This window comes from Micromonospora sp. NPDC050686 (assembly GCF_040654475.1).
Taxonomy (GTDB): domain Bacteria; phylum Actinomycetota; class Actinomycetes; order Mycobacteriales; family Micromonosporaceae; genus Micromonospora.
The window spans coordinates 1-57,671 of sequence record NZ_JBFAID010000034.1; the positions used below are offsets into that span (position 1 = coordinate 1).

The following is a 57,671-nucleotide window of genomic DNA, read 5'->3' on the forward strand; positions in this document are numbered from 1 at the left end:
CCGCCGCCATCTGGCACAACAACAAAACCGGCGCACCCGTCACCCGATCCCTGATCGCCTACGACCACTGACCGATTTCGGAACTACTCGTCTAGAGCGCGGAGCGGGTCGCCGTGACGGCGGCGGCGGCCTCGGCCAGGACCGGGTCCGCCGTGGCCGCGGCGGCCAGGTCGGCGGCGACCACCCGGAGCTGGTCGGGCAGGGCCAGGTCGTTGTCGAGCCGGGGCACCGTCCGGCGCGGCTCACCCGCCGCGTCGGCCGCCAGGTTGGCGACCTCCTGCACCAGCTTGTGCACCAGGTCGGCCCGGGACGCGTTGCCACCGGCGGCGGTCGCCGCCCACCGGGGTTGCTGCCAGTGCCCGACCTGACGGACCAGCAGGCCCACCGCCCGGTCCAGTTCCGCTGCGCTCATCGCCGCCGAGTCTACGGCTCCGGGTCGCTCCGCCCGCCGCACCGCCGGTGACGGGCCGGACGGGGCCGGGGTGTTAAGCGGGGCCCCCGGCTATGCAGAAAGCGTTGAGCGGGGCCCCTCCTTACACCCTCAGCGGCGGAGGTAGCTGAGCAGGCGCAGGAGCTGCCAGTAGAGGAAGATCAGGCCGACCAGCAGCCCGAACGCGCAGAACCAGGCGAACCGGCGGGGCACGCCGGCCCGGACCGACCGTTCCACCAGGTCGAAGTCGAGCACGAAGCTGAACGCGCCGGCGATGATCGCCACCACCGAGAAGGCGTACGGCAGCCAGCCGACCCGGCCGGTGAGGCTGTAGACCTCGACCCCCTGGCCGCCGGTCGCCAGGTACGTCACCAGGTTGACCACGCTGATCGCGACGATCCCGATCAGCGTGCCGACGACCAGCCGGGCCAGCCGCGGGGTGGCGCGTACCAGCCGGGCACGGTAGAGCAGGGCCATCCCGAGGAACACGCCGAAGGTGCCCACCACCGCCTGCGCCACGATGCCGGGATAGACCAGCTCGAAGGCCCGGCTGGCCACCCCCAGCAGCAGCCCCTGGAGCACGGCGTACCCGGCGATGAGGGCGAGGTTGGTGCTGGCCCGCAGCGAGATGACCAGGGCCAGGGCCAGTCCGGCGAGGGCGCTGCCGGCCAGCGCGGCGGAGATCCACACCGCCTGCGGCACGACCACCCAGGCCACCGCCGCGGTGACCCCGGTGAGCAGCAGCAGGCCGACGGTCCGGCTCACCACGTCGTCGACGGTCATCGTGTCCGCGACGACCACCGGGGACGCCCGGCGTTCCGCCCCTACCGTCCGGTCCAGCCGGTTGAGCACGGGATTGGCACTGGGCACCGCGACCTCCCTCGACGTACCCCCTCGCCGTCACTCTGCCCGGCGCCGCCCCCGGGTGGCGGGCGTTCGGCCGGGACGGTCGAGGCCCGCCTTCCGATGGGGCGGGACCGGAGACGACGGCGCCCGCCCCCGCGGGTGCGGGGACGGGCGCCGGAGGTCAGGCCGCGGCGACTGTCAGTCGTCGCCCTGGAAGTAGCTGAGCAGGCGCAGGATCTCGATGTAGAGCCAGACCAGGCCGACCAGGATGCCGAAGGCGGCGGTCCAGGAGTAGCGCTGCGGCAGGCCCATCCGCACGCCCTCCTCGATCTCGGCGAAGTTGAGCACGAAGCTCAGCGACGCCACCACGATGCAGACCAGGCTGAAGATGATCGCGATCGGGCTGCCGTCGCGCAAGCCGGTGTTGACGCCGAAGAGCGCCAGCACGAAGTTGATCAGCATCGCCGCGAAGAGGCCCACCATGACCGAGACCAGGATCTTGGTGAACTTCGGGGTGGCCCGGATGATCCGCGCCTTGTAGACCATCGCCATCAGGAAGAAGACGCCGAACGTCGCCGCCACGGCCTGGAGCACGATGCCGTCGTAGAGCGAGTTGAACGCCTTGCTGACCATGCCGACGAATACGCCCTCGATGACCGCGTACGCCACCACCAGCGCCGGGTTGGCCATCCGGGAGAACGAGATGATCAGGCCGAGCGCCAGGCCGACCACGGCGGCGCCGATCCAGGCGACGCCCACCATGGCATCCGGCACCAGCACCCAGGCGGCCGCCGCGGAAGCGCCGAGGATGGCGAGCAACGTGACCGTCTTGACGACCACGTCGTCCAGGGTCATCGGGGTCACGGTGGGCGGGGCGGCGGGGTAACCGGCCCCGGCCGGGTACTGCTGCTGGTACGGCGTGTGCTGCTGGGGGTAACCAGGCGCCGCCGGGTATCCGGGCTGTCCGTACGGCCCGGGCTGGGCGTACCCGGCCGCCCGCTCCCGCTCGGCCGCCTGGCCGAGCCGGGCGAGCACCGGGTTCGTGGTCTTCACTTCTCAGGCCTCCCTCAGGGGGTCGTCGCACGTGAACGTGCAGGCTCCAGGGTAAACGGCACGGGATACGCGCGCGTCGCCCGAAGCTGTGGGAAAGCTGAGAGTCTAGGCGCTCAGGTGCCCGGGGCGGGGGTCGAACCCGCACGCCTTGCGGCAGCCGCTTTTAAGGCGGCCGTGTCTGCCGTTCCACCACCCGGGCGGGTGACACCGGCCGCACTCCCCGCGGCGGTGCAGTCTCACCGTAGTCGTTGCGCCGTGGCCCGGCGTACCCCGCCGCCACCCCCGCACTAGGGTCGACTCCGTGACCAGCACAGCCCCTCCGACACCCGACGCCGCCCCGGAGGCGGAGGTCGGCCATGCCGCCGCCCGGCCCGCCCCGACCCGCTCGGCGCTCTGGCGGGCCGCCGCCCACCGGCACCGCGCCGACGCGCTGGTGGGGCTGGGCTTCCTCCTCTTCGCGGCCTGGTTGACGCACGGGCTCTGGCCGAACCCCAACGGCCGGGTGCTGGCCCTCAACCCCGAGGACCAGACCCTCTACGAGTGGTTCCTGGCCGTCGACGCGCGCGCCCTCTTCGGCGACTTCAACCTGCTCACCCGCCTGCTCAACGCCCCCGACGGGGTCAACCTGATGGCCAACACCACGGTCATCGCGCTGGGCGTGCTCTTCGCCCCGGTCACCCTGCTGGCCGGTGCCCCGGTCAGTTTCGCCCTGCTCGCCGGGCTGAACCTGGCCGGCACCGCGCTGGCCTGGTACCTGCTGTTCCGCCGTACCCTGCGGGTCGGCCGGGGCGCGGCGGCGGTCGGCGCGGGCGTCTGCGGCTTCGGCCCGGGAATGGTCGCGCAGACCAACAGTCACCTGCACATGACCGCGCAGTGGCTGGTCCCGGTGATCGTCTGGCTGGTGGTCCGGCTGCTCCGGGCCGCCGACCCGCGGCGCCGACCGGACGGCGCCGGGCCGGACGGGCGCCGGCTGGTCACCTCGGCCCTCGGGCTGGCCGCGGTGGTCACCCTCCAGGTCTTCATCGGCGAGGAGGTCCTCTTCCTGGCCGCGCTCACCCTGCTGGTGATGGCCATCGCGTACGCGCTGGTCGATCGGGACCTGGCCCGCCGCGCCCTGCCCGGCTTCGCCGCCGGGCTGCTGCTCGCCGCCGGTCTCTCCGGGCTGGTCCTGGCGTACCCGCTGTGGTTCCAGTTCGCCGGCCCGCAGGGGGTGGCCGACGGGATGTTCAGCCCGCACTACTTCTCCGCCGACCTGAGCAGCTGGTGGACCCTCTCCCCGCTGTCGCTGGGCGGCGACGACGCCTCCGCCGGGCTGACCACCGGGCCGGCCGAGTACAACGCCTTCCTCGGGCCGGCGCTGCTGCTGGTGACCGCCGGCTGCGCCCTCTGGCTGGGGCGGCGGCCCCTGGTGGTGGCCTGCTTCGTCGCCGCGCTGGTGATGGGGGCGTTCTCGCTCGGCCCGGACGTGGTGCTGGCCGGCGAACGCAGCCGCCTGCCCGGCCCGTACACCCTGCTGATCGGCCTGCCGGTGGTGGACGGCGCGCTGCCGATGCGCTTCGCGCTGGCCGTGCTGCCGCTGATCGGCACCCTGCTGGCGCTCGCCGTGCACCGCGCCGCCGCGCACCCCGGCCCGCAGCGGTGGATCGTCCCGGCGGCGGTCGCCGTCGCGCTGCTGCCGGTGGTGCCGGCCCCGCTGCCGGCCGCCGACCGCCCACCGCTGCCGGAGTTCATCACCGCCGGGCACTGGCGCCAGTGCGTACCCCCCGGCGGGGTGCTGGTCCCGGTGCCGCTGCCCACCCCGAAGGAGCCGTGGCCGATGCGCTGGGCGGCCGCCGCCGACGCCGGCTTCGCGCTGCCCGAGGGCTTCTTCATCGGCCCGTACGGGCGGGGCGGCACCGCGGCGATGGGCACCTACAAGCAGCCGACCTCGGCGCTGCTGGCCGACGTGGCCAAGCGCGGCGACCTGCCGGTGATCGGCCCGGAGCAGCAGGCGCAGGCGGCGCGCGACGCCGACTTCTGGAACGCGTCCTGCGTGGCGCTCACCGACGACGCGCCGCACGCCGACCGGCTGCTCATCGCGCTGCGACAGCTCTACGGCCCCGGCACCCGGATCGCCGACGCCTGGATCTGGCGGGTCTGACCACCCGGACGCGGCAGGGCCCCTCCCCCGATGCCGGGGAAGGGGCCCTGTTTCGGCTTCGCCGCCGACTCAGCGGGGACCGGCCGGCTGCGACGCCACCGCGAACTCCTCGCGCGGGTCGTGCAGCTGACCGAGCGCGACCACCTCGCGCTTGAGGAAGAACGCCAGCGACCAGTCGACCACCACGCGCACCTTGCGGTTGAACGACGGGATCCGGCTCATGTGGTACGTCCGGTGCATGAACCAGGCCGGCCAGCCGGTCATCTTCACCCCGTACACCTGGGCCACCCCCTTGTGCAGGCCGAGGCTCGCCACGCTGCCGGCGTGCTTGTGCTTGTAGTCGACCGGCTCGCGCCCGCGGATCACGTTGACGATGTTGTCGGCCATCCGGGCGGCCTGGCGTACCGCGTGCTGGGCGCTGGGCGAGCAGAAGTTGCCCGGCTCCTTGGTCAGGTCCGGCACCGCGGCGCAGTCGCCGGCGCTCCACGCGCCCTCGACCACCCGGTCACCGTCGACCACCTGAAGCGTCGGGACGCAGGTGACCCGGCGCCGCTCGTCGCGCGGGAAGTCGGTGGCGTCCAGCAGCGGCGACGGCTTGACGCCGGCGGTCCAGACGATGGTGTCGGCGGGGAAGCTGTCGCCGTCGGAGAGCTGCACCACCCCGTCGAGGCAGGACTCCAGCCGGGTGTCCAGCCGGATGTCCATGTTGCGCTTGAGCAGCTGCTGCACCGTGTACGCGCCCATGTCCCGGTCGACCTCGGGCAGCACCCGCTGGGTCGCCTCGACCAGCACCCAGCGCATGTCGTCGGCCTTCAGCTCCGGGTAGTAGCGCAGCGCGTCCCGGGCCATGTCCTCCATCTCGGCGAGCGCCTCGATGCCGGCGTAGCCGCCGCCGACGAAGGCGAAGGTCAGCGCCTTCCGGCGCACCTCCGGGTCGGTCGTGGCGGCCGCCACGTCGAGCCGGTCCAGCACGTGGTTGCGCAGGTAGATCGCCTCGCCGATGGTCTTGAACCCGATGCCGTGCTCGTGCAGGCCGGGGATCGGCAGGGTGCGGGACACCGAGCCGGGCGCCACCACGACGTGGTCGTACGCGATCTCCCGGGTCGGGCCGCTGATCGGCTGGACCACCGCGGTCTTGCGGTCGTGGTCGATCCGGGTCACCGCGCCCGCCACCACCGTGCACTTGCGCAGCTCGCGCCGCAGCGGCACCACGGAGTGCCGGGGCGAGATGTTGCCCGCCGCCGCCTCCGGAAGGAACGGCTGGTAGGTCATGTGCGGCTGCGGGTCGACGACGATGACCTCGGCCTCACGGGAGCTCAGCTTCTTGGACAGGCGCAGAGCGGCGTACAGGCCGACGTGCCCGGCACCCACGACAAGGATCCGTTTCGGATTCACGCCAGCTATCTTTCCCCGGGCGGCTCCGGTAATACCGCCGCGGACCCTCTTCTGTGACGGAGCACAACCCGTGTGACCTGCGCTACGGCCCGCACCCGCGGCGCGTCACCTGCGGCGCAGCAGCCAGCCGAGCAGGGCGGTCGCGCCGGCCGCGGCCAGCAACCCGAGCACCGTCGCGGCGAGGAAACCACCACTCGGGCCGATACCGCCCGCCTGGGTCAGCAGCACCCCGAGCACGGCCCCGGCGAGCACCACCGCGCCGGCCCGGGTGAGCCAGCGCACCAGCACCGTCGGGTCGATGACCGCGTCGTAGGGCAGCAACGCGGCCAGCGCGCAGAGGGTGTGCACCAGGTAGAGGGCGGCGGCGAGGCCGAGCAGCCGCCACAGCTCGACCCGCTGGCCGTAGCCGGCGGTGGCGAGCAGCCAACCGGCCACCGCGACCAGCATGGCGAAGGTCGGCCAGACCCGGCGGGGCCCGATCGCGGGCAGCAGCGCCGCCACCACCAGCCCGAGCAGCGGCCGCCCAACCAGCGCCGCACCGGGGAAGGCCAGCAGAAAACCGCCCAGTGCGGCGAGGAACACCCCGAACCGGACGAGCAGCGGAAACGGGCTGATCCGGTTGACGCCGAAGCGTACCGCCCGGACCCGCTGCGTCACGGCGTCGATCATCTCGCCCCGCCTCTCATCGGCCGCCCACCCGGGGCGCGGTGGCCAGCCGGGCCACATCCCGCAGCACCTGGTCCAGGCTGCCGGCGCCGGCCCAGCGCACCACCGGGACGCCGTGCTCCCGCAACTGGCCGATCATGGTGGCCCGGTCCAGCCGCCACAGCCGGAACGCCACCTCGGCCCAGCCGTCCCGCCCGGGCGGGGTGAGGTCGGCCGGCAGGGTGTCCACCGCCACCACGAACCGCCCGCCGCGCGCCAGCCGGGCCAGCATCTGCGCCGACCGCTCGTCGAGCAGCGGGGTGAGCACCACCACCAGCGCGTCGGCCGACAGCAGTTGCGGCCCGAAGACCTGGTCGTACGGCTCGTGCGGGGTGGACTCGGCGCGGACGTCCAGCAGCCACTCCAGCAGGGTCAGGTACTGCCGGCGGCCGGTGGCCGGGCGCAGCCGGCGGGCCGCCGGACCGTACTCCAACACCGCCACCCGGTCGCCGCGGTGCAGGTAGTGCTCGCCGATCGCGGCGGCCGCCCGGACCGTGGTGTCCAGCACCGAGGCGGCCCCGCCGACCCCGCCCGAGCGACCCGCCTCGGCCAGCACGTCGAGCAGGACCACCACCTCGGCGTCCCGGTCGGAGAGGGTCGCCGCGACGTGCAGCTGCCGGGCCCGCAGCGAGACCCGCCAGTCGATGCGGCGCAGCCGGTCACCCGGGCCGAAGACCCGTACCCCGGCCAGTTCGCCGCCCTCCCCGGGCCGCCGCGAGTGGTGCGCGCCGACCAGCCCCGCGGCCCGGGGCATCGCGTCGACGGCCTGGAACGGCTCGGTCTTCGGGTAGACCCGGACCCGGACCGGGTCGGCGACCACCACCCGGGAGACCAGCAGCCCGTCCGCCGCGGCCACCCGGGTGCCGGCCGGGCCGATCGGGTGCCGGCCCCAGCGCCGGGCGGTCCCGGCCAGCTCCAGGTCGACCGCCTCGCCGGTGGCCACGGTGGTGACGAAGGGCCGGTCCGCGCCGCCCGCCCGGCCCAGCTCCAGCCCGATGCCGCCGAAGCTCGCCCGGGTGACGTGCAGCCACGGGGAGACCCGGGTGCGCACCACCGCGAGGTCGTACCCGACGGTGTCCGGGTTGCCCACGCTCACCGTGCCGGCCAGCTCACCGCCCTCGACCAGGTGCGCGTCGTCGCCGCCGAGCCAGAGCTGCGGCGCGGCGGTCGGCCGGCGGCGCAGCGAGTACGCCGTCCCCAGCGCGATCGGGGTGGCCAGCACCACCAGGTCGACCCGGCCGAGCAGCACCGCGGCGATCAGCAGCAGGCCGGTGAGCAGCACGGCGCGGCCCAGCGCCCAGGTCGGCGTCCAGCCCGCCGCCGGCTCCGGTTCGACCTCGTACTCCCCCTCGGGAGCGGTCGGCGCGGTCATCAGTGCCCGGGCCGGCCGGACGCGTAGCTGGGCAGCGCGCCGCTGGCCGGGGCGGGGGTCTGCGCCAGCACCTCGGCGACCACGAAGGACGGATCGACCCGGCGCAGCCACATCTCCGGACGCAGCGTGACCCGGTGGGCCAGGGCCGGCACGGCCACCTCCTTGACGTCCTCCGGCACCACGTAGTCCCGCCCGGCCAGCACGGCCCGGGCGCGGGCCAGCAGCAGCAGCGCCAGCGAACCCCGGGGGGAGGCGCCGACCAGCACCGACGGGTGTTCCCGGGTGGCGCCGGTCAGCGCGACGATGTAGCGGCCCACCGAGTCCTCCACCACCACGTCCTCCAGCGCCACCTGCATCGCCCGCAGGGTGGCGGCGTCGACCACCGCCTTGATCTCGGACTCCTCCCGGCGGCGGGACATCCGGCGGCGGAGCACGTCCCACTCCTCGTCCGGCTCCGGATAGCCGAAGGAGACCCGGAGCAGGAAGCGGTCGAGCTGCGCCTCCGGCAGCGGGTAGGTGCCCTCGTACTCCACCGGATTGGCGGTGGCCAGCACGTGGAACGGCTCGTCCAGCCGGTAGGTGACGCCCTCGACCGAGACCTGCTTCTCCTGCATCGCCTCCAGCAGCGCGGACTGGGTCTTCGGCGGGGTGCGGTTGATCTCGTCGGCCAGCAGCAGGTTGGTGAAGACCGGGCCGGCCCGGAAGGAGAAGTCGCCACTGCTCTGGTCGTACAGGAAGGAGCCGGTGACGTCGGCCGGCAGCAGGTCCGGGGTGAACTGGAGGCGGCGGAAGTCCAGGCCCAGCGCCTGCGCGAAGCAGCGGGCGGTGAGCGTCTTGCCCAGCCCGGGCAGGTCCTCCAGCAGCACGTGGCCGCCGGCCAGGATTCCGGAGAGGACGAGTTCCAGCGTCTCCCGCTTGCCCACGACCACCGAGCCGACCGCGTCGAGCACCGCCCGGGCCAGGTGGCCCACCTCCGCCGGGGAGATGGCGCGGTTCACGTCGTTCATCAGATCTTCTCCAGTTCGGCGACGATCGCCGCGAGGTCGCGCGGCGACGGGGGGCGTCGGGGCGGGCTGTCGAGGAACGTCCAGAGCCGGTCGCCCAGCAGGGCGCGGGCGCGGGCCGGGTCGGCCTCCCGGGTCACGCCGTGCCGCTGGCGCAGCCGCTCGTCGGCCAGCTCGGCGAGGCGGGGCAGGACCGTGTTGCCGAAGCGCTCGGGGCGGGTGGCCGACCAGTCCAGCGGCACCTCCCAGCGGCGGACCGCGGTGCGCAGGGCGTCGCGGGCGCCCCAGTTGTACAGGCCGTCATCCTCGCCGCCGGTGGCCCGGCCGCCACCGGGCGGCGGCGGGGACGGCGCCAGCGCCCGGGTCACCCGGCGGACGGCCAGCAGGGCGAGCGCCCCGACCACCACGGCCAGCAGCGAGACCTGGAGCCCGACCAGGCGCAGGCCGGCCACCACCACCACCACGATCGCCACAGCGGCGGCCAGGGTACGCAGCACCCAGCGCAGCCGCCCGCCGCCCGCCTCGACGGCGCCCGGTGGTGGCTCCTCCTCGAAGGTGAGCAGGTCCTCGATGCTGGTGCTCACGCGACCCTCCCGGCGCTGCCGGTGCGGCCGCTCACGGCCCCGGCTCCCCGGCGGCGACGGTCAACTCGCCGCGCAACCGGCGCAGCGCCGCCCGGGCCTGGTCGCGGGTGCGCTCGTCCACGGCATGGGTGGCGTACCGGGCCTCCCGGTAGACGTGCGCGAACTCGGCCAGCACGTCCGCGCTGGCGATCGCCGGCACCCCCGCGGCCGGGTCGCCGCGCAGCAACCGGGTCACCAGGTCGGTCGGGGTGTCCCCGGTCAGCCTCGGCACGCCGGCCTCGGTCGCCGCCTCCTCCAGCCGCACCCAGCAGGCGATCACCGCCGTACGCGGGTCGGTGGTCTGGTCGTCCAGCTCCTCCAGGCCGGCGTCCAACGCGGCGACGACCTCCTGGGCGGTGCCCTGCGCGGTACGCCGGGCCCGCCCCACCGGGACCGCCCGGGTGGTCCGGCGGACCACCCCGCGCAGCACCGCCCAGCCGGCGTACCCGAGGGCGAGCAGGATGGCCGCCCCGAGCAGCGCGAGCGCCACGGTGCTGATCCACTGTGGCACGTGCGCCTGGGTCGCCTCCCCCGCCTCCTGCAGGTCCACCGGGATCGGCGACGGCGGCCCGGTCGGGTAGTCCGGCACGTACGGGATGGTGTCGGCGGCGGGTGGGACCCGGGTCAGGCCGGGATCGGAGTGCCCCGAGGCCGCGGCGGCCAGCGCGAGCAGCCCGGCCACCAGCGCGATCGGCCACCATCGGCGGACCAGGCCCCGCACGGAGCGCCGCCGCCAGGCCGACTGGGCGCCGGAGGCCTGCGTCCCGTCCGCCATCGCACCGCCCCCGCAGTTCAGTGCACCCCGGCCAACTGCTTCGCCCGGGTGAACACATCGTCAAGCATCCCTGGTGTCAGCCGCCCCGTGAAGGTGTTCTGCTGGCTGACGTGGTAGCAACCGAGCAGCTCCGGAGCGGCCGTGCCGGACCAGTGTGCCCCATGCCCGAAGGCCGGTCGCGGGCTGGGCGGGCGCTGGCCGTACACCTGGCGCAGCACCGGCCACCAGGCGGCCCAGGCGAACGCGCCCAGCGCGACCACGACGCGCAGGGTGGGCCGGATCAGCGTCACCTCACGGTGCAGCCAGGGCGCGCAGGTGTCCCGCTCGGCCGGGGTGGGCTTGTTGTCCGGTGGCGCGCAGCGCACCGCGGCGAAGATCCTGGTGTCCCGCAGGGTGAGCCCGTCGTCGGCGGCCACACTGGTCGGTTGGTTCGCCAGGCCGGCCCGGTGCAGCGCCGCGAAGAGCACGTCGCCGGACCGGTCGCCGGTGAAGATCCGGCCGGTGCGGTTGCCGCCGTGGGCGGCCGGCGCCAGGCCGAGAATCCCGATCCGGGCACCGGCCGGGCCGAAGCCGGGCACCGGGCGGCCCCAGTACCGCTGGTCGCGGAAGGCCGCCCGCCGGGTGCGGGCGACCTCCTCCCGCCAGGAGACCAGCCGCGGGCAGGCGAAGCAGTCGCTCACCGCGGCGTCGAGGTCGGCCAGGTCGGCCGCCCGCGCGGCGCGGGCGACCACCTCGTCCGGAGTACGGGGCTCAGCCAAGCTGCGCCCGGAAGTGCTCGAGGGTACGGGCCCAGGCGGTGGCCGCGGCCCGCTGGTCGAACTTCTCCGGCCGGTCCTCGTTGAAGAACGCGTGCGCGGTGCCCGGGTAGTCGTGCAGGGCGCAGGTGCCGCCGACCGACTCGATCGCCGACCGGACGCCCTGCACGCCCGCGTCGGCGGAGGTGCCGTCGGCCTCGGCGCAGTGGATGAGCGCCGCCTTGCCGGCGTAGTCGGCCCAGTCGGCGCGCATGCCCTCCCAGGGCAGCCGGGGATAGAAGCCGGCGGTGGCGACGATCCGCTCGGAGACGGTGCCGGACCAGAGCGCCAGGCTGGCGCCGGCGCAGAACCCGGCGCAGCCGACCTTGCCGGCCACCTCGGGACGGCCGGCGAGGTAGTCGGCGGCGGCGGCGATGTCCCGGGCCGCCTCGTCCATCTGGCCGGCGTTCAGCATCCGCCGCGGCTCGTCCGGCTTGGCGGCCGGCTGGCCGTGCCGGAAGTCCGGCGCGAGGGCGACGAAACCGGCCTCCGCGAACCGGTCCACCACGGCCCGGATGTGCGGCACCAGGCCCCACCAGTCCTGGATGACGATGACCGCCGGGCTGGCCCCACCGCCGGAGGGTATCGCGAGATACCCCTCGCTCGTCCCTCCGTTGCCGATGAAGCTCACCATCTCGCCCATGAGCCCGTCCTCCTAGCGGTCAGTCATCGTTGGCTGGTCGCCCAGTGGTCCTACGTGCCGGTAGCCTGCCACGCCGTCACCGCGCCGGGGAAGACGGAAGAACAGTGGCATTCACCTCCTGTACGCCTTCGGCGAGAACCTCGTCACCACGCACGGACGGGTGCCCGCCGAGCTGGCGGGCACCCGTCGGTGGGAGCTCAGCGGGTCGGCCCGGCGGTCGGGCCGGGCGGCTCCGGGGTCACGGTCGGCTCAGCGGTGCCGGTCGGCGCCGGCGCGGCGGTCGGCGCCGCGGTGGGTTCGGCGCTCGCCGTGGGCACGGCGGCCGGCGGCGTCGGGGGCGGGACCGGGCGCAGGCCGAACGGCGCCCGGTCCGGGCAGTACGGGTAACCGTTGCGCAGCGCCTCGTCCTCCTCGCCCGGCTCGGCACAGTCCGGGTACCCGATCCGGATCGGCGTGCCGTCCTGGTCGAAGAGCCGCGCGTTGCGGACCAGCCGCCCCTCGCCGTCGTAGACGAACACGTCCCGCACCGTGTCGTACGGGTTCTCCACCGGGAAGTAGCCGACCGGTTCGCCCGACCGGCCGCGCTGGTCCAGCTGGTTGACCAGCACCAGGCCGAAGCAGACCAGCACCACCGCGCCGACGTGCATCAGGCGCCGCGGCCAGCGCCGCAGCTCGTGGGCCCGGCGGCCCAGCGAGACCGACACCGGGATGGCGACCGCGAGCAGCAGCAGGCCGAGGATCTCGCTGCCGAACACCCGGGGTATCGGCGCGAAGTTGCCGCCGAGGATCGCGCCCACCAGCGCCGCGGCGAGGTAGCCGCGCAGCACCCACCAGGCCGGGCGGAGCAGCCGGAGGAACTCGCCGGCCGAGTCGTACCCGAGCAGCGGGCCGAGCCGGGTGTCGAGCCGGTCCACCCGGGCGCGCAACCGGCGCACGGCGGCGGCGATCCGCTCCTCCCGCCGGTCGCCGGCCGGGCCGGCCGCGCCGGCTGCGACCCGCAGCTCCGCCGCGTACGCCTCGGGCTCGCCGAGCCGCTCGACCAGCGAGCCGTCCGCCTCGGCGGCCACCTCGGTCAGGTGCTCCGGCAGGTCCTCGGTCAACTCGTCACGGACGGTGGGCGGCAGGTCGGCCAGGGCGGCCCGGACCCGCTCGACATAGTCCGTGATCTCCTGCTCAGTGACGGTCATGCCGCCATCCCCCGATCGTCGAGCAGCGTGTCCATGGTGGTGGCGAAGGACCGCCAGGTCTTGCCGGAGCGGGTGAGCTGGTCCCGGCCGGCGGAGTTGAGCGCGTAGTACTTGCGGTGCGGGCCGGCCTCGCTCGGCACCACGTACGTGGTGAGGAAGCCGGCGGCGAAGAGGCGGCGCAACGTGCCGTAGACGGAGGCGTCGCCCACCTCCTCCAGCCCGGCCTCGCGCAGCCGGCGCAGGATGTCGTAGCCGTAGCCGTCGGAATCCCTGAGCACGGCGAGCACGGCGAGGTCGAGCACGCCCTTCAGGAGCTGGGTGGTGTCCACGCCGTCGAGAGTAGTGTGCATTGCGCAGTACCGTCAAGAGCGCCATACCGTCGCCATCCGGCGGCATAGGGTCGAGGCATGTCGTGGAGCAGCTACGCGTCGTTTCTGCTGTTCGCCGCCGTGCTGGTGCTGATCCCCGGCCCGGACTTCGCGGTGGTCACCCGGAACACGCTCGCCGCCGGTCGCCGCCGGGGGCGGTGGAGCGCGGTCGGGGTGGCCAGCTCCAACGCCCTGCAGGGCGGTGCGGCGGCGGCCGGCCTGGGCGCGCTGATCACCCGCTCGCAGCCGCTGTTCGAGACCATCCGCTGGGCGGGGGTGGCATACCTGGCGTACCTCGGGGTGCAGGCCTGGCGCTCGGCCTGGCGCGGCCGGTACCCGGCGCTGGACGGCGGCGGGCCGGTGCCGCCCGGTCAGGCGCTGACCGGCTTCCGGCAGGGCTTCCTGTCCAACATCACCAACCCGAAGGTGCTGGCCTTCTATCTGGCGGTGCTACCGCAGTTCGTCGGCGGCTCGGCGCCGCTGGGCGTGCTGCTGGCGTTCGCGCTCAGCCACGCGGTGCTGTCGCTGACGTACCTGAACGTGCTGGTGGGCGCGCTCGACCGGGCCCGCGCCGTGCTGTCCCGCCGCCGGGTGCGGCGCCGGCTGGACGCGCTGACCGGAACGGCCCTGCTCGGCTTCAGCGCCCGGCTCGCCACCGAGCGGCTCTGACCGGCGACCCAGACGCCGGCGGCGGCACGGTGGGCACCGTGCCGCCGCCAGCGATCGTCGCGCCCGGTCAGGCGCGCTTGGTCAGGCAGAGGACGTAGCCCGTCCCGCCCTGCTTGATGTTGGAGAAGACGTAGTAGTCCTGCCCCTCCTTGACGTACTTCTCGCAGCCCTCACCCGAGGCGGCCTGCGCCGCGGTCTGGTTCTCGACCCGACCGACCACGTTGTACGCCGCGTCGGTGGAGGTGCACTCGACGACCTTGGCGTCGTCGGCGTCCTCCTGCTTGTCGCCGACCATCTCGGGCAGCTCGGCCAGGCAGTCCCCGACCTTCGCGTCGGCGGTCTGGTCACGGTTCACAAAGGACTTGATGCCGAACTTGATCGCACCGAAGGCGATCACGGCGACGATGACCCCGACGATGCTGAGCACCTTGCGGCCGGCGGACTTCCTGGGCGCCGCCGGAGGGGGCGTCGGGACCGCCGGCTCGGGCTGGCCGGGGTACGGCGCGGGCGGCGGGGCGACCTGGTCTGACACGGTGTTTCCTTCCCGAAGGGGTACGAGCAGACGACACCGTAGTGATCAACCGCCGTCCGTACCGCCCCGTCGGCCTCCCCCATTCAGCCATTTCTCAGCTTTCTCAGCCTTTTCCCAGCATCGCCGCCGCTGTCCCGCTGTGAGAGGACAACTTCAGGGAAGTTGTCCCCTCCGCACCGGCCGAGGCGACAACTTCCAGGAAGTAGCTCCCTCAGCGCCCGCCGGCGAGACTCCAGGCGATGCCGTCGAGGATGTCGTGCTCGGAGGCGACCACCGAGGGCATCCCGGCCCGCTCCATGATCACCTGGAGCACCAGCGCGCCCGCTCCGATCACGTCCGCCCGTCCCGGGTGCATCACCGGGATGGCCAGCCGCTGCTCGCGGGTCTTCGCCAGCAGGTCGGCGGTCACCTCGGCGATTCGCTCGCGGGACACCCGGGCGTGGTGGATGCGGGTCGGGTCGTACCCGGTCAGCCCCTGCGCGATGGCGACCACGGTGGTGACCGACCCGGCCAGCCCGACCAGGGTGGCCGCCGCCCGCCCCGGGACGGCCTCCAGCGCCCGGTCGACCGCGACCGCGATGTCGGCCTGGGCGGCGGCGATCTCGGCCGGCGTGGGCGGGTCGCCGTGCAGGTGCCGCTCGGTCATCCGGACGCAGCCGATGTCCATCGAGATCGCCGCGTCGACCCCGCCCTCCCGGGTGCCGACCACGAACTCGGTCGAGCCGCCACCGATGTCGACCACCAGGTACGGCGGCTCCGCGTCGGCGGGCAGGCCGCGCACCGCGCCGGTGAAGGAGAGCCGGGCCTCCTCGTCGCCGGTGACCACCTCGGGCGCCACGCCCAGGATGCGCTCGACCATCGCCCGGAACTCGCCGGCGTTGGCCGCGTCCCGGGAGGCCGAGGTGGCGCACATCCGGACCCGCTCGGCGCCGAGCTTCCCGATCTCGTCGGCGTAGTCGACCAGCGCCACCCGGGTCCGCTCGATCGCCTCGTCGGAGAGCCGGCCGGTCCGGTCGACGCCCTGGCCCAGCCGGACGATCTCCATCCGGCGACTCAGGTCGCGCAGCGGCGCCTCCGGCCCCGCCCCGGGGTCGGGCAGATCGGCGACGAGCAGTCGGATCGAGTTGGTTCCGCAGTCGATGGCGGCCACGCGCGTCGTCACGCCCGCAACCCTACGGCAGCCGCACCCTCCCCGACGGCGCCGACCGCCGGGGCCGGGGTCACAGACGCAGCAGCATCCGGCTGTTGCCCAGCGTGTTCGGCTTCACCCGCTCCAGGTCCAGGAACTCGGCGACACCCTCGTCGTACGAGCGCAGCAGCTGCTCGTAGACCGGTTGCGGCACGGGCGCGCCGTCGATCTCGCGAAAACCGAACGCGCCGAAGAAGGCGGTCTCGAAGGTGAGCACGAAGATCCGGGCCACCCCCAGCTCCCGGGCCGCGTCGATCAGCTCGCCGACGATCCGGTGCCCGAGCTTGCGGCCGCGGAACGCCGGGTCCACCGCCACGGTACGGATCTCGGCCAGGTCCTCCCACATCACGTGCAGCGCCCCGCAACCCACCACGGTCCCGTCGGCGGTGACCGCCACCCGGAACTCCTGCACGTCCTCGTAGAGCGTGACGGTGGCCTTGCTGAGCAGCCGCCGGTCGTCGGTGTAGGTGTCGACCAGCCGCCGGATGCCGCGTACGTCTGCGGTGCGGGCCCGGCGGACCTCGATCTCGTCGGCGGCGCTCATCTCACTGCGCCGCCGGCACGTCCACGCAGGGGCCGGCGGCCCACCACTTCTCCACCAGCGCCAGCGTCTCGTCGCCGAACGGGTTGACCCCCGGCCCGGCGGCCAGCGCGTGCCCGAGCTGCACGTGCAGGCACTTCACCCGCCCCGGCATGCCCCCGGCGGAGATGCCCGCGATCTCCGGCACCGTACCGATCGCCTCCCGCCGGGCGAGGTAGTCCTCGTGCGCGGCGCGGTAGCGGGCCGCCAGTTCCGGGTCCTCGGCGAGCCGCTCGGCCATCTCCTTCATCAGCCCGGCCGACTCCAGCCGGCTGCACGCGGCGGTGGCCCGGGGACAGGTCAGGTAGAACAACGTCGGGAACGGCGTGCCGTCGGCCAGCCGCGGCGTCGTCTCCACCACGTCGGGCAGGCCGCACGGGCAGCGGTGGGCCACCGCCCGGGTGCCCCGGGGCGGTCGGCCGAGCTGGGCGGCCACCGCCGCCAGGTCGGCCTCGGTGGCCGGCTCCCGGTCGGGCGGGGTCACGGAATCCGCCGCCGGATCCGGCGGGGGTACGACAGTCACGGTGCCCATCTTTCGTCGCTGCTCGGGTGGTACGCGCTCACTCGCCGGCGCGGTCGTCGTTCGCCGCCCGGATGCTGGACCACAGGGTGTCGTACCAGGTGTCCGGGGTTGCGGGCCCGGCCGGCTGGGTCCCGGCGCCGGCATCCCGGGCGGCCCCCGCCGGGTCGTCGAGCACGATCACGATCTTCTCCCCGGGCTCGCCCATGAAGAACCGCTCCCGGGCCTGGATCTTGACGTACTCGTCGTCCCGCCACTTGGCGGCCCGCTCCGACAGCTCGGCGATCTCCTCGCGCTGGGCGGCCTGGGCCGCCTCCATCCGCTCGATGTCGGTCTGCTGGTCGAGATAGACGCGCACCGGATAGGTGTACGCCAGGGCGAGTGCGATCAGCACCGCGAAGAGCACGGTGGCGCGCCCGGTGAGGCGTCGGGGTTGGGGTGCGGCGAGCCGCCGGACCGTGCCACCCGCGGCGGTGCGGCGGGCGGCGGCCGGACGGTTCGCGGAGCGTACGCCCTCGGCGCCCCGGGTCCGACCGGCGGTGCCGCGCGGCTCGGCGCGGACGTTGCCGTCGCGGGCCGGCGTCCGGCTCCGGGCCGCGCCCGGCCGGCCGGTCTGACCCGGCCGGCGGGCGGGCCGCTGGCCCCCCGGTGTGCGACGCTGCGGCATCCTCACACCCCTCCCCCGAAAGCCTCTCGCCTCAGGCGGAACGGTAGCGCGGGAACGCTCCCGCGCCGGCGTACCGCGCCGCGTCGGCCAACTCCTCCTCGATCCGCAGGAGCTGGTTGTACTTGGCCACCCGGTCCGAGCGGGCCGGGGCGCCGGTCTTGATCTGACCGCAGCCGGTGGCGACCGCCAGGTCGGCGATGGTGGTGTCCTCGGTCTCGCCGGAGCGGTGGCTCATCATGCACTTGAAGCCGGCCCGGTGGGCCAGGTCCACCGCGTCCAGCGTCTCGGTCAGCGAGCCGATCTGGTTGACCTTGACCAGGACCGCGTTGGCGGCCTTCTCGGTGATCCCCCGGGCGATCCGCTGCGGGTTGGTGACGAACAGGTCGTCGCCGACGATCTGGATCCGGTCGCCGAGCGCCGCGGTCAGGGTGGCCCAGCCGCTCCAGTCATCCTCGGCCAGCGGGTCCTCGATGGAGACGATGGGGTAGTCGCCGGCGAGCTTGGTGTAGTAGTTGCTCATCTCCTCGGCGGACTTCGCGCTGCCCTCGAAGGTGTAGTCGCCGTTGTCGAAGAACTCGGTGGCGGCCACGTCCAGGGCGAAGACGATGTCGGTGCCGAGCCGGTAGCCAGCCTTCTCCACCGCCTCGGCGATCAGGTCCAGCGCGGCGGCATTGGTCGGCAGGTTCGGGGCGAAGCCGCCCTCGTCGCCCAGCCCGGTGGAGAGGTCCTTCTTCTTCAGCACCGACTTCAGCGCGTGGTAGACCTCGGCGCCGGAGCGCAGCGCGTCCCGGAAGGTGGGCGCGCCGATCGGCGCGATCATGAACTCCTGGATGTCGACGTTGGAGTCGGCGTGCGCCCCACCGTTGAGGATGTTCATCATGGGCACCGGCAGCAGGTGCGCGTTCGGGCCGCCCAGGTAACGGAAGAGGCTCAGCTCGGCGCTGCCGGCGGCGGCCTTCGCCACCGCCAGGGAGACGCCGAGGATGGCGTTGGCGCCCAGCTCGCCCTTGTTGTCGGTGCCGTCGAGGTCGAGCATCTTCTGGTCGATCAGCCGCTGCTCGCTGGCCTCGTACCCGATCAGCTCGTCGACGATCTTGTCCTCGATGTTGGTGACCGCCTTCTCGACACCCTTGCCCAGGTAGCGGTCGGCGTCACCGTCGCGCAGCTCGACCGCCTCGAAGGCGCCGGTGGAGGCGCCGGACGGCACCGCGGCGCGGGCGATCGTGCCGTCGTCCAGCCCGACCTCGACCTCGACCGTCGGGTTGCCCCGCGAGTCCAGGATCTCCCGGGCGACGATTCCCTCGATGGTTGCCACTGAGTCGCTCCTCGTTTGTGTGTACCGGTCCGGTATGGGCCGCGACGGTGCGGCTGAGGCAGGTGTTGAACGCAGCGTATCGGGCGGCGCCGGGTCGCACGTCTTCACCCGGCGACCACCCGACGCGCGGACCGGCACCCGGAACCCGCACCCGGCGGCGGTCGACCCGGACATTCCCGGATTCTCGGCCCGCAACCGGCAACGAGTTTGCGCCTGGCGGACTCGATCGACCACGCTGGTCGCCATGCCCGCCGCCCTGAGACCCTTCCGCATGCTCGCCGCCACGGTCGTCGCGTCGCTCACGGTCACCGGTTGCCAGGCGATGGACGACGCCGCGACCGCCCTCGACCGGTCCGATCTCGTCAACGACCTCGCCGCCCGGATGGACGAGGCGCTCGTCGGCACCTGGACCGCGGAGTACCAGCTCGCCGGCGGAGGCGCCGCCTCGATCGCGCAGACCCGCAAGCCGCTGCGCTCCTCGTACACCTGGCCGGACGGCAAGATCACGGTCACCCAGGACGCGCTCACCCGGTGCGAGACGGCCGCCGGCCGCACCGCCTGCACCGTGCTGCCGCCGGTGGCGACCGCCGGCACGCCCTCGGTGCCGGTCTACGCCGAGGCCGCCGAGCGCGGGCTGGTCACCCCGCCCGGGGTGATCCGGCTGCTCACCGACGCCGCGCTCGACTCCGACGCGACCGTCACGCAGAGCGACACCACCGTGGCGGGCCGGCCCGCCACCTGCGTCGACGTCCGGCACACCGCCGGTGACTTCACCGCCTGCGTGACCAACGAGGGGGTGCTCGGCAGCTTCGCCGGCAGCCTCGCCGGCCGGGCGACGGAACTGACCCTCAGCCGCTGGACGGAGACGGTCGACCCGGCCGCATTCGAGCCGCCACCCGGCGCGGGCGTGACCGACCGCCGCACCACGTCGTGACACCGGCCCGGCGCCGACCGTCGCGGCACGTCGCGGCTCCGGCCCGGCGCCGACCGTCGCGCCACCTCGTGGCTGCGGTCCGGGTCAACCGGCGCGGCACGTCGTGACCGAGGACGGGTTCCGGCCCGGGGCCGACGGAAGCCGGCCGCCCGCGCCGGGCGACCTGGCCCTGCCGGTGGCCGGGCACAAGCTGCTGACCGCCCCGGACGGGACGTTCCCCCGGATCGGCGAGCTGCCGGGCCGGGCCGACTGGGTACCGGTCGGCACGCTGGACGGCGTACCGGCGTGGGCCGCCGACGTCGCCGAGGCCGAGGCGCTCCCCGGCGACTGGCAGAGCTGGCGGCGGCTCGCGGCCCGGCTGCCCGAACCGCTGGCCACGCTGGCCGGCCGCGCGCTGGCCGTGGTCACCTGGCGGCGTACCCACCGGTGGTGCGGGGCGTGCCGGGCCGAGCTGGCCGATGTGCCCGGCGAGACCGCCCGGCGCTGCCCCGGCTGCCAGCTGTACGTTCCGCTGCGGCTCTCCGCCGCCGTGCTGGTGGCGATCACCCGGCCCGGCCCGGCCGGCCGCCCCGGCGAGCTGCTGCTGGTCCGCCACTCGTACGGGCCGACCGAGCTGTGGGCGCTGGTCGCCGGGTTCGTCGAGGCCGGCGAGACGCTGGAGGCGACCGCCCACCGGGAGGTCCGCGAGGAGGTCGGGCTGGCCCTCAACCGGGTGACCTACTTCGGCAGCCAGCCCTGGGCGATGTCCGGACCGGGCACGCTGCTCACCGGCTTCACCGCCACCGCCGCCGACCCGACCGCGCAGCCGGTGGTCGACGGGCGGGAACTGACCGAGGCGCGCTGGTTCCCGCTGGACGCGCTGCCGGCGGAGCTGCCGCCGGCGTACTCGATCTCCCGCTGGCTGATCGACGCGGTCGCCGCCCGCGACGCCAGGTGTTAGCAGGGGCCCCCGCCTATGCAGAAAGCGTTAACAAGGGGCCCCTCCTTACCTCCCCAGCAGGGTGCGGAGGTGGCGCGGGGGCGGGCAGTCGTGGGCCAGCATCGCGTCGTGCCAGTCGCGCACCGGCACCCCGTCCGGCCGGGCCGCGCCGATATCGGCCAACTCGCTGTAGCCGACGAAGTACGTGGAGAGCTGGGTCGAGGTGAGCAGCGACCGGCGCCACTTGCCCGCCGCCTCGCCCTCCTCCTGGAAGCCCCGCCCGGTCATCAACGCCAGGGCATCGACCTCCGCCATGCCGTCGCAGTGCACGAGCTGGTCGAGCAGCGCGTTGATGGTCATCCGCAGCTGCATCTTGAGCTGCTGCAACCGCACCGGCAGCCCGCCGAAGCCACGGTCCACCATCAGTTCCTCGGCGTACACCGCCCAGCCCTCGATGAACACGCCGGACTCGGTCAGCGCCCGGACCCGGGTGTCGCCGGCGTACCGGCGGGCGTGGGCGAGCTGGAGGAAGTGACCGGGCATCGCCTCGTGCACGGTCAGGTTGCGGATCATGTGGTTGTTGTACTCGCGGTAGAACGACTCGACCCGGTGCGCCGGCCAGTCGGCCGGGGTGGGCGCGATGCAGTAGAAGGTCGGCACGTCCGCCGTCTCCAGCGGCCCCGGTGAGTCGCAGTACGCCACCGCGACCCCCCGGGCGAACTCCGGCATCTGCTGGATCACGCAGGGATCGTCGACCAGCGTGACCAGGTCGTGTGCCCGGACGAAGTCGCTCGCCTCGTCCAGCGTGACCGAGGCGAGGTCGACGATGGTGTGGTCGTCGGGGTGCTCGGCGGCGAGCAGGTCCAGCGCCCGGCGGACCGTCTCGTCGTCGGCCGGGCCGCCGACCAGCTCGACCGCGGCGGCCCGGATCTCGTCGGTGACCCGCTCCAGGTTGGCCCAGGCACGCCGCTGCACCTCGGCGGCGGAGAGCTCGGTGTCCAGGGTGTGCCAGAGCCGCGCCTCCCACAGCCGCCGGCCCAGTCGCGGGTCCCGCCCGGGGCCGGTGTCGGCGGCGAGGCCGGTGCGCAGCCAGGCGACGAACTCGTCCAGCGCGGCGATGGCCGCGGTGGCGGCCGGCTCCACCGTGGCGTACAGCGCCGGCGCCTCGGCGAGCAGCGCGGGCACCTCGTCCCGGATCAGCGCGGCCGTGCCGGTGAACTGCCCGACCGCCGTCTCGGCATGCACCCGGGGCATGTCCCGCAGCGTGGCGCGGGCGGTGGCCAGCGCGTCCGGTACGGCGCCCAGCCGCCCGGCGAGGCTGGCCAGCCGCACCTCGGCCGGGGCGTACGGGCGGGACAGCAGGGCGTGCAGCAGCGGGCCGGGATTGTGCCGCAGCGGGTCCCACTCGTGCGCGCGGATCTCGGTCGACTCGAACAGCCCCCGGTCGACCAGGCTGGTGAGCAGCGCGTGGTCGACCCGGTGGTCGACGTCGAGCGAATCCGGGTCGATCTCGGCGAGCGCGTCGGCGGCGTCCCTGAGCATCGCCCGATCGGCGGCGACCGCGTCCGCGGAAAGGTCCGGCAGCCGATCGTCGAACCGGTGGTCACCGGCCGAGGTGGCCAGCCCGGGCCGGCTCTCCAGCACGGCCTCCACGATACGCTCCGCCAACGGCACAAACGCTTCCATGCGCCCGACCCTACCGATCACCCCACCCCGGCGCCCGCCCCGATCGCCTGACCCGACCGCCTCGCCCGGCCTTCTCACCCGGCCGCCTCGTCGATCATGGAGTTGGCGGCGGCGAATCAGACATGTCGCCCCGCCAACTCCATGATCACGGCATCGGTGCGGGGTGGGGTGCGGTTAGGGGGTTTGTTCGGCGGTGCGGACGGCTTGGGCGTAGGACAGGGTGGCGCGGCGGAGGGCGGCCTCCGGGTCGAGGCCGGCCTGTCGTGCGGCGGCGACGGTGACCAGCAGGCTGGCGCCGAGTCTCGCCTCGGGGTCCACCTGGGACTCGGCCAGGGGCGGGGGGACGGCCAGGCCGACCCGGCCGGCCCGGTCCAGGACCTTGGCCGCCAGGGCGAGCGCGGGCTGACTCATGGCGATGCCGTCCAGCACCGACTCGCGTACTTTCTCGGCCCGCTTGATCCGCTCCCAGTTCGCCTCGATCTCCTCGATCGAGCCGGCCTCCTCGCCGGAGAAGACGTGCGGGTTGCGGCGGACCATCTTGTCGACCAGGCCGCCGGCCACGTCGTCCACGGTCCAGCGCCGCCCGTCCGGCAGTTCCTCGGCCAGCCGGGCGTGCAGCAGCACCTGGAGCAGCACGTCGCCCAGCTCCTCGCGGAGCGCGTCGGTGTCGTCGGCGCTGATCGCGTCGTACGCCTCGTAGCACTCCTCCAGCAGGAAGCCGGCCAGGCTGCGATGGGTCTGCGACCGCTTCCACGGGTCACCGCCGGGCGAGGCCAGCCGGTCCATCACCTCGACCGCGTCGAGCAGCCGGGCGCCGGGCGGGTCCCACGAGCCGTACATCAGTTCCAGCTCGGCCAGGCCCGGCTCGCGGGCCAGCCGCAGCCCCAGCTCGCGGGCCAGCGCCTCGTCACCGGTCGGGCCGGCCAGCCAGACCGCCGTGCCGTGCGCGGCGACCGCGTCCAGCAGCGCCTGGGTGGCGCCGGCCTCGGCCAGCACCGTCACCTCGGCGCCCGTCGTTCGCAGGACCGCCGTCAACTCGCTCTCCGCGCCGGCCAGCACCGGCGCCGAGCGTACGACGTCCCAGGCGGCGGCGGTCAGCAACCCGGCGGGCAGCCGGGGCGAGGTGACCAGCAGGACGATCCGGGCGGTGGTCAACGGGCGTCGATCACCGAATCGTTGCCGGACTCGCCGAGCGGCACGCTGACCGCGGGCACCTCACCGGTGAAGCTGAGCACCGGGAACTCCAGCGGGCGGTAGCGGGGGTTGACCGTCACGTCGTACCCGGTGACCGCCTCGGCCAGGGTGTTGCGGGTGGCCAGCGCGGAGCGCAACTGGTCACCGTCGAGCTGGCCGGCGGCCTGCTCCACGGTCACCTCCGGCGGGATCGCCCCGGCCTGCTTGCCGGCCGCCACCAACGCGGCCAACTCCTCCTCGGTGGGCGCGACCGGCTGGCCGGCCGGCACGCCGGAGAGGCAGGTGTACAGCTCGGCGACCCGCTGCGAGTACGCCGCGTCGGCCGGCAGGCCGAACTGCTGGGCGACCTGCTCCGCCTGCACCTGGCCCTGCGGCCGGTAATTCTTCTCGGTGGAGACCTGCTGGCACACCTTGAGCAGCACCAGGGTGCTGACCACCTGGGACCGGGCCGGCAGCCGCGACCCGGCCGGCGCCGCGGACTCCTGCCCGGTGGGGGTCGGCTCCTGACTCGGGAGCTGTCCCTTCAGCTCGTCGAGGACGCCGGTGACGGCATCCTCGGTGATCCGGTGGTCACCCACGTACGCGGCGACACCCGGCTCGGCACGGCAACCGGAGAGGGCGACGAGACCGACCGCCACGCTGGCGACGGCGAGAAGACGGCGAGCACGCATGACGGCAACTCTCTCACGGCCGGCACAGCCCTGTGACGCCGCCCACCCGGGATGCAAGGCCGGGGCCCCGGTTAACGCCTGCGGCGGAGCAGGGGCCCCCGCTCAACGCTCCGAGCTTCCGCTCGCCGCTGCGGGGCGGGCAACCCCGGCCCGCTCCTCGGGCTCGCCTGTGTCACCGACCGCTCGCCACTGCGGGGCGGGCAACCCCGGCCCGCTCCTCGGGCTCGCCTGTGTCACCGACCGCTCGCCACTGCGGGGCGGGCAACCCCAGCCCGCTCCTCGGGCTCGCCGAGGACATCCTTCAAGAGCTGGGCGCACCACTCCAGCAGCGCCTGGTCGCGCAGCGGCTCGCCACCCACCCGGCGGGTGCTCGGCCGGGGGACGCTGACCTGGTCGAGCGCGGACTTGTAGACCGAGTCCGGGTGGTAGCGCTTGAGCCGCAGCTGCTTGGAGTCGGGCAGCGGCAACGGGCTGAACCGGATGTGCTTGCCCTGCATCGACACGTCGGTGAGCCCGTACCGGCGGGCCAGCAGCCGGAAGTTCGCCACCGCGACCAGGTTCTGCACCGGCGCGGGCGGCTCGCCGTACCGGTCGGTCATCTCGGCGACCACCTCGCGCAGCCGCTCGGCGTCACGGGCCTCGGCGAGCTTGCGGTACATCTCCAGCCGCAGCCGCTCCACCCCGACGTAGTCGTGCGGCAGGTGCGCGTCGATCGGCAGGTCGACCTTGACCTCGGTCTCCTCCTCGGTGCTCTCACCCTTGAAGGCGGAGACCGCCTCGCCGACCATCCGGACGTACAGGTCGAAGCCGACGCCCTCGATGTGGCCGGACTGCTCGCCGCCGAGCAGGTTGCCGGCGCCCCGGATCTCCAGGTCCTTCATCGCCACGTACATGCCGGCGCCCAGCTCGGTGTGCTGGGCGATGGTGGCCAGCCGCTCGTGCGCGTTCTCGGTGAGCGGCCGGTCGCCCGGGTAGAGGAAGTACGCGTACGCCCGCTCCCGGCCCCGGCCGACCCGGCCGCGGATCTGGTGCAGCTGGGCCAGGCCGAGCAGGTCGGCCCGCTCCACGATCAGGGTGTTGGCGTTCGGGATGTCGATGCCCGACTCGACGATGGTGGTGCAGACCAGGACGTCGAACTCCTTCTCCCAGAAGCCGACCATCACCTTCTCCAGCGCTTCCTCGCCCATCTGGCCGTGCGCCACCGCGACCCGGGCCTCGGGCACCAGCTCCCGGATCCGGCGGGCCGCCTTCTCGATCGACTCGACCCGGTTGTGCAGGTAGAAGACCTGCCCGTCGCGGAGCAGCTCGCGGTGGATGGAGGCGGCCACCTGCCGGTCGTCGTACGCCCCGACGAAAGTCAACACCGGGTGCCGCTCCTCGGGCGGGGTGGCGATGGTCGACATCTCCCGGATGCCGGTGATCGCCATCTCCAGGGTGCGCGGGATCGGGGTGGCCGACATGGCCAGCACGTCGACCGAGGCGCGCAGCGTCTTCAGGTGCTCCTTGTGCTCGACGCCGAAGCGCTGCTCCTCGTCGATGATGACCAACCCGAGCTGCTTGAACCGGGTGGCCGCCTGGAGCAGCCGGTGGGTGCCGATGACGATGTCGGCGGTGCCGTCGGCGACCATCTCCAGCGTCCGCTCGGTCTCCTTCGGCGTCTGGAACCGGGACAGCTGCCGGATGGTGATCGGGAACTGGTTCATCCGCTCGGCGAACGTGTTGTAGTGCTGCTGCACCAGCAGGGTGGTGGGCACCAGCACGGCCACCTGCTTGCCGTCCTGCACCGCCTTGAACGCCGCCCGTACGGCGATCTCGGTCTTGCCGTACCCGACGTCGCCGCAGATCAGCCGGTCCATCGGGACGGTCTGCTCCATGTCCCGCTTGACCTCCTCGATGGCGGCCATCTGGTCGGGCGTCTCCTGCCAGGGGAAGGCGTCCTCCAGCTCCCGCTGCCACGGGGTGTCCGGGCCGAAGTTGTGCCCCTTGGACGCCTTCCGGGCCGCGTAGAGCTGGATCAGCTGGGCGGCGATCTCGCGCACCGCCTTGCGGGCCCGGGCCTTGGACTTCTGCCAGTCCGAGCCGCCCATCTTGTGCAGGGTGGGCTGCTCCCCGCCGACGTAGCGGGAGAGCTGGTCGAGCTGGTCGGTGGGGACGAAGAGCCGGTCGCCGGGCTGGTTGCGCTTGCTCGCGGCGTACTCGATCACCAGGTATTCCCGGCTCGCGCCGTTGACGGTGCGCTGCACCAGCTCGACGTAGCGGCCGATGCCGTGCTGTTCGTGCACCACGAAGTCGCCGGCCTTCAGCTCCAGCGGGTCGATGGTGTTGCGCCGCCGGCTGGGCATCTTGCGCATGTCGCGGGTGGAGGTGCCCCGGCCACCGGTGACGTCGTTGCCGGTCAGCAGCACGAACCGGGACGCCTCGTCGACGAAACCGGCGCTCAGGCAGCCGCAGGAGACCAGCAGCTCGCCGGGGGCGGGCGCGGCCGGCACCTCCTCGACCAGCCGGGCACCGAGGCCGGCGTCGCGGAGCACCTCGACGGCCCGCTGGGCGGGGCCGTGCCCCTCGAAGACCAGCGCGATCGACCAGCCCTCGCCCGCCCAGCGCTTCAGGTCGTCGACCACCCGGGCGGTCTCACCGTGGTAGAGCGGGGCGGGCTGCGCGGCCAGGCTCACCGCGATGGCGTCGTCGGGGGTGACGTCGACCTCGATCGGCTCGTCCTCCCACGGCTGCCGGGCCGGCGCGGCGTCCACCAGGCCGAACGGCGACAGCGTCCACCACGGCTGGCGCAGGGCGCGGGCCGCCGCGCGTACGTCGGCCAGGGTCTTGAAGGCGGCGGCCCCGAGGTCCACCGGCGCCTGCCCGCCGGTCGCGGCCGCGGCCCAACTGGCCTGGAGAAACTCCTCCGACGTACGGACCAGGTCGTGCGCCCGGGTGCGGATCCGCTCCGGGTCGCAGAGCAGCACGTGGGTGCCGGCCGGCATGCAGTCGACCAGCAGCTCCAGCGCGTCGGCGCCGATCAGCGCCGGGGCCAGCGACTCCATCCCCTCGACCGGGATGCCCTCGGCCAGCTTGTCGAGGATCTCGGCCAGCTCGGGGTGCTCGTCGGCCAGCGCGGCGGCCCGCTTCCGGACGGACGGGGTGAGCAGCAGTTCCCGGCAGGGCGGCGCCCAAAGCATCGGTACGCCCTCGATGGTGCGCTGGTCGGCGACGGCGAAGGTGCGGATCTCCTCCACCTCGTCGCCCCAGAACTCGACCCGGGAGGGGTGCTCGTCGGTGGGTGGGAAGACGTCCAGGATGCCGCCGCGCACGGCGTACTCGCCGCGCTTGGTGACCAGGTCCACCCGGGCGTACGCCATGTCGGTGAGCCGGCGGGCGACCTCCTCCAGGTCCGCCTCGTCACCGGCGGCGAGTTGCACCGGCTCCAGGTCGCCGAGTCCCTTGAGCTGCGGCTGGAGCAGCGAGCGGACCGGGGCGACGACCACCCGCAGCGGACCGGTGCGGCCGTGCGCGTCGGCGGACCCGGGGTGGGCCAGCCGGCGCAGGACGGCGAGCCGGCGACCGACCGTGTCGGAGCGCGGCGACAGCCGCTCGTGGGGCAGCGTCTCCCAGGAGGGGAAGACGGCCACCTGCTCGGCCGGCAGCAGGCTGCCCAGCGCGGCGGCGAGGTCATCGGCCTCCCGGCTGGTGGCGGTGACGGCCAGCACCGGTCGCCCCGCCCCACCGGCGGGCTCGTCGGCGGCGACCGCCGCGACCGCGAACGGGCGCAGCGCCGCGGGCGCGGTCAGGTCGAGCCCGTCGACCGCGGCCGCACCGGAGCGGGCCAGGTCGCGTGCCCTGGTCAGGGCGGGGTCGGCCAGGGCGGCGGAGTAGAGGCCGGTGAGCATGTGGTCATCACTTCCAGGCGCAACGCACGACGATCACCCCGCGCCCGGACTGGACGGGGGGTCCTCCGGGTCGACACTATCTCCCCGGGGGGACGATCGGCCGCCACGGTGGCGACGAGCACCCGGGAGGAAGGATGCCCGCGGAGGGAACCGGCAGTGATCCGCGCCGCACGACCACGCCCGCCCGCTGGCGGGTGCTCGGCCACCCCGAGGGAATGCTGATCTATCAGGTGCGGTGCATCGTCGAGGACCACGGCTGGACACCGGTGGTCGCCGAGGACCGCCACAAGATCATCCTTGGCCGCTCCGGGGCGTACCGGAAATGGCTCAACGGCCGTGACGGCCTGGCGGACGCCACCTCGGTCACCCTCACCCGGCCCGGCGACGAGATGCGGGTGGCCCACCCGTACGGCTGCGGCGACTCGTACACCTGCCTGGAGATCGACCCGGCGGTGCTGGCGGCCCGCGGTGACGCGGCGCGCTGGCTGGAACGCGACGGCTGGGACGGCTCCTCCGACGCCTCCTTCGACCTGGCACACCGGATGCTGGTCGCCGAGTTCCGGCGCGGGCTGGACGGGTTCGAGGCAACCGAGCGGCTGCACCGGTTCCTGGCCCGGCTCTTCGAGTACAGCGGGCTGTCGGCGGGCGGGCCGGACGCGGACGTCGAGCGGGTGGTCTCCCGACGCCCGGCCACCCTGGCGGCCCACCGCAGGCTCGCCGACCAGGCCCGCGAGGTGCTCGCCCACTCCGACTTCACCCTGGGCCTGGCGGAGGTCGCCCGCGAGGTGGGCGCCTCGCCACACCACCTGAGCCGGGTCTTCCAGCGGATGACCGGCAGCAGCCTGACCGCGTACCGGAACCGGCTACGGGTCCGCGCGGTGCTGGACACCCTCGCCGAGCCGGAGGACCGCCCGCTGGGCGCGCTGGCCAGCGAGTACGGCTTCGCCGACCAGGCGCACCTGACCCGGGTGCTCCGCGCCCAGGTGGGCCACCCGCCGGCCCGGCTGCGCCGGCTGCTCACCGCGCCCGAGGCCCGCCGGTCCTGAGCCGCGGTGTGAGCGCGAGGAGTGAGCCGGGGTTGCGAGCCCCGCAGTCGCGAACGGAAGACAGGTCGCGAAGCGAGCAAGAAAGTTCAAGAACGGGAGCGAACCCCGGGGCGACGATGGACCGTGTCGCCCCGGGGTTCGCCATAGCGGCGACGCGGGAACGCGGGCCTGTTCGGGGGGGCCCGGGAGCCCGCTCCCCCGGGGCCGCACCCCGGTGCCAGCCGGTCGCCGGGCACCCAGGACGGCGCCGTACGTGACGCACCCCCCTGCCCCGCGTACGGCGCCGCTCCGAATCGCCCTTGACCGTCGCCCGGCTCCGTGGTCGAGTGCCGGCATGGACCGACGGGCGGGGACCGGGCGGCGGCTGGTCGAGCTGAGTCACGTGATCACCGACGGGATGACCACCTATCCGGGCTGGCCGGGGCCGACGATCCGGGAGTGGTTGACCCACGAGGCGTCCCGGGCCCACTATGCGGCCGGCACCGAGTTCCACGTCGGCGAGATCACGATGATCGGCAACACCGGCACGTACGTCGACATGCCCTCGCACCGCTGGGCCGGCGGCGTCGACCTCGGCGGGATGCCGCTGGACCGGCTCGCCGATCTGCCCGGCCTGCTGGTGGCGCTGCCCGCCGGGGCGCGAGCGGTGGGCCCGGCGATGCTCGCCTCGTACGAGGTCGCCGGCCGGGCGGTGCTGCTGCGCACCGGCTGGGACGCCCACTTCGGCACCGACCGGTACGGCGACCACACCCACCCGTACCTTGCCGGCGAGGCCGCCGAGTGGTTGGCGGCGGCGGGAGCGGCGCTGGTCGGGATCGACTCGGTCAACATCGACGACAGCGGGCCGGCGGCCGAGGGGCGCCGGCCCGCGCACAGCGCGCTGCTGGCCGCCGGCATCCCGGTGGTGGAGCACCTGACCAACCTGGACGCGCTGCCGACCACGGGCTTCCGGTTCACCGCCGCGCCACCGATGATCGCCGGCATGGACGGCTTCCCGGTCCGGGCCTTCGCCGTCGTCGACGGCTGACTCAGGCCGCAGGATCGGCCCGTACGGGCTCCCCGCGGCCCGGCGGCCCCGCACCGTCAGTAGCGCACCGCGATCCGGCGCTCGACCGCGTCCACCCGGACCTCCCCGCCGTACGGGACGATCAGTTGCGGGTCCGTGTGGCCGAGGTCGACGTCGAAGACCACCACCGGGTCGTCGGCGTACTCGGCCAGCGCCCGAGTCACCGCCACCCGCTGCTCGTCAGCCCACTCCTGCCGTTCGGGCACGCTGTGCGGGCGGTCGAAGTCCCACGCCTTGGCCCGGCCGACCAGCACCGCCGGGAAGGCGGCGAGCAGCCCGCGTTCCCCCATGTTCCGCAGGATGCGGAACACCTCCCGGGCGTCCGGCAGCTCGTTGGAGGTCTCGAAGACCAGCACCGAGCCGGCCAGGTCGGCCGCCGACGGGACCCGGTCGGTGGCCGCCAGCCAGTGCAGGATCTCCAGACAGCCGCCCCAGGTGCGTCCCTCCACCACCCGGGCCGGCCCATGCCAGCGCCAGCCCTCACCCGGGAGCATCACCGGCTCCTCCGCCAGCGCCGCCGGGTCCCGCCAGTCGCGCGGCTCGTCGCCCCATTCCGCGGCCGGGGTCAGCTCGTACCAGCCGGAGGTGAAGAGGGCGGCGCGCAGCGAGTCGAAGGTCAGCGGGTGCGGCTTGCCGGGGCGACCGAGGTGCACCAGCACCGACCCACCGTGGTACGCCACGATCCCCAGCCGGTACAGGTGATTGAGCACATTGGTGTTGTCGGAGTAGCCGAAGTACGGCTTCGGGTTGGCCCGCAGCACCGCGTCGTCCAGGTGCGGGGTGACGGTGATCAGGTCGTCCCCGCCGACCGTGGCGAGCACCGCGGTGATCGTCGGGTCGGCGAAGGCGGCGGTCAGGTCCCGGGCCCGGTCGCGCGGGTCGGCGCGCGGCACCCGGGTGGTCGGGAACTCCACCGGCTCCAAGCCGAACTCCTCCCGCAGCCGGCGCAGGCCCAGCTCGTGCACGTGCGGGAAGAGCCCGGACAGGCCGGCGGAGGGCGACACGACGGCGACCCGATCACCCGGCCGCGGCTTCGGCGGGTAACCCGGCAGCGTCATGCCCAGACCCTAGCGTGCCCCCTCGTTGGCAAGCATCGTTGTTAACAAGGGCCCCCTCCTATCCGGAAAGCGATAGGAGGGGCTCCCGCCTTACCTAGGCTGACGGCGTGGGCGAGGAGTCGGAACGGCTGCGGGACTGGCTGCCCCGGTCGGTCGGTGGTCTACTTCGACTGGCGGGTGGGGCCGCCCGCAGCCGGCCCGCCCCCGCCGGCGAGCGGCCCGCCGATGGCTGAGCCGGCGGTCGATTCGCGCGTTGTGCGCGGCGCGACATCGCGGGGCCCTTCCGCTCATCGGGGGCGACCTGGATACGATCGACGGAGTCGGACAGCGCTGTCCTTCGTACTGACGTGAGGAGCGCGACGTGACCGACCAGCACGACCACGACGGCCCGGACGCCGCCCTGCGGGCCGACATCCGCCGGCTCGGCACCCTGCTCGGGCAGACCCTGGCCCGCCAGGAGGGCCGCCCGCTGCTCGACCTGGTCGAGGAGATCCGCGCCCAGGTCCGCTCCGACGCCCCGGCCGCCGCCCAACGCCTCGGCGGCCTCGACGTCACCACCGGCACCAAGCTGGCCCGGGCCTTCTCCACCTACTTCCACCTGGCCAACATCACCGAGCAGGTGCACCGGGCCCGCGACCTGCGCCGGCGCCGGGCCACGCACGGCGGCTGGCTGGACCAGGCGGCCAAGATGATCGCCGAGCGCGGGGTGCCGGCCGAGGAGATAGCGGCCGCCGCCCGCCGGCTCGCCGTCCGCCCGGTCTTCACCGCCCACCCCACCGAGGCGGCCCGCCGGTCGATCCTGTCCAAGCTGCGCGCGATCGCCGACGAGCTGGACGCCGAGACCGCCAACGCCATCCTCTACGGCGCCAGCGACGAGGGGCCGGCGAACCGGCGGCTGGCCGAGCTGCTCGACCTGATGTGGCAGACCGACGAGCTGCGGCTGGACCGGCCGGACCCGACCGACGAGGCCCGCAACGCCATCTACTACCTGCGTGACCTGCACGCAGAGGCCGCGCCGCAGGTGCTCGACGACCTCGCCGACACGCTGCGCACCCTCGGCGTGGAGACCTCGCCCACGGCCCGGCCGCTGACCTTCGGCACCTGGATCGGCGGCGACCGGGACGGCAACCCGTTCGTCACCCCGCTGGTCACCCGCGACGTGCTGGCGATCCAGCACGAGCACGGCATCGCCGCCACCGAGAAGGCGATGGACGAGCTGATCAACGAGGTCTCCGTCTCCCGCCGGCTGCGCGCCGTCTCGCTGGACCTCTCCGCCAGTCTCGCCGCCGACCTGGACGCCCTGCCCGAGGTGGCGCCCCGGTTCCGCCGGGTCAACGCCGAGGAGCCGTACCGGCTCAAGGCCCGCTGCGTACGCGCCAAGCTGGCCAACACCCGGGAGCGGCTGCGCAACGGCACCGCGCACGTACCCGGCCGGGACTACCGCGGCGCGGCCGAGCTGATCGCCGACCTGGAGCTGCTGCGCGCCTCGCTGGCCCGCAACTCCGGGCAGCTCACCGCCGTCGGCCGGCTCGCCTCGACGATCCGTACCGTCTCCGCGTTCGGGCTGCACCTGGCGACCATGGACGTACGCGAGCACGCCGAGGCGCACCACGCGGTCCTCGCCCAGCTCTACGAGGCCGTCGGCGAGGTCCCCGACTACCCGGCGCTGAGCCGGCTGGAGCGCACCAAGCTGCTCGCCGACGAGCTGACCGGACGGCGCCCGCTCTCCACGCTGGACACCCCGTTGACCGAGAACGCGCGCAAGACGTTCGACGTGTTCGGCACCATCCGCGAGGCGCAGGACCGGTTCGGCACCGAGGTGATCGAGTCGTACATCATCTCGATGACCCTCGGCGTGGACGACGTGCTCGCCGCCGTGGTGCTGGCCCGCGAGGCCGGCCTGGTCGACGTGCACACCGGCCGGGCCCGGGTCGGCTTCGTGCCGCTGCTGGAGACCCCCGCCGAGCTGAACGCCGGCGGCGAGCTGCTGGACGAGTTGCTGTCGCTGCCGGCGTACCGGGCGCTGGTGGCCGCCCGGGGGGACGTGCAGGAGGTGATGCTCGGCTACTCCGACTCCAACAAGGAGGCCGGCATCACCACCAGCCAGTGGTCCATCCACCGGGCCCAGCGGGCGCTGCGCGACGTGGCCGCCCGGCACGGCGTGCACCTGCGGCTCTTCCACGGCCGGGGCGGCACGGTGGGGCGCGGCGGCGGGCCGACGCACGACGCGATCCTGGCCCAGCCGTACGGCACCCTGGACGGCGCGATCAAGGTGACCGAGCAGGGTGAGGTCATCTCCGACAAGTACACCCTGCCCGCCCTGGCCCGGGAGAACCTGGAGCTGACCGTGGCCGCGGTGCTCCAGGCGACGCTGCTGCACACCGCGCCCCGGCAGCCCGCCGAGATGCTGGAGCGCTGGGACGCCACGATGGACGTGGTGTCCGATGCGGCGTACGGACGGTACCGGTCGCTGGTCGAGGACCCGGACCTGCCGGCGTACTTCTGGGCGTCCACCCCGACCGAGCTGCTCGGCCAGCTGAACATCGGCTCCCGGCCGGCGAAGCGGCCGAACACCGGCGCCGGCCTGTCCGGCCTGCGGGCGATCCCGTGGGTGTTCGGCTGGACGCAGACCCGGCAGATCGTGCCCGGCTGGTTCGGCGTGGGCACCGGCCTGGCCGCCGCCCGGGCCGCCGGGCTGGAGGACGTGCTGGCCGAGATGCACCGCAGCTGGCACTTCTTCCGCACGTTCCTGTCGAACGTCGAGATGATGCTGACCAAGACCGACCTGTCCATCGCCCGCCGGTACGTCGAGACCCTGGTCCCGAGGAAGCTCCACCCGATCTTCGCGAAGATCGAGGAGGAGTACGAGCTGACCAAGCGTGAGGTGCTGGCGATCACCGCCTCCCCGGCCCTGCTGGAGGGCTCCCCGGTGCTCCAGCGCACCCTGGCGGTACGGGACACCTACCTGGAGCCGCTGCACCACCTCCAGGTGGCGCTGCTGAGCCAGTACCGGGACTCCGGGGCCGCCGGGCGGGCGGTGGCGACCGCGCCGGGCGGCCGGCGCCCGCCGAACGACGGCACCGCCCTGGAGCGGGCCCTCCTCACCACGGTCAACGGCATCGCCGCCGGCATGCGCAACACCGGCTGAGGCGTTAGGAGGGGGCCCCCGCTCAACGCTTTCCGCATAGCAGGGGCCCCCGCTTAAACACCCGTCGGGTGAGCTGGCGGGCACGGCTGCGGCTTCGTCGGCGGCTTCGGCTGCCTTGGGGTCACCAGTCGCCGCCGCCGAAGTCCCCGCCACCGAAGTCGCCGCCGCCCCAGCCGCCGAAGTCGCCACCGCCGCCGAAGTCGCCACCGCCGAGGTCGTTGCCCTGGTCGCCGCCGAAGTCGTTGCCGGTGTCGCCGTAGTCCTGGCCGTCGCCGAACCCGTCCTGGAAGCCCTCCTGGTAGCCGGCGTCGTAGCCCGGGTCGGCGAAGGCGGGCGAGAAGAGCGCGTCGGCGATCAGCATGCCGCCGAGCACGCCGGCGCCGGCGCCCAGCGCCGTCTTCCACCACGGGGTCGAGTACCAGCCCGCGGGCACCCGCCGGCCGTGGTAGTTGCCGCCCGGGAAGTAGTACGGCGTGCCGGCGCCCGGCTGCGGGCCGGCCCGGAAGGTCTGCCCCTGCACGTTCACCTCGCGCTCCCGGGTGAGCTGGCCGGCGCCCCGCGCGGCGGCCAGCGGGGGCAGCTCGGGGCCGGGGTCGACGCCCAGGGCGGTGCGTGCCGCCCGGATGTACGTCAGCCCCTCCAACGCGGTCTCCCGGGCCAGCGCGAACTGGTGCGGGGTACGCGCCTGCTCCAGCTGTGAGCCGGCCGCGTTGTACCGCTCACCGGCGTCCGCGAGGGCCTGGCGTACCGCCGGGGCGTCGCCGTGCAGGTTCATCAGCTGGCCGCCGAGGCGTTCGTACCACCGCTGTGCCTCGGCCCGGGCGTCCGCGAGCTCGGTGGCCCGGCGCGACCGGCTCCCCCACCGCCACAACATGAGCGCACCTCCGAGCATCAGCACCAGTACCAGGCACAGCGAGCCTCTCACCATGACCTCGAAGGTACCCAGCGCGCGCACGTCGTACCCGTTTGGCAAAGTGCACGGCATGAGCTTCTCGACGCTGGCCGTGGTGGTGCTCTGCCTCGCCACGGGCGGCGCGCTGGGCTGGTTCGCCGCCCGGTCCCGGGCGGCGGCCGAGATCGCCCGGCTGGAGGCCACCCTCGCGGCCACCCGGGAGGGCGAGGGGCGGCTGGAGCAGTCGATGCGGGCGTTGAGCTACGAGGCGACGGCCCAGTCGCAGGAGGCGGTGGCCCGGGCGGTGGCTCCGCTGCACGACACCCTGCGCCGCTACGAGCTGCGGGTGGGCGAGCTGGAACGTGAGCGGGTCGACGCGTACGCCGAGCTGCGTGAGCAGGTCCGCGCGATGAGCACGGTCTCCGGCGAGCTGCGCACCGAGACCAAGCAGCTGGTGGCGGCGCTGCGCGCCCCGCAGGTGCGCGGCCGGTGGGGCGAGCACCAGTTGCGCCGGATCGTCGAGGCCGCCGGGATGCTGGCGCACTGCGACTTCTCCGAGCAGGTCACCGCCGCCACCGACCACCAGGGCGTACGCCCCGACCTGGTGGTCCGGCTGCACGGCGGCCGGAGCGTGGTGGTGGACGCCAAGGCGCCGTTCGACGCGTACCTGACCGCGATGGAGGCCCGCGACGAGCGGGGGCGCGACACCCACCTCGACGCGCACGCGAAGCACCTACGGGCGCACGTCGACCAGCTCGCGGCCAAGTCCTACTGGTCGGCGTTCGACCAGACCCCCGAGTTCGTGGTGCTGTTCGTGCCGGCCGACCCGTTCCTGGACGTGGCGTTGCAGCGCGACCCGACGCTGCTGGAGCACGCGTTCGCCCGCGACGTGGTGCTGGCCACCCCGGCCACCCTGGTCGCGCTGCTGCGCACGGTCGCCTACTCGTGGCGGCAGGAGGCGCTGGCCCGCAACGCGGTGGCCGTGCACTCGCTGGCCCGCGAGCTTTACGGACGGCTGTCCACCCTGGGCGATCACGTGGGCAAGCTGGGCTCCTCGCTGGGCGGGGCGGTGACCGCGTACAACCGAGCCGTGGGGTCGCTGGAGGCCCGGGTGCTGGTCAGCGCCCGCAAGCTCGCCGAGCTGGGCGTCTCCGACGAGGAGCTGGCCAGCCCGGCGCAGATCGAGCTGGCGCCCCGGCAGCCGCAGGCGCCGGAGCTGGTGGAGGCCGACGGTGCGGCCCGGTCCACATCGGCCGTCCGCTCGGCGGAGGGGCTGCACCCCGCGTGACGCCAGGCCCTGCCTGACGCCAGCCCTGGCGTGACGACGATGACGTATCGACGTCACGGACTGGTCACAACCTACTTCGGAGTATCGACATCGACGCCGGGCCGCCCAGAGGATCGGCAGCACGCGTGCCCTGTGTCTGAAGGGCCCTGTTCTCTGGAGGAAGAGAACGTGAGTCAACCCCGCAACCGGAGCCGGCGTACCTCCGCCGCGCTCTTCGCCTCGGTCCTGGCCGCCGGCGCCATGACCGTCGGGGGTGGCGCCGCGACCGCGAGCGCAGCCCCCACCGCCCCCACCGACGCTTCCGAGCCGACCCCGGTCGAGGTTCTCGGCGCGCACGACGCCAAGCTGCTCACCGAGGCGAAGGCGAAGCACGCCCCGACCGTCACCCTGATCATCGCCGCCAAGAAGGGCTCGGCCGGCAAGGTGGCCGACGGCCTCAAGGGCCTCGGCGCCTCGGTCAGCCAGCGCTACGACCAGGTCGGCTTCGTGCTGGCCAAGGTGCCCACCGGCAAGGTCCTGAAGGCCGCCACGCTGCCCGGCGTCTCCGCGGTCGACCTGGACGAGACCATCAAGCTGCCAGACCCGACTCCCGAGGCCGCCCCGGCCGGCGCGAAGGTCGCCAAGCAGGGCCAGACCCTGGCCGGGCCGGGGACGGACACCGGCGCCGTCAACCCGTACATGCCGACCAACGAGACGGGCGCGGAGGCGTTCAAGGCCGCCCACCCGACCTGGGACGGCCGCGGCGTCACCATCGGCATCATGGACTCCGGGGTGGACCTGGACCAGCCGGCGCTGCAGCGGACCACCACCGGCGAGCGCAAGATCGTCGACTGGGTCACCGCGACGGACCCGCTCGAGGACGCCACCTGGCGGCCGATGCTCACCGAGGTCAAGGGCCCGAGCTTCACCATCGGCAGCGGCTCGTCCGCGGTCACCTGGACCGCCCCGGCGGGCACCTACCGGTTCAACACCTTCCGCGAGTCCACCACGCTGGGCAGCGACCCGGCCGGCGACGTGAACCGCGACGGCGACACCACCGACGCCTGGGGCGTCCTCTACAACCCGGCCAACGGCGACATCCGCGTCGACGTGAACCAGAACAACGACTTCACCGACGACGAGGTGATGCGGCCGTACAAGGAGAAGTTCCAGGTCGGCCACTTCGGCACGGACAACCCGGCCACCGGGGTCCGGGAGCAGATGCCGTTCGTCGTGGAGTACCGGCGCAACGTCGACACCACCCCGGCCGGCGGCCCCGGCCTGGTCGACTACGTCAACATCGGCATCATCGAGAGCACCCACGGCACCCACGTCGCCGGCATCACCGCCGCCAACGACATGCTGGGCAACAGCGCGTTCGACGGCGCGGCCCCCGGCGCCAAGCTGGTCTCCGCCCGCGCCTGCTCCTGGGGCGGCGGCTGCACCTACGCGGCGCTCACCACCGGCATGGTCGACCTGGTGGTCAACCGCAAGGTCGACGTGATCAACATGTCGATCGGCGGCCTGCCGGCGCTGAACGACGGCGCCAACGCCCGCGCCGAGCTCTACAACACCCTGATCGAGACGTACGGCGTGCAGATGTTCATCTCCGCCGGCAACTCCGGCCCGGGCCTGAACACGGTCGGTGACCCCTCGGTCGCCGCCAACGTGGTCAGCGTCGCGGCGAACATCAGCAAGGACACCTGGCTGGCCAACTACGGCTCGGTGGTCCGCAAGCAGAACGCGCTGTTCAACTTCTCGTCGCGCGGCCCCCGCGAGGACGGTGCCTTCAAGCCGAACATCGCCGCCCCCGGTTCGGCCATCTCCACCGCGCCGACCTGGCAGCCGGGGGTTCCGGTGGCCGAGGCCGGCTACCCGCTGCCCCCGGGCTACCAGATGCTCAACGGCACCTCGATGGCCTCGCCGCAGGCCACCGGCGCCGCCGCGCTGCTGCTGTCGGCCGCCAAGGCGACCGACCAGGCGGTCACCCCGGCCGCGCTGCGCCGGGCCATCTACACCGCCGCCAAGCCGATCGCGGGCGTCCCGACGTACGCCCAGGGCTACGGCATGTTCAACGTCCCGGGCGCGTGGAACCTGCTCAAGGCGGGCGTGTCGACCCGGGCGTACACCTCGGAGGCGCCGGTCTGCACGGAGCTCTCCGGCAACCTGGCGAAGTACAACCGGGACCTCGGCATCTTCGAGCCGAGCCCGAACGTGGGCACCGGCATCCACAACCGCTGCGCCGCCGACCGGGGCGGTCAGCAGGTCAAGGAGAACCGCCAGTACGCGGTCAAGCTGACCCGCACCAGCGGGCCGGCCGGCAACCTCAGGCACAACATCGCCTTCCGGGGCAACGACGGCACCTTCTCGGCGCCGGCCAGCGTCACCCTGCCGCTGAACAAGACCGTCACGGTGAACGTGAAGGCCAAGCCGGCCACGGCCGGCGCGCACGGCGCCATCATGACCGTCGACGACCCGGCCACCTCCGTGGTCGACTTCGAGGTCTCCACCGTGGTGGTCGCCGGCAACGAGGTGACCAAGCCGAAGTACTCCTTCGTCGCCGAGGGCTCGGTCGAGCGCAACGGCTTCACCTCGTACTTCGTCACGGTGCCGCCGGGCGCCGGGGCACTCCAGGTGAACCTCTCCGGCATCGCCACCGGGTCGCAGACCCGGTTCATCGCGATCAACCCGTACGGCGTGCCGGTGGACAGCACCTCGAGCCTCGGCTGCTACACCAACTTCTCCGACGCCGCCGCCTGCAAGCCGCAGGAGCGGGACTACCAGAACCCGATCCCGGGCGTGTGGGAGATCGAGGTGGAGGCGCGGCGCACCTCGCCGAGTCTGGACAACCCGTACCAGTTGCAGGCGCGGGTGCAGGGCGTCAAGGTCGAGCCGGCCGTGGTCGAGCTGCCGGCGGTCACCGCCGGTAAGCCCACCCAGGTGAGCTGGAGCCTGACCAACACCTTCGGCCCGGTCTCGGTGAGCGGCGTGGGCGGCCCGCTGTCCAGCGTGCGCGCCGAGCGGCCGACCATCACCGAGGGCACCACGCAGGAGTTCACGGTCGACGTGCCGGCCGGCGTGTCCAGCTTCACCGCCCGGATCGGCAACCCGGCCAACCCGAGCACCGACCTCGACCTGTACGTCTTCCTGGGCGCCACCCGGGTGGGATACCAGGCCGACGGTGACTCCGAGGAGGCCGTCACCCTGCTCAACCCGGCCCCGGGCAGCTACCGGGTGGTCGTGGACGGGTACGCGGTGGACGGCGCGGGCGGCAGCACCGCGTACGACTACCGGGACTCGTTCGCGTCGGCCGCGCTGGGCTCGGTCAGCGCCCCGGCGACCACGCTGCCGCTGCCCAACGGCGCCACCGCGACCCTCACCGGCACGGTGACCGCCCTGGCCACCCCGGCCGCCGGTCGTGAGCTCTACGGCGACCTGGCCGTCACCACCACCGAGGGTGCGGTCGTCGGCCGCGGCTCGGTGTCCATCGGCGCGGTGAACTGACCGCGTACCGCACCAGCGGAAGCCCGTCCCCGGCGTGCCGGGGGCGGGCTTCCGCCGTTCGGAGGGGGTGCGGGCATCCACCACCCGGCCGGTCGGGATTGGACGATCGACGTGCGGTGCCGGCCGTTATCACTTGTCGTCAGGCAACGATCGGCGGCACGGTTGCCTGGCAGCCAGTTCACGTAACGCAGGCCACATCTCCGTCGCTGATCCGGTGACGGTGGTCGACGTGTCGTGACACGTGGCCGTCACATCCCCTGCCCTGATCCAGGGCACTTGCTCTCCCTCGGAGGAAGAGACGTGAGCAGACCCCGCAGCGGGCGCGCCCGGAAACCGGTCGCGCTCGTGGCGTCGGCGGTCACCGCCGGCGCGCTGACCCTGGCCTTCGCCGGCAACCCCGCGAGCGCCGAACCGACCCCCACCGACGTGCTGAAGAGCAGCAGCGTCGGCCTCACCCCCACCGACCAGGAGCGGCTCGCCGAGGCCCGGCAGGAGGGCGAGCAGAGCCTCACCCTGCTGGTCGGCGCCGTGTCCGGCCAGTCCGCCACGGCCGCCGCCGGGCTCACCGCGCTCGGCGCCACCGTCTCGTACCGGGACGACGACCTGGGCTACCTGCGCGCGGAGGTGCCGACCGACCGCGTCGAGCGGGTCACCGGTCTGGCCGGCGTGCAGACCACCGAGATCGACGCGGCGACGCCGCTGCCGGACCCGGAGCCGGCGGGCTCCCAGCCGGTCACCCCGCAGCCCGCACCGGGCAAGGCCACGCCGCAGGACAACCCGTACCTGCCGATCCGGGACCTGGGCGCGACCCGGTTCCTCGCCGACCACCCCACCCTCGACGGACGCGGGGTGACCGTCGGCATCCTGGACACCGGTGTCGACCTGTCGCACCCGGCGCTGCAGAAGACCACCACCGGCGAACGCAAGATCGTCGACTGGGTCACCTACACCCACCCGAGCGCCGACGGCGACCCGACCTGGGTCAGCATGAGCCGCAACGTGTCGGGCCCGACGTTCACCGAGGGCGGGCGGAGCTGGACCGCCCCCGGGAACCGGTCCTACCGCTTCGGCCTCTTCAACGAGCGGGACGCCCGGCTGGGCGGCGAGGTCGGCAACGACGTCAACCGGGACGGCAACCCGGCCGGCAGCAGCGGCCAGTTCGGCGTGCTCTGGGACGGCGGCAGCAACGTCTGGGTCGACACCGACCAGGACGGTTCCTTCGCCGACGAGAAGGCGATGACCGACTACAAGGCGCGCAACGACGTCGGCACCTTCGGCACCGACAACCCGGCGACCGCGATCAACGAGTCGATGCCGTTCGTCGTGCAGGTCGACGGCAAGAACAAGTTCGTCAACATCGGCATCGTCTCCGGCGCCCACGGCTCGCACGTCGCGGGCATCACCGCCGGCAACGGGCTGTTCGGCGGCGCGATGACCGGCGTCGCCCCCGGCGCCAAGATCGTTTCGGTCCGGGTCTGCCTCTTCGTCGCGGGCTGCACCTCCAGCGCGCTGATCGAGGGCATGATCTACGCCGCGAAGCAGGCGAACGTCGACGTGATCAACATGTCGATCGGTGGCCTGCCGTCGCTCAACGACGGCAACAACACCCGCGCGCTGCTCTACAACCGGCTGATCGACACCCACGACGTGCAGATGTTCATCTCGGCCGGCAACAGCGGCCCGGGTCTGAACACCGTCGGCGACCCCTCGGTGGCCGAGCGGGTGCTGAGCATCGGCTCGTACGTCACCGACGCCACCTGGCGGGCCAACTACGGCTCCAGCTCCCCGTACCCGGAGAGCCTGCACTACTACAGCTCGCGCGGCCCGCGTGAGGACGGCGGTTTCAAGCCCAGCGTGATCGCCCCGGGCTCGGCCATCTCCACCGTGCCCACCTGGCAGCCGGGCGGCCCGGTCGCCGGCACGTACGCCCTGCCGCCGGGCTACGCGATGTTCAACGGCACCTCGATGGCCTCTCCGCAGGCGGCGGGCGCGGGCGCGCTGCTGGTCGGCGCGGCCAAGGCGCAGGGCTTCCAGCGCAAGCCGGCCCAACTGCGGCAGGCCATCATGTCCTCGGCCCGGTTCATCGGCGACACCGGCGCGTACGAGCAGGGCGCGGGCCTGATCGACGTCCCCGCCGCGTACGAGCTGCTGCGTAAGAACATCAAGACGGTCGGCATCACCTCCTCGGTGCCGGTGCACACGGTGCTCGGCGGCTTCCTGGCCAAGCCGGGCTTCGGCGTCGGCATCTACGACCGGGAGGGCGTGACCGCCGGCCGGGCCTACACCCGGACGTACACCTTCACCCGCACCACCGGCGGCTCGAACGCCGTCACCTACAACCTGTCCTGGGTGGGCAACGACGGCACCTTCGCCACCGACGCCTCGGTGGCGCTGCCGCTGAACAAGCCGGTGACCGTGACCGTCCGGATCAACCCGGCCGGCCCGGGTGCGCACTCGGCCGTGCTGCGGCTGGACGACCCGGCCACCACCGGGATCGACTACCAGACGTTGAACACGGTGATCGCGCCGTACGCCTTCGTGCCGAGCGCGAACTACCAGGTCCAGGTCACCGGCAAGGTGGGGCGCAACCAGTCCCTGCACTACTACTTCGCGGTGCCGGCGAACACCCCGGCGCTGAAGGTCGACTTCACCGGGCCGGACGGCACGGCGGGCACCGGCCAGGCGCGCTTCCTGCGCTACCACCCGTACGGCGTGGCGATCGACGACAACGCGTCGACCTCCTGCTACTCGCCGGCGGCGGGCGCGTGCAGCACCGGTTCGCCGAACAGCCGCACCACCTCCAACCCGCTCGCCGGGGTGTGGGAGGTCACCGTGGACGGTCGGCGTACCTCGGACGCGGAGTGGATCCCGTTCACCCTGACCGCCTCCGTGCTGGGCGCCACGGTCACCCCGAACCCGGACGTGATCGAGTCCGCTCCGCTGGGCGGCACGGTGAACCGGTCGTACAGCCTGACCAGCTCACTCGGCTCGTTCACCGGCCGGGCGGTCGGCGGCGGGTCACTGGGCAGCGCGAAGCGGGGCACGCCCACCGTCGCCGCGCACGAGGTGCAGGAGTACGACGTGACGGTGGCGCCGGGCTCGACCCAGTTCCGCGCCACCATCGGCGGCACCTCGGACCCGGGCGCCGACCTGGACCTGTTCGTGCTCGACTGCACGTCCGGGACCTGCGTCGCGGCCGGCCAGAGCGCCGACGGTGACTCGGAGGAGTCGGTCACCATCGGCAACCCGAAGCCGGGCGCCTGGAAGGTCCGGGTCGACGGGTACGCGGTGCCGTCCGGCACCACCACCTACAACTACATCGACGTCTTCACCAACCCGGCCTTCGGCTCGGTGACGGTGACCGACGCGAACGCGGCGCGCTCGACGGGTGCGACGTGGCAGGTGCCGGGCGCGGTGACCGTGCAGGCGGCGCCGGGCAGCGGTCGGGTGCTCTACGGCACCGTCCAGGTGCGCACCGACACCAACATCCTCATCGGCAGCGGCGACGTGATCGTCCAGAACGTCGGCTGAGCCGTACGGCGGTGAGCCGGAAGGCCCGTCCCCGGTCGGGGGCGGGCCTTCCGCGCGTTCGGGGCCGGGCCGCGCCGGCCGGGCGTCAGGCGCGGCTGGCGGCCTCCACCACGAACGGGGTGCCCTGCTGGCAGGTGGTCATCATGTCGGGCTGCACCCGGCCCTCGACGGTCACCTTGGCGCCCGGCCGCAGCACGTCGCGCGGGCCGCCGACCAGCAGATAGCCGTCGAGCAGCAGGCAGTTGGGCTCCACCCCGGCCGCCACGGTGCCGGTGAGGGTGTGCGCCCCGGGACCGGGCGGCAGGCTCGGGCCGGCCGGCTTCTTCGTCGGCGGCACGACGGTGGGCGGCTGCGGGGTGGCCGGTTGCGGGGTGACCGGGTCGGTCGGGTCGCTGGTCGGGGGCACGGTCACCGTGCTGCCTCCTGATGGCTCGGGGGGCGGGTTCCCGGTGTCGGTGCCCTGGCCGCCGCAGGCGCTGAGGGCGGCGCAGAGGAGCAGTGCCGGTACCGCCGTCCGCATGGTCTTCATACCGGTTCGGACGTACGCCGGCCGCATCCCGTTCCCGCCGGCGCCGACCCTCAGGGCCGGGCCGCCGCCGCGGCGGCCTTCATGTCCCGCTTGAGCTCCTGCGGCAGCGAGAAGGTCAGCCGCTCGTTGGCGGTGAGGACCTCCTCCACGTCGGTGAAGCCGCGCTCGGCCAGGTGTGCCAGCACCTGCTGCACCAGCTCGTCGGGCACGCTGGCGCCGGAGGTCAGCCCGACCGTGCGGGCGCCCGCCAGCCAGGCGTCGTCGATCTCGTGGGCGAAGTCGACCAGGTGGCCGGCGCGGGCGCCGGCGTCCAGGGCCACCTCGACCAGGCGTACCGAGTTGGAGGAGTTCCGCGAACCGACCACGATCACCACGTCGCAGTCGGGGGCGATCTCCTTGACCACGTGCTGTCGGTTGGAGGTGGCATAGCAGATGTCGTCGCTGGGCGGCGACTGGAGCAGCGGCAGCCGCCGCTTGAGCCGGGCCACGGTCTCCATCGTCTCGTCCACCGAGAGGGTGGTCTGGGAGAGCCAGACGACCTTGTTCGGGTCACGGACGGTGACCTTGTCGGCGCCGTCCGGGCCGTCCACCAGCTGGATGTGCGCGGGGGCCTCACCAGCGGTGCCGACGACCTCCTCGTGCCCCTCGTGGCCGATCAGCAGGATGTCGTAGTCCTCGGCGGCGAACCGCTTCGCCTCCTGGTGCACCTTGGTGACCAGCGGACAGGTCGCGTCGATGGCCTTCAACGAGCGGGCCTGGGCCTGCTCGTACACCTCGGGGGCGACGCCGTGGGCGGAGAAGATCACGGTGGCGCCCTCGGGCACCTCCTCGTTCTCCTCCACGAAGATCGCGCCCTGGGCCTCCAGGGTGCGCACCACGTGCTTGTTGTGCACGATCTGCTTGCGCACGTAGATCGGGGCGCCGTAGAGCTTGAGCGCCTCCTCGACGGTCTGCACCGCCCGGTCCACGCCCGCGCAGTAGCCGCGGGGCTTGGCCAGGAGCACGCGCTTGCCGGTCCGGGGAGTCGTCGCAGCCTCAGTCACCCGACCATCGTACGTGCCGCCTCTCCCCACGGCAGTGGCTGCGCCACCCGACCCCGCCCAACCACCGCCCCCGTCCGCCGCGTTGATCATGAAGTTGGCCGCGGTTTCGGAGATCGACATCGCCGCCACTCCATGATCGACGCGGGTGTGGTCGGGGGTGGGCCGTAGGGTGGGCGGGGTGAGTGAGGTGGCGCGGAGCAGCTCGGAGGAGCCGTGGCCGGTTCGGGTGGTCAGCCAGAAGATCAACGCCTGGATCGCCCGGCTGGGCTGGGTGTGGGTGGACGGGCAGGTGGCGCAGATCAGCCGTCGGCCCGGGGCCAGCACCGTCTTCCTCACCCTGCGTGACCCGTCGGCGGATCTGAGCCTGACCGTCACCACCAACCGGGACGTGCTCGACTCCGGCGCCCCGGAGCTGCGCGAGGGCGCCCGGGTGGTGCTGCACGCCAAGCCCGAGTTCTACGCCGCCCGCGGCACGCTCAGCCTGCGCGCCGACGAGATCCGCCAGGTCGGCCTCGGCGAGCTGCTGGCCCGGCTGGAGAAGCTCAAGAAGCTGCTCGCCGCCGAAGGGCTCTTCGACCGGGCCCGCAAGCGCCGGCCGCCGTTCCTGCCGCAACGGATCGGCCTGATCACCGGCCGCGCCTCCGCCGCCGAGCGGGACGTGCTGACCAACGCGAAGCGGCGCTGGCCGGCGGTGGAGTTCCGCACCGTCAACGTCGCGGTGCAGGGCCCGAGCGCGGTGCCACAGATCATCGACGCGCTGAAGGTGCTCGACGCCGACGAGAGCATCGACGTGATCGTCATCGCCCGGGGCGGCGGCGGCATCGAGGACCTGCTCCCCTTCTCCGACGAGGCGCTCTGCCGGGCGGTCTTCGGCTGCCGTACGCCGGTGGTCAGCGCGATCGGCCACGAGACGGACACCCCGCTGCTGGACTACGTCGCCGACGTCCGCGCGTCCACCCCCACCGACGCGGCCAAACGGATCGTCCCCGACCTGACCGAGGAGGTACGCCTCATCGGCCAGGCCCGCTCCCGGCTGGAACGGGCGGTCGGCAACCTGGTCGACCGGGAGTCGCACCGGCTCGACCTGCTCCGCTCCCGCCCCGTGCTGGCCCGTCCGCAGGTGATGGTCGACCAGCGCGCCGCCGAGATCGGCGCGCTGCGCGACCGGACCAACCGCTGCCTGGACCACCGGCTCGGCGCGGCCGGTGAGGACCTGCGGCACACCCTGGCCCGGCTGCGCGCCCTCTCCCCCGCCGCCACCCTGGACCGGGGGTACGCCATCGTGCAGCGTGCCGACGGGCACGTGGTGCGGGCGGCGGGCGAGGTGGCCAAGGGCGACCCGCTGCGGGTCCGCCTCGCCGAGGGCGAACTGGCTGCCACCGTCGACGGCTAGGCCATCTCCCCCGCCCGTGGCCGACGGCGCCACCCGGAAGGACACCGCGGACCCGTGCCCCCGAGATCACCGGCGGATGTGGTGGGATGGGACCGATGAGCGACGAGAAGGACCCCGGGCCGGACGAGCGGCTCAGCTACGAGCAGGCCCGCGCCGAACTGGCGTCGGTGGTGGAGCGGCTGGAGGCCGGCGGCACGTCGCTGGAGGAGTCGCTGGCGCTGTGGGAGCGCGGCGAGAAGCTGGCCGAGATCTGCCAGCGCTGGCTGGACGGCGCCCGCGCCCGGATCGCCGCCGCCCGCCAGGAGGCCACCAACTCCTGACCCGCGCGGTCCCCCGGGCAAGGCCGGGCCGGGGCGCGCGGCCTCGTCGGCCAAGGCCGGGCAGGCGCGCCGCAAGCCTGACGGCGAAGGCCGGGCAGGCGCGCCGCTTACCCGGGGGCACGCGGAGGGGCGGGCGACCACAGCCGTCCCGCCCCCGCGCGGTGTCACCGGAACAGGTTGTAGAACTCCGGCGGCGCCTCGACGACCTGGTCGGCCGGCGGCTGCTGGGCGGCGCTGGCGTTGCCATAGTCGGAGTAGGTCACCTTGATCTCCTCGGTGGCGCCCGCCCCGGCGGTCGAGGCACCTCCCGGCGCCGCGGTGGCGCTCTCGCCCGGGGCCGCGGTGGCGCTCGGGACGGGGACCGCGGTGGCGCTCGGGGCCGGGGCGCTCTGGCCGACGGTGGGGATCTTGAGCACCAGCTCGCTGAGCCGGCCCTCGGTGTCCAGCTTCGCGGTGAACGGCACCGACTGCGCCTGAGCGCCGAGGGTGGTGATCACCGCGGGGTCGACGGAACCGGCCTCGGCCGCCTTCGACACGTCCAGGGTGCCTGCATAGCTGCCCTCGCCGGTCTGCCGGGCCTCGGTGATGCCCTGGGTGAGCACCGCGCTGCCGCCCGGGTCGAGCTTCTCGAAGTCGAAGCCGAGGTTCCGGTTGCCCTTGATCCGGGTCTGGTCGAGGTGCTGGTACTTGCCGAGGTTCAGCTTCTGCAACCCCGGCACGCTGCCGGCGGAGGTGCCGCCCAGGTCCGCCTTCACCCAGCTGTCCGGCTTGATATGGATCATGTCCAGGGTCATCATCAGGTCCGAGGACTGCTGCCCGATGGTCAGCTTGATCTGGGCGCTCTGGCTGGGCTGGTGCACCTGCCCCTCGGCGGTGGAGCCCACCGCCGACATGGTGAACTTGAAGTTGCCCTCGCGGATCGCGTTGGTGGAGTCGAGCAGCGCCTGCTTGGCGTCACCGTTGGCCGCGCCCGAGGCACCGGGCGAGGCGTCGCCGGAGGCCGCCGGGGTTGCCGAGGCCCCCGCCTCGGTGCCGCCGGTGCTGTTGCACGCTGCCACTGAAGGGATGAGCAGCGCCGCGGCGAAGGCCGTCGCGCTGAAGCGTCGAACGTTCACGTGAACTCTCCAGGTGGGTCGTCCGGCCCACGGAGGGTGCCGGAGGCTGCCGCCGGGGCCCTGCCACCGGCCCCGGCGCACGAGCCCGACCCGGCGGCGGCACCGCGTGGGCGGCTCGTACCCCCTCTGTTCCCTGAAGCGTCCTTCGGCAATCCCTGTCCGGTCCCGCCCGGAAAGAGCCCACCGCCGGGCGGGACGGCCGGGGCCGCCCCGCCCGGTCGTGGATCACTTGCTGAACATCTGGTACGTCTGCTCGGACGCCTCGACGACCTGGGCGGCCGGCGGCGCCTCGACGGCGGTGGCGCTGCCGTAGTCGGCGTACGTGACGGTCAGCGCCTGCTCCGGCGCGCTCTCCGACGCCGGCACCTGCACGACGAACTCGGTCAGCCGGCCCTGCTCGTCGAGCTTGGCGGTGAACGGCACCGCGCTGGCCTTGGCCCCGAGGCCCTTGACGATCTCGTCGTCGAGCAGGTCGGCGTCGGTCACCTTGGTGGCGTCGAGCGTGCCCTCGTACGTGCCCTCACCGGTCTTCCGGACGTCGACGACCGCCTTGATGATCTTGTCACTGTCGGCCGGGTCGACCTCGGCGAAGTCGAACTTCAGCTCGTCCGCGTCCTTGACCCGGGTGCGGTCGAGGTGCTGGTACTTGCCCTTCATCTCCTTGAAGGCCGGCACGGCGTCGGCCATCGGCCCGTCGAGCTCCAGCTTGAGCCAGCTGTCGGTGTCGATGAAGACCAGGTGCAGGTTCATCGCCATGTCGTCGGCGGCGGTCTGGGCACTCGCCATCTTCATCTCGGCGCTCTTCGTCGGCATGTGCACCTTGCCGTCGCCGGTGAACTCGCCGCTCTTCATGGTGAAGGTGAAGTTGCCCTTCTGGAGCTCCTTCGTCGAGGCGACCAGCGCCTCCTTCGGGTCCGCCGCGGCGGACCCGCCGTCCGCGGAGTCGGAGTCGCTCTTGCAGGCGGCCAGGCCGGGGACGAGCAGGGCGGCGGCGAGGAGGCCGGCACTCCAGCGTCGAATGTTCACGTCGATCTCTTTCGGTGTGCTGTCCGGCGCGGCGGGCGCGCCGGCCGGTGTGCGGTCCGGCGCGGCGGGCGCCGGTTCTGGGCCGGCGCAGCCTAGCCGAGCCGCGCCGGCCCTGGGGGGCACCGGAAGAACCGTCAGCGCAGCGAGCCGGCCAGCTGGCGCAGCTCGTTCTCCCGGGCGTCGCCCACCACGATCACCGTGCGGCCCGGCTCCAGCAGCACCAGCGCCTGCTCGTTGCCCCGGGCGGTGTACCGCTGCCAGCTGCGCCCGCCCAGGTCCACCGGCCCCTGCGGCTGCCCCTCCCGGGTCAGCTCCGCGGGCAGCAACTGCTCCGGCGGCACGTTGCTCTGCACCAGCTGGGCGGCCTGTCCCTCCGGGGTCAGGTAGCCGATCCGCAGGTTCGACCCGCCGTCGACCGAGCGGAAGTTGGCGCTCACCGTGCGCCAGCCCTCGCCCAGCCCTCTCGGCTCGCTGACCGGGAATACGTTCGCGGCGCGGGCCTGCTCGTACGCCGGTGCCGGGTCGACCACGGTGGGCTGGTCGCCGCCGAGGAAGCCGCGGTAGAAGGCGAGCAGCAGGGCGATCGGCACGAGCAGCACCAGCAGCGACAGCGCCATGTCCTTCGGCGACCGCTCCGAGCGGGCCTTGCCCTTGGGCGCGGTCGGCACGGCCCCGGTGCGGGCCGGCGGCACGTCGTGCTCCAGGATCCGGGCGGCGGTCACGTCCCGGTCGTCTGGGGTGACCGGTTCGGCCTCCGCCGCCGGGTCGACGAGGGCGGGCTCGGCGGACTCGGCGTCCGGTCGGGCCGGCGGGTCGGTCGGTCGCACCGGCGGCTGGCCGTCCGGCGGCGTCTGGTCGGCGGGTACGCGATCGGCAGGCTGTGCGGGTTCCACCCCGCCATTCTCGCAGCCGCCGGGTTGCCGGCATCCGGGCCACCGCCGCCCCGCCCCGGCGTTACGTTGAGGCACGTGTGAGGATCAGCGTCACAGCCGGCAGCGGGACGCACACCCTGCCGGTCCACCCCGCAACGTCGCGAGGAGGAGCCGTCATGACAACCACCAGGACGCGGATCCCCCAGGATCTCGACCGTAACCTCGCCCTCGACCTGGTCCGGGTCACCGAAGCCGCGGCGATGGCCGCCGGCCGGTGGGTCGGCCGGGGCGACAAGGAGGGCGGCGACGGAGCCGCCGTCGACGCCATGCGCAAGCTGATCAACTCGATCCAGATGCGCGGCGTCGTGGTGATCGGCGAGGGCGAGAAGGACAACGCCCCGATGCTCTACAACGGCGAGGAGGTCGGCGACGGCACGGGCCCCGAGGTGGACGTCGCGGTCGACCCGATCGACGGCACCACCCTGATGAGCAAGGGCATGCCGAACGCCCTGGCGGTGCTCGCGGTGGCCGAGCGGGGGGCGATGTTCGACCCCAGCGCGGTCTTCTACATGGAGAAGCTCGCGGTCGGCCCGCAGTACGCGGACGTGGTCGACATCAACGCCGGCCCGGCCGAGAACATCCGGCGGATCGCCAAGGTCAAGGGCACCGACGTGTCCGAGGTGACGGTCTGTGTCCTGGACCGGTCGCGCCACGACGACCTGGTCAAGCAGATCCGGCGGACCGGTGCGGGGATCCGGTTCATCTCCGACGGCGACATCGCGGGCGCCATCGCCGCCGCCCGGGGCGAGTCCGACGTCGACGTGCTGATGGGCATCGGCGGCACCCCGGAGGGCATCACCGCGGCCTGCGCCCTCAAGTGCATGGGTGGCGTGATGCAGGCCAAGCTCTGGCCGAAGGACGCGCAGGAGCGGGAGAAGGCGCTCGCCGCCGGGCACGACCTGGACCGGGTGCTCTTCACCGACGACCTGGTGACCGGGGACAACTGCTTCTTCGTGGCCACCGGCGTCACCTCCGGGGACCTGCTGCGCGGGGTGCGCTACCGGGCCGGCGGGGCGTACACCCAGTCGATCGTGATGCGCTCGAAGAGCGGCACCATCCGGGTGATCGACTCGTACCACCGGCTGGAGAAGCTGGCGCTCTACTCGGCCGTCGACTTCGACGGCCGGCCCCTGGCCGAGCAGGAGTGATAGACACCGGGACGGCGGCTCCGCCCACCCCGTCGGCCACCCGGCGGATCACCGGCGTCGGGCTGGCGACCGCCGCCGGGGTCGCGGTCGCCGTGCAGTCCCGGATCAACGGCGAACTCGGCGTACGCCTCGCGGACGGCATCGCCGCCGCGGTGGTCTCGTTCGGCGTGGGCCTGCTGGTGCTGCTGGTGCTGGTGCCCGCCACCCCGGGTGGCCGGCGGGGCCTGGCCGGACTGCGGGCCACCCTCCGCGACGGGTCGCTGCGGCCGTGGCAGTGCCTCGGCGGGGTCTGTGGGGCGTTCCTGGTGGCCACCCAGGGGCTCACCATCGGCACGCTGGGCGTCGCGGTCTTCACGGTGGCGGTGGTCGCCGGCCAGTCCGGCAGCAGCCTGGCGGTCGACCGGGCGGGCATCGGGCCGGCCGGGCGGCAGCCGGTCACCGCCAGCCGGCTGGCCGGGGCGGTGCTGACCGTGCTGGCGGTGCTGCTGGCGGTCGCCGACCGGCTCGGTGATCCGGCCGCCCTGGCGCTGGCCGCGCTGCCCCTGCTGGCCGGCGTCGGCATCGCCTGGCAGCAGGCGGTCAACGGCCGGGTACGGGTGGCCAGCGGCAGCGCGCTGGCGGCCACCCTGGTCAACTTCGCGGTCGGCACGGTGGCGCTGCTCGCCACGTTCGCGGTGGAGGTGGCGGTACGGGGTGCCCCGGCCGGCCGCCTCCCCACCGAGCCGTGGCTCTACCTGGGCGGCCCGATCGGCATTGTCTTCATCGCGATCGCCGCGGCGATCGTCCGCTTCACCGGCGTGCTGCTGCTCGGGCTGGCAACCATCGCCGGTCAGGTCGTCGGGGCCGTGCTGCTGGACCTGGTGCTGCCCACGGCGGCCGCGCGCCCGGGGGTGGCCACGCTGGCCGGCGCGGCGCTCACCCTGCTCGCCGTGCTCATCGCCGCCCTCAACCCACGCAGGTGAGGAGGGGCCCCCGCTTAACGCTTGCGGTATAGCAAGGGGCCCGCTCAACACCTGGGTCAGCGCAGCGCCGCGACGGTGGCGGCCAGCGCGTCCGCCAGCGGGGTCGGCGCGATCCCCAGGGTCCGCTGCGCGGCGGCGGAGTCCATCAGGTCCCGCACCGGGATGCGTACTTCGCGCACCAGGCCGGGTTGATGGCCGACCTGATCGGCCTACCCTGACCGCTCGGTCGCGCCCGGTCGCGGCGTCGGCACGTCGGGCCCCGCCGCCGCGCCGTCCGGGTCACCCCCGGGACCAGGGCCGAGCGGCGGAGCTCCGGGTCGCCCCGAACCGCTCGGCCGCACCAGCGGCACCGGGTACGGCGGCTCGGGTTCGGGGATGCGCGCGGTGACCAGCCGGTGCGCCCGCCAGGCGAGCCCCAGACCGGGCAGTGCGGCAATGCCGGCCAGCGGGAACGCCACCGAGGCGAACGCCGGCCGGCCGTAGAGCCAGCCGACCAGCGGCAGCCCGGCCAGCACCAGGGTCAGCGCGGCGGCCAGCAGCACCTCGACCATCCACCGCGCGGGCACCCTCGCCGCCGGGTGGGGGATCAGCGACACCACTCCCGCGCCGAGCACGAGGAGCAGGCCACCGAGGGATCCGGGGATCCGGATCAGGTCGTTGCCCAGCACCCCGAACAGCAGCATCCCTGCGGCGCCGGGCACGAAGAGCATCAGGCCGATCACCTGCCAGGTGCCGACCACGGACCCACCCCGCCAGCCGGCCCGCGCGCCGGCCGACAGCAGCACCAGCACGCTCAACAGGAACGCGACCAGCGCCACCCGCAGCGGGTCGGCGTGCCGCTGCGCGGGGGTGCTGACGCCCAGCGCGGGCACCTGGACCACCTCCTCGTCGCTGCCCGCCCGCGCCCCGACGAAGCCGATCCGCCGCCAGCCGCCGTCCGCGTCCCGCAGCGCGAAGCCGTCCCGCCCGTTGGCGACCAGCACCACGTGCCGCCCGCCGTCCACCTCGAAGATGGTCAACTCCTGGCCGGTCACCCGGCTCCCCGACCACCCGGCCTCCTCGTACCGCCGGCTCAGGATCGCCCGCTGGGCCTGCGTCACCTCCCAGGCGGTCCGCCAGGTCCGGCCGGCGTCGTCGCTCTCCTGCACCCGGAGCCGGCCCTCGACCAGGCGGTAGCAGTGGCGCGGCTCGGCCGGCACGCAGGCCCGCCGGACCGGCGGCGGAGCCGGAACGACACCCAGGCTCTCGCCCACGAGCGTCCGCTCCTCCGCGGTGAGCGGGTCCCGCCAGCTCGCCCCGGCGTCCTCGCTCACCCGCCAGGTGTTGACCGGGTAGACGCCGTCGTCGCCGAGGCTGCCCCCGACGCCGGCGACCAGCTTCCCGTCGAGGACCGTGGCCCGCTGCGCGTCCGGAAACCAGTACGCGCTGGTGGCGGCCACGGCCAGCGTCGCCGCCGGCAGCAGCACCAGCAGCCGCACCAGCCGGGCCGAGCGACCGGCGACCGGGTCTCGGCGGGCCCGCCGCCAGGTCCAGCCGGCCACCGCCAGGGCCGGCAGGGTGAGCAGGTCGGTGCGGTCCGCCCGGACCAGCGAGGGGCCGCTGACCAGGCTCCACGCCGCCGAGGCGAGCGCGGCGGCGTACCCGCTGCTCTTGACGACGGCGAAGCCGGCACCCACCAGGCCCAGCCCGAGCCCGGCGGCGCCCCGGGCCGGCAGCCGCGGCACGGCCAGCGCGGCGAGCGCCGCGACCAGCGGCGGGGCGAGCACCAGGCCGGCGACGTCACTGAGCTTGCCGGTGAGCCGGCCGGGGTGGACGGCCTTGAGCAGGTGGTCGTTGACCACCAACACGATCAGCGCGAGCACCGTGAGCGGGTGGCCCAGCCAGGCGAGGGTGGTACGGTCCGCGCGGTCCATCCGTCCACGATGGCGGCGACCGATCTCGATCCGGGCACGCGCCGGACAGGAATCGGGCTCAGCCGGCGTCGGAGGAGTGCCCGGGGAACAGGTGCGCGGCCGGGTCGATGGCCACCGCGGCATTGTTCACCGCCGTGGCCGCCTCGCCGAAGCCGGTGGCGATCAGCCGGACCTTGCCCGGGTACTCGGTGATGTCCCCGGCCGCGAAGACCCGGGGCAAATTGGTGGCCATCGTGCTGTCCACCAGGATGTGGCGGCGGTCCAGCCCGAGCCCCCACTCGGCCAGCGGGCCGAGGTCGGCGGTGAAGCCGAGCGCCGCGATCACCGTGTCGACCGGGAGCGTCTCGGTGACGCCACCGCGTACGGCGATGTCGGCGGCGGTGACGACGTCGTCACCGTGCAGCCGGGCCACCTCGGCGTTGACCACCACCCGGACCGGCAGGGCCCGTACCCGGGTGACCGTGGCGGCGTGCGCCCGAAACCGTTCCCGCCGGTGCACCAGGGTCACCGACCGGGCCAGCGGCTGCAACGTCACCGCCCAGTCGAAGGCCGAGTCGCCGCCGCCCACGATCAGCACGTCCCGCCCGGCCAGCTCGGCCGGCCGCGGTACGAAGTAGACGATCCCGGCGCCGGAGAAGTGCTCGGCCACCGGCAGCGGCCGCGGCACGAAGCTGCCCAGCCCGCCGGTGACGATCACCGCGCCGCAGCGGAGCTGCTCGCCGCCGGCCAGCCCGAGCACCAGCCGGCCGTCGACGTGGGACAGCTTCTCCGCCCGGGTGCCGAGCAGGTACGTCGGCGCGTACGGGGCGGCCTGGGCGACCAGGTTCGCCACCAGGTCCCGCCCCTTGATCGCCGGGAAGCCGGCCACGTCCAGGATCAGCTTCTCCGGGTACATGGCGGTGATCTGCCCACCCGGCTCGGGCAGCGCGTCGACCACCGCGACGGAGAGCCCTCGGAACCCGGCGTAGTACGCGGCGAACAGGCCGGTCGGCCCGGCCCCGATCACCGCAACGTCGACCTCGCGCATGTGCGTACCGCCGCCTCCCGGTCACCGGTGGGGTGTCGTCTGCGACGGTAGGCCCGCCGGGGCGGGTGGGCAAGGACGTCCCATCCCGGCGCGCGCACCGGCGGGTCGGGGTGGCCGCTCAGGGCAGGTGCAGATGCGACTCCGGGTACGGCCCGACGAGGTCGGTCCGCCGGCGGCGGAACAGGATCGCGGCCACCACCCCGCCGAGCAGCCCGAACAGGTGCCCCTGCCAGGAGATCCGCTCGTCGGTGGGGAGGATGCCGCCGAGCACCTGCCAGCCGTACAGGAGGCCGACCAGCAGCGCGACCGCGAAGTTCCACCAGCTCCGCTCCACGATGCCCCGGGTGAACAGCATGCCGAGGTAGCCGAAGATGACCCCGCTGGCGCCGACCACCACCGAGTTGGGCGACCCGGTGAACCACACGCCGAGCCCGCTGACCAGCACGATCACCAGCGTGGACCAGAGGAACCGGCGGACCCCGGCGGCGAGCACGAAGGTGCCGAGCAGGATCAGCGGGATGCTGTTGCTGTAGAGGTGGGCGAAGCCGTGGTGCAGGAACGGCGAGAAGAAGACGCCGTCGAGGCCCTGGATGCGGCGCGGGATGATCCCGGCGGCGGTGTCGAAGCCGGCGCCCAACCCCTCGTCGAGCACCTCGATCAGGAACAGGATCGGCACCACCGCGCACATGGCGACGAACGCCCGGCCGAGGGAGGCGTAGAACGCCTCGGTGCCGAACCGGTACGGGTCGTTGCCCGCGGGGCCGCCGCCTGTGGTCACCCTCCAAGAGCTATCAGCTATCCGGGGCATCCGCCACCTGTCGGCGGGGGTGAAACGACGGCGGGGTGTGTGGACGCCCACACACTCCGCCGTCGATGTCGATCAGTACCAGCCGGTGTTCCGCGAGTGGGTCCACGCGCCGCACGGGTTGTCGTAGCGCCCCTCGATGTAGCCGAGCCCCCACTTGATCTGGGTGGCCGGGTTGGTCTTCCAGTCGTCGGCCACCGAGCCCATCTTGCTGCCCGGCAGCGCCTGGGGGATGCCGTACGCCCCGGACGAGGAGTTGTAGGCCTTGTGGTTCCAGCCGCTCTCCTTGGTCCAGAGCTTGTCCAGGCACGGGAACTGGTCGATGCCGAAGCCGTCCTGGATCATCAGCGCGCAGCCGACCTTCCGGTTGCCGCTGTACTCGTTGCAGGAGGCGGGGATCGGCCCGTCGTACGGCTTGGCCGCCTTCTTGGCCTCTTCCTCGGCCTTCTTGCGGGCCTCGGCCTCCTCGCGCTCCTTCTTGCGGGACGCGGCGGCCCGCTCGGCCTGCCGGGCCCGCTCCGCGGCCTCCTTGGCCGCCGCGGCGGCGCGCAGCCGGGCCTGGTACTCGGCGGCCCGCTGCTTGGCGGCGTCGACCCGGTGATCGGCCTGCCGCTCGTGCTGGTAGCGGTACTCGGCCCGGTCGACCTGGAACCCGACCTGGGCGGTCAGGCCCTGCTGCTGGACTTCCCGGTCTTCACCCAGGTAGAAGCCGCCGGCTACGCCCACGGAGAGCAGCGCGACAGCGGCCGTGCGGGCGCCGAACCGGCTCCACAGCCGACTCACGAAGTGGTCCCTTCGTCGGGGGCAAGGACGCGACGAGGTGGCCGGGGCCGGCCCGTCCGCGCCGCGAGCGCCCCGACCTCAAGCCGGTCGCAACGGACGCACTGGCGGTCACCGATGCCGCTCGCCACGTGACGAGCGATCATCAACGATCTTCCTGGTGCGTGGGCGCTCGATGGAAACCATCGCGCACAGTGAGGCCGATGGGAAACCAGTGACAGAATTTGTGATCTGCACCACAAAGTGAATGCGGACGGAAACCCTCGGAACCGCCGCCCCGGCGGCCCCGCTACGGGATCTCCTCCAACAGATCCGTGACCATCGCGGCGATCGGAGAACGCTCCGAACGGGTGAGGGTGACGTGCGCGAACAGCGGATGACCCTTCAGCGTCTCGATCACCGCGGTCACCCCGTCGTGCCGGCCGACCCGCAGGTTGTCCCGTTGCGCCACGTCGTGGGTGAGCACCACCCGGGAGCCCTGGCCGATCCGGGAGAGCACGGTGAGCAGCACCCCGCGCTCCAGCGACTGGGCCTCGTCGACGATGACGAAGGCGTCGTGCAGGCTCCGGCCGCGGATGTGGGTCAGCGGCAGCACCTCCAGCAGCCCGCGCGCGGTGACCTCCTCCAGCACGTTCTCGTGCACCACCGCGCCGAGGGTGTCGAAGACGGCCTGCGCCCAGGGCGACATCTTCTCCGACTCCGAACCGGGCAGGTAGCCAAGTTCCTGGCCGCCGACCGCGTACAGCGGCCGGAAGACGACCACCTTCTTGTGCCGGCGGCGCTCCATCACCGCCTCCAGGCCGGCGCAGAGCGCCAGCGCGGACTTGCCGGTGCCGGCCCGACCGCCGAGCGAGACGATCCCGATCGACTCGTCGAGCAGCAGGTCCAGCGCGATCCGCTGCTCGGCCGAGCGGCCGTGCACGCCGAACGCCTCCCGGTCACCGCGGACCAGCCGAACCGTCTTGTCGGGCAGCACCCGGCCGAGCGCCGAGCCCCGCGCCGAGTGCAGCACCAGGCCGGTGTGGCAGGGCAGCCCCGCCGCGGCGTCCAGGTCGAGGGCCTCGCCCGCGT

The 57,671-nt window shown here is 73.7% G+C and carries 51 protein-coding genes and 1 tRNA gene (1 of these 52 running past the window's edge); 15 read left to right on the forward strand and 37 right to left on the reverse strand.

Annotated elements, in window-relative coordinates; translation table 11 throughout:
* Window positions 1-91: 91 nt before the first annotated feature.
* The 4 genes from AB0H57_RS20900 to AB0H57_RS20915 all read right to left on the reverse strand — a co-directional run bounded on the left by AB0H57_RS20900 (window position 92) and on the right by AB0H57_RS20915 (window position 2,528).
* Window positions 92-412 (reverse strand): hypothetical protein, encoded by a 321-nt coding sequence (locus AB0H57_RS20900; RefSeq protein WP_357508813.1) that lies wholly within the window; start codon window positions 410-412, stop codon window positions 92-94.
* Window positions 413-541: 129 nt separating this feature from the next.
* Window positions 542-1,300: a Bax inhibitor-1/YccA family protein gene (locus AB0H57_RS20905; protein WP_357508815.1), complete on the reverse strand. Its 759-nt coding sequence runs from the start codon at window positions 1,298-1,300 to the stop codon at window positions 542-544.
* A gap of 174 nt (window positions 1,301-1,474) precedes the next feature.
* Complete coding sequence (locus tag AB0H57_RS20910) at window positions 1,475-2,329, reverse strand: Bax inhibitor-1/YccA family protein (protein ID WP_357508817.1); 855 nt, start codon at window positions 2,327-2,329, stop codon at window positions 1,475-1,477.
* A gap of 118 nt (window positions 2,330-2,447) precedes the next feature.
* Window positions 2,448-2,528: transfer RNA gene (locus tag AB0H57_RS20915), tRNA-Leu, on the reverse strand.
* A 102-nt stretch (window positions 2,529-2,630) separates the two neighbouring features.
* Here AB0H57_RS20915 and AB0H57_RS20920 point away from each other — a divergent pair.
* The gene (locus AB0H57_RS20920; protein WP_357508819.1) at window positions 2,631-4,469 is read left to right on the forward strand and encodes a hypothetical protein; all 1,839 of its coding nucleotides are present in this window, start codon (window positions 2,631-2,633) and stop codon (window positions 4,467-4,469) included.
* Window positions 4,470-4,538: 69 nt separating this feature from the next.
* Here AB0H57_RS20920 and AB0H57_RS20925 read toward each other — a convergent pair whose 3' ends face one another.
* From AB0H57_RS20925 to AB0H57_RS20970, 10 genes are all read right to left on the reverse strand, one after another.
* Entirely contained in the window at window positions 4,539-5,864 is a 1,326-nt protein-coding gene (locus AB0H57_RS20925; RefSeq protein ID WP_357508821.1) for an NAD(P)/FAD-dependent oxidoreductase, read from the reverse strand.
* A gap of 105 nt (window positions 5,865-5,969) precedes the next feature.
* Complete coding sequence (locus AB0H57_RS20930) at window positions 5,970-6,533, reverse strand: hypothetical protein (RefSeq protein ID WP_357508823.1); 564 nt, start codon at window positions 6,531-6,533, stop codon at window positions 5,970-5,972.
* 13 nt (window positions 6,534-6,546) lie between these two features.
* Entirely contained in the window at window positions 6,547-7,941 is a 1,395-nt protein-coding gene (locus tag AB0H57_RS20935; protein ID WP_357508825.1) for a DUF58 domain-containing protein, read from the reverse strand.
* Window positions 7,941-8,948: a MoxR family ATPase gene (locus AB0H57_RS20940; protein ID WP_357508827.1), complete on the reverse strand. Its 1,008-nt coding sequence runs from the start codon at window positions 8,946-8,948 to the stop codon at window positions 7,941-7,943. The genes AB0H57_RS20935 and AB0H57_RS20940 overlap by 1 nt, the downstream gene beginning before the upstream one ends.
* Window positions 8,948-9,529, reverse strand: coding sequence for a hypothetical protein (locus AB0H57_RS20945; protein ID WP_357508829.1), 582 nt, complete (start codon window positions 9,527-9,529; stop codon window positions 8,948-8,950). The genes AB0H57_RS20940 and AB0H57_RS20945 overlap by 1 nt, the downstream gene beginning before the upstream one ends.
* A 31-nt stretch (window positions 9,530-9,560) precedes the next feature.
* Complete coding sequence (locus AB0H57_RS20950) at window positions 9,561-10,343, reverse strand: DUF4129 domain-containing protein (protein ID WP_357508831.1); 783 nt, start codon at window positions 10,341-10,343, stop codon at window positions 9,561-9,563.
* A gap of 17 nt (window positions 10,344-10,360) precedes the next feature.
* Window positions 10,361-11,074 carry a uracil-DNA glycosylase gene (locus AB0H57_RS20955; RefSeq protein WP_357508931.1) on the reverse strand — a complete coding sequence of 238 codons (714 nt, stop codon included), beginning with the start codon at window positions 11,072-11,074 and terminating at the stop codon, window positions 10,361-10,363.
* A 19-nt stretch (window positions 11,075-11,093) separates the two neighbouring features.
* Complete coding sequence (locus AB0H57_RS20960) at window positions 11,094-11,780, reverse strand: dienelactone hydrolase family protein (protein WP_357508833.1); 687 nt, start codon at window positions 11,778-11,780, stop codon at window positions 11,094-11,096.
* A gap of 197 nt (window positions 11,781-11,977) precedes the next feature.
* Window positions 11,978-12,967 carry a hypothetical protein gene (locus tag AB0H57_RS20965; RefSeq protein WP_357508835.1) on the reverse strand — a complete coding sequence of 330 codons (990 nt, stop codon included), beginning with the start codon at window positions 12,965-12,967 and terminating at the stop codon, window positions 11,978-11,980.
* The gene (locus tag AB0H57_RS20970; protein WP_357508932.1) at window positions 12,964-13,296 is read right to left on the reverse strand and encodes a PadR family transcriptional regulator; all 333 of its coding nucleotides are present in this window, start codon (window positions 13,294-13,296) and stop codon (window positions 12,964-12,966) included. The genes AB0H57_RS20965 and AB0H57_RS20970 overlap by 4 nt, the downstream gene beginning before the upstream one ends.
* A 78-nt stretch (window positions 13,297-13,374) precedes the next feature.
* Between AB0H57_RS20970 and AB0H57_RS20975 the strand changes: the two genes are divergently transcribed.
* Complete coding sequence (locus AB0H57_RS20975) at window positions 13,375-14,004, forward strand: LysE family translocator (protein ID WP_357508837.1); 630 nt, start codon at window positions 13,375-13,377, stop codon at window positions 14,002-14,004.
* Between the two features lie 67 nt (window positions 14,005-14,071).
* On the opposite strand, the gene AB0H57_RS20980 is transcribed toward AB0H57_RS20975, so the two are convergent.
* The 6 genes from AB0H57_RS20980 to eno form a co-directional block, all read right to left on the reverse strand.
* Window positions 14,072-14,536, reverse strand: a complete 465-nt coding sequence (locus AB0H57_RS20980) for a hypothetical protein (protein ID WP_357508838.1) — start codon at window positions 14,534-14,536, stop codon at window positions 14,072-14,074.
* 211 nt (window positions 14,537-14,747) lie between these two features.
* Window positions 14,748-15,686 (reverse strand): Ppx/GppA phosphatase family protein, encoded by a 939-nt coding sequence (locus AB0H57_RS20985; RefSeq protein WP_357508934.1) that lies wholly within the window; start codon window positions 15,684-15,686, stop codon window positions 14,748-14,750.
* Window positions 15,687-15,756: 70 nt separating this feature from the next.
* Entirely contained in the window at window positions 15,757-16,269 is a 513-nt protein-coding gene (locus AB0H57_RS20990) for an amino-acid N-acetyltransferase (RefSeq protein WP_357508840.1), read from the reverse strand.
* Between the two features lies 1 nt (window position 16,270).
* Window positions 16,271-16,828, reverse strand: a complete 558-nt coding sequence (locus AB0H57_RS20995) for a DUF501 domain-containing protein (RefSeq protein ID WP_357508842.1) — start codon at window positions 16,826-16,828, stop codon at window positions 16,271-16,273.
* Window positions 16,829-16,865: 37 nt separating this feature from the next.
* Window positions 16,866-17,492 (reverse strand): septum formation initiator family protein, encoded by a 627-nt coding sequence (locus AB0H57_RS21000; RefSeq protein ID WP_357508844.1) that lies wholly within the window; start codon window positions 17,490-17,492, stop codon window positions 16,866-16,868.
* A gap of 31 nt (window positions 17,493-17,523) precedes the next feature.
* Window positions 17,524-18,807: a phosphopyruvate hydratase gene (eno, locus tag AB0H57_RS21005; protein WP_357508846.1), complete on the reverse strand. Its 1,284-nt coding sequence runs from the start codon at window positions 18,805-18,807 to the stop codon at window positions 17,524-17,526.
* A gap of 244 nt (window positions 18,808-19,051) precedes the next feature.
* On the opposite strand from eno, the gene AB0H57_RS21010 reads away from it, so the two are divergent.
* Both AB0H57_RS21010 and nudC read left to right on the forward strand, forming a co-directional pair.
* On the forward strand, window positions 19,052-19,741 hold the full coding sequence (locus AB0H57_RS21010) for a hypothetical protein (RefSeq protein ID WP_357508848.1): 690 nt from the start codon (window positions 19,052-19,054) through the stop codon (window positions 19,739-19,741).
* Between the two features lie 103 nt (window positions 19,742-19,844).
* Window positions 19,845-20,681 (forward strand): NAD(+) diphosphatase, encoded by an 837-nt coding sequence (nudC, locus tag AB0H57_RS21015; protein ID WP_357508850.1) that lies wholly within the window; start codon window positions 19,845-19,847, stop codon window positions 20,679-20,681.
* A gap of 45 nt (window positions 20,682-20,726) precedes the next feature.
* Here nudC and AB0H57_RS21020 read toward each other — a convergent pair whose 3' ends face one another.
* The 4 genes from AB0H57_RS21020 to mfd all read right to left on the reverse strand — a co-directional run bounded on the left by AB0H57_RS21020 (window position 20,727) and on the right by mfd (window position 28,095).
* On the reverse strand, window positions 20,727-22,346 hold the full coding sequence (locus AB0H57_RS21020; RefSeq protein ID WP_357508852.1) for a DUF885 domain-containing protein: 1,620 nt from the start codon (window positions 22,344-22,346) through the stop codon (window positions 20,727-20,729).
* Window positions 22,347-22,520: 174 nt separating this feature from the next.
* The gene (locus AB0H57_RS21025) at window positions 22,521-23,501 is read right to left on the reverse strand and encodes a nucleoside triphosphate pyrophosphohydrolase (RefSeq protein WP_357508854.1); all 981 of its coding nucleotides are present in this window, start codon (window positions 23,499-23,501) and stop codon (window positions 22,521-22,523) included.
* A complete protein-coding gene (locus AB0H57_RS21030) occupies window positions 23,498-24,211 on the reverse strand; it encodes a hypothetical protein (protein WP_357508856.1) in 714 nt (237 codons plus the stop codon). Before AB0H57_RS21030 ends, AB0H57_RS21025 begins: the two co-directional genes overlap by 4 nt.
* 233 nt (window positions 24,212-24,444) lie before the next feature.
* Window positions 24,445-28,095: a transcription-repair coupling factor gene (gene mfd / locus AB0H57_RS21035; RefSeq protein ID WP_357508858.1), complete on the reverse strand. Its 3,651-nt coding sequence runs from the start codon at window positions 28,093-28,095 to the stop codon at window positions 24,445-24,447.
* A 134-nt stretch (window positions 28,096-28,229) separates the two neighbouring features.
* Here mfd and AB0H57_RS21040 point away from each other — a divergent pair, with 134 nt between their 5' ends.
* A complete protein-coding gene (locus AB0H57_RS21040; protein ID WP_357508860.1) occupies window positions 28,230-29,141 on the forward strand; it encodes an AraC family transcriptional regulator in 912 nt (303 codons plus the stop codon).
* Window positions 29,142-29,475: 334 nt separating this feature from the next.
* Window positions 29,476-30,168, forward strand: coding sequence for a cyclase family protein (locus AB0H57_RS21045; RefSeq protein WP_357508862.1), 693 nt, complete (start codon window positions 29,476-29,478; stop codon window positions 30,166-30,168).
* Window positions 30,169-30,224: 56 nt separating this feature from the next.
* On the opposite strand, the gene AB0H57_RS21050 is transcribed toward AB0H57_RS21045, so the two are convergent.
* A complete protein-coding gene (locus AB0H57_RS21050) occupies window positions 30,225-31,265 on the reverse strand; it encodes a S66 peptidase family protein (RefSeq protein WP_357508864.1) in 1,041 nt (346 codons plus the stop codon).
* A gap of 107 nt (window positions 31,266-31,372) precedes the next feature.
* Here AB0H57_RS21050 and AB0H57_RS21055 point away from each other — a divergent pair, with 107 nt between their 5' ends.
* Complete coding sequence (locus tag AB0H57_RS21055) at window positions 31,373-31,498, forward strand: hypothetical protein (RefSeq protein ID WP_357508866.1); 126 nt, start codon at window positions 31,373-31,375, stop codon at window positions 31,496-31,498.
* A 128-nt stretch (window positions 31,499-31,626) separates the two neighbouring features.
* Complete coding sequence (ppc, locus tag AB0H57_RS21060; protein ID WP_357508868.1) at window positions 31,627-34,413, forward strand: phosphoenolpyruvate carboxylase; 2,787 nt, start codon at window positions 31,627-31,629, stop codon at window positions 34,411-34,413.
* Window positions 34,414-34,534: 121 nt separating this feature from the next.
* Here the strand turns inward: ppc and AB0H57_RS21065 are convergent, their stop codons facing one another.
* On the reverse strand, window positions 34,535-35,338 hold the full coding sequence (locus AB0H57_RS21065; RefSeq protein ID WP_357508936.1) for a hypothetical protein: 804 nt from the start codon (window positions 35,336-35,338) through the stop codon (window positions 34,535-34,537).
* 58 nt (window positions 35,339-35,396) lie between these two features.
* On the opposite strand from AB0H57_RS21065, the gene AB0H57_RS21070 reads away from it, so the two are divergent.
* The 3 genes from AB0H57_RS21070 (at window position 35,397) to AB0H57_RS21080 (ending at window position 43,607) form a co-directional block, all read left to right on the forward strand.
* Entirely contained in the window at window positions 35,397-36,593 is a 1,197-nt protein-coding gene (locus AB0H57_RS21070; protein ID WP_357508870.1) for a DNA recombination protein RmuC, read from the forward strand.
* Window positions 36,594-36,761: 168 nt separating this feature from the next.
* A complete protein-coding gene (locus AB0H57_RS21075) occupies window positions 36,762-40,076 on the forward strand; it encodes a S8 family serine peptidase (RefSeq protein ID WP_357508872.1) in 3,315 nt (1,104 codons plus the stop codon).
* A 300-nt stretch (window positions 40,077-40,376) separates the two neighbouring features.
* Complete coding sequence (locus AB0H57_RS21080; protein WP_357508874.1) at window positions 40,377-43,607, forward strand: S8 family serine peptidase; 3,231 nt, start codon at window positions 40,377-40,379, stop codon at window positions 43,605-43,607.
* 85 nt (window positions 43,608-43,692) lie between these two features.
* Here the strand turns inward: AB0H57_RS21080 and AB0H57_RS21085 are convergent, their stop codons facing one another.
* Window positions 43,693-44,136 carry a hypothetical protein gene (locus AB0H57_RS21085; RefSeq protein ID WP_357508876.1) on the reverse strand — a complete coding sequence of 148 codons (444 nt, stop codon included), beginning with the start codon at window positions 44,134-44,136 and terminating at the stop codon, window positions 43,693-43,695.
* A 50-nt stretch (window positions 44,137-44,186) separates the two neighbouring features.
* Window positions 44,187-45,179 (reverse strand): 4-hydroxy-3-methylbut-2-enyl diphosphate reductase, encoded by a 993-nt coding sequence (locus AB0H57_RS21090; protein ID WP_357508878.1) that lies wholly within the window; start codon window positions 45,177-45,179, stop codon window positions 44,187-44,189.
* Window positions 45,180-45,348: 169 nt separating this feature from the next.
* Here AB0H57_RS21090 and xseA point away from each other — a divergent pair, with 169 nt between their 5' ends.
* Together xseA and AB0H57_RS21100 are read left to right on the forward strand one after the other, a co-directional pair.
* The gene (gene xseA / locus AB0H57_RS21095; protein ID WP_357508880.1) at window positions 45,349-46,572 is read left to right on the forward strand and encodes an exodeoxyribonuclease VII large subunit; all 1,224 of its coding nucleotides are present in this window, start codon (window positions 45,349-45,351) and stop codon (window positions 46,570-46,572) included.
* A gap of 95 nt (window positions 46,573-46,667) precedes the next feature.
* Window positions 46,668-46,892 carry an exodeoxyribonuclease VII small subunit gene (locus tag AB0H57_RS21100; RefSeq protein ID WP_357508882.1) on the forward strand — a complete coding sequence of 75 codons (225 nt, stop codon included), beginning with the start codon at window positions 46,668-46,670 and terminating at the stop codon, window positions 46,890-46,892.
* A gap of 164 nt (window positions 46,893-47,056) precedes the next feature.
* Here AB0H57_RS21100 and AB0H57_RS21105 read toward each other — a convergent pair whose 3' ends face one another.
* The 3 genes from AB0H57_RS21105 to AB0H57_RS21115 all read right to left on the reverse strand — a co-directional run bounded on the left by AB0H57_RS21105 (window position 47,057) and on the right by AB0H57_RS21115 (window position 49,926).
* Complete coding sequence (locus AB0H57_RS21105) at window positions 47,057-48,007, reverse strand: hypothetical protein (RefSeq protein ID WP_357508884.1); 951 nt, start codon at window positions 48,005-48,007, stop codon at window positions 47,057-47,059.
* Window positions 48,008-48,232: 225 nt separating this feature from the next.
* The gene (locus AB0H57_RS21110; RefSeq protein WP_357508886.1) at window positions 48,233-49,033 is read right to left on the reverse strand and encodes a hypothetical protein; all 801 of its coding nucleotides are present in this window, start codon (window positions 49,031-49,033) and stop codon (window positions 48,233-48,235) included.
* Window positions 49,034-49,167: 134 nt separating this feature from the next.
* Entirely contained in the window at window positions 49,168-49,926 is a 759-nt protein-coding gene (locus AB0H57_RS21115; protein ID WP_357508888.1) for a DUF4245 family protein, read from the reverse strand.
* 155 nt (window positions 49,927-50,081) lie between these two features.
* On the opposite strand from AB0H57_RS21115, the gene glpX reads away from it, so the two are divergent.
* Window positions 50,082-51,113: a class II fructose-bisphosphatase gene (gene glpX, locus AB0H57_RS21120; RefSeq protein WP_357508890.1), complete on the forward strand. Its 1,032-nt coding sequence runs from the start codon at window positions 50,082-50,084 to the stop codon at window positions 51,111-51,113.
* The gene (locus AB0H57_RS21125) at window positions 51,110-52,075 is read left to right on the forward strand and encodes a DMT family transporter (RefSeq protein ID WP_357508892.1); all 966 of its coding nucleotides are present in this window, start codon (window positions 51,110-51,112) and stop codon (window positions 52,073-52,075) included. The genes glpX and AB0H57_RS21125 overlap by 4 nt, the downstream gene beginning before the upstream one ends.
* A gap of 56 nt (window positions 52,076-52,131) precedes the next feature.
* On the opposite strand, the gene AB0H57_RS21130 is transcribed toward AB0H57_RS21125, so the two are convergent.
* The 6 genes from AB0H57_RS21130 to AB0H57_RS21155 form a co-directional block, all read right to left on the reverse strand.
* Window positions 52,132-52,254 carry a hypothetical protein gene (locus tag AB0H57_RS21130; RefSeq protein ID WP_357508894.1) on the reverse strand — a complete coding sequence of 41 codons (123 nt, stop codon included), beginning with the start codon at window positions 52,252-52,254 and terminating at the stop codon, window positions 52,132-52,134.
* Between the two features lie 30 nt (window positions 52,255-52,284).
* Window positions 52,285-53,988 (reverse strand): hypothetical protein, encoded by a 1,704-nt coding sequence (locus AB0H57_RS21135; protein WP_357508896.1) that lies wholly within the window; start codon window positions 53,986-53,988, stop codon window positions 52,285-52,287.
* Window positions 53,989-54,046: 58 nt separating this feature from the next.
* A complete protein-coding gene (locus tag AB0H57_RS21140; RefSeq protein WP_357508898.1) occupies window positions 54,047-55,015 on the reverse strand; it encodes an NAD(P)/FAD-dependent oxidoreductase in 969 nt (322 codons plus the stop codon).
* A gap of 118 nt (window positions 55,016-55,133) precedes the next feature.
* Window positions 55,134-55,793: a rhomboid family intramembrane serine protease gene (locus AB0H57_RS21145; RefSeq protein WP_357508900.1), complete on the reverse strand. Its 660-nt coding sequence runs from the start codon at window positions 55,791-55,793 to the stop codon at window positions 55,134-55,136.
* A gap of 102 nt (window positions 55,794-55,895) precedes the next feature.
* A complete protein-coding gene (locus tag AB0H57_RS21150; protein WP_357508902.1) occupies window positions 55,896-56,603 on the reverse strand; it encodes a lytic transglycosylase domain-containing protein in 708 nt (235 codons plus the stop codon).
* 286 nt (window positions 56,604-56,889) lie between these two features.
* Window positions 56,890-57,671, reverse strand: the 3' portion of a protein-coding gene (locus AB0H57_RS21155; RefSeq protein WP_357508904.1) for a PhoH family protein. Its footprint extends 628 nt past the window's final position; the window shows 782 of its 1,410 coding nt (coding positions 629-1,410); the start codon falls outside the window, past its right edge; the stop codon is at window positions 56,890-56,892.

Bases quoted from the DNA above. Each gene is read 5' to 3' on its own strand.
- AB0H57_RS20900 (WP_357508813.1), bottom strand. From the start codon at position 412: ATGAGCGCAGCGGAACTGGACCGGGCGGTGGGCCTGCTGGTCCGTCAG.
- AB0H57_RS20990 (WP_357508840.1), bottom strand. From the start codon at position 16,269: ATGAGCGCCGCCGACGAGATCGAGGTCCGCCGGGCCCGCACCGCAGAC.
- AB0H57_RS21000 (WP_357508844.1), bottom strand. From the start codon at position 17,492: ATGCCGCAGCGTCGCACACCGGGGGGCCAGCGGCCCGCCCGCCGGCCG.
- AB0H57_RS20935 (WP_357508825.1), bottom strand. From the start codon at position 7,941: ATGACCGCGCCGACCGCTCCCGAGGGGGAGTACGAGGTCGAACCGGAG.
- AB0H57_RS20940 (WP_357508827.1), bottom strand. From the start codon at position 8,948: ATGAACGACGTGAACCGCGCCATCTCCCCGGCGGAGGTGGGCCACCTG.
- AB0H57_RS21100 (WP_357508882.1), top strand. From the start codon at position 46,668: ATGAGCGACGAGAAGGACCCCGGGCCGGACGAGCGGCTCAGCTACGAG.
- AB0H57_RS21140 (WP_357508898.1), bottom strand. From the start codon at position 55,015: ATGCGCGAGGTCGACGTTGCGGTGATCGGGGCCGGGCCGACCGGCCTG.
- AB0H57_RS21070 (WP_357508870.1), top strand. From the start codon at position 35,397: ATGAGCTTCTCGACGCTGGCCGTGGTGGTGCTCTGCCTCGCCACGGGC.
- AB0H57_RS21040 (WP_357508860.1), top strand. From the start codon at position 28,230: ATGCCCGCGGAGGGAACCGGCAGTGATCCGCGCCGCACGACCACGCCC.
- AB0H57_RS21135 (WP_357508896.1), bottom strand. From the start codon at position 53,988: ATGGACCGCGCGGACCGTACCACCCTCGCCTGGCTGGGCCACCCGCTC.
- glpX (WP_357508890.1), top strand. From the start codon at position 50,082: ATGACAACCACCAGGACGCGGATCCCCCAGGATCTCGACCGTAACCTC.
- AB0H57_RS21010 (WP_357508848.1), top strand. From the start codon at position 19,052: ATGCCCGCCGCCCTGAGACCCTTCCGCATGCTCGCCGCCACGGTCGTC.
- AB0H57_RS21020 (WP_357508852.1), bottom strand. From the start codon at position 22,346: ATGGAAGCGTTTGTGCCGTTGGCGGAGCGTATCGTGGAGGCCGTGCTG.
- AB0H57_RS20965 (WP_357508835.1), bottom strand. From the start codon at position 12,967: ATGACCGTCACTGAGCAGGAGATCACGGACTATGTCGAGCGGGTCCGG.
- AB0H57_RS21085 (WP_357508876.1), bottom strand. From the start codon at position 44,136: ATGAAGACCATGCGGACGGCGGTACCGGCACTGCTCCTCTGCGCCGCC.
- AB0H57_RS21030 (WP_357508856.1), bottom strand. From the start codon at position 24,211: ATGCGTGCTCGCCGTCTTCTCGCCGTCGCCAGCGTGGCGGTCGGTCTC.
- AB0H57_RS20950 (WP_357508831.1), bottom strand. From the start codon at position 10,343: ATGGCGGACGGGACGCAGGCCTCCGGCGCCCAGTCGGCCTGGCGGCGG.
- AB0H57_RS21050 (WP_357508864.1), bottom strand. From the start codon at position 31,265: ATGACGCTGCCGGGTTACCCGCCGAAGCCGCGGCCGGGTGATCGGGTC.
- mfd (WP_357508858.1), bottom strand. From the start codon at position 28,095: ATGCTCACCGGCCTCTACTCCGCCGCCCTGGCCGACCCCGCCCTGACC.
- AB0H57_RS21045 (WP_357508862.1), top strand. From the start codon at position 29,476: ATGGACCGACGGGCGGGGACCGGGCGGCGGCTGGTCGAGCTGAGTCAC.
- AB0H57_RS20960 (WP_357508833.1), bottom strand. From the start codon at position 11,780: ATGGGCGAGATGGTGAGCTTCATCGGCAACGGAGGGACGAGCGAGGGG.
- AB0H57_RS20975 (WP_357508837.1), top strand. From the start codon at position 13,375: ATGTCGTGGAGCAGCTACGCGTCGTTTCTGCTGTTCGCCGCCGTGCTG.
- AB0H57_RS20930 (WP_357508823.1), bottom strand. From the start codon at position 6,533: ATGATCGACGCCGTGACGCAGCGGGTCCGGGCGGTACGCTTCGGCGTC.